The 54,297-nt window shown below is 65.1% G+C and carries 59 protein-coding genes (2 of these 59 running past the window's edge); 25 read left to right on the forward strand and 34 right to left on the reverse strand.

Annotated elements, in window-relative coordinates:
* The 4 genes in view from HOY44_RS12810 to polA are tightly spaced (at most 56 nt apart) and all read left to right on the forward strand, a layout consistent with a single transcriptional unit that may run on beyond the window.
* Window positions 1-113, forward strand: the final stretch of a protein-coding gene (locus tag HOY44_RS12810; protein ID WP_138423858.1) for an HIT domain-containing protein. 265 nt of this gene lie to the left of the window's left edge; 113 of the gene's 378 nt are visible here — the last part of the coding sequence; its start codon lies off the left edge, out of view; it ends in the stop codon at window positions 111-113.
* Window positions 114-169: 56 nt separating this feature from the next.
* Complete coding sequence (locus tag HOY44_RS12815; protein WP_008331272.1) at window positions 170-349, forward strand: zinc-finger domain-containing protein; 180 nt, start codon at window positions 170-172, stop codon at window positions 347-349.
* A gap of 15 nt (window positions 350-364) precedes the next feature.
* The gene (locus HOY44_RS12820) at window positions 365-745 is read left to right on the forward strand and encodes a VOC family protein (protein WP_287435047.1); all 381 of its coding nucleotides are present in this window, start codon (window positions 365-367) and stop codon (window positions 743-745) included.
* Between the two features lie 20 nt (window positions 746-765).
* On the forward strand, window positions 766-3,564 hold the full coding sequence (gene polA, locus HOY44_RS12825; RefSeq protein ID WP_287435049.1) for a DNA polymerase I: 2,799 nt from the start codon (window positions 766-768) through the stop codon (window positions 3,562-3,564).
* On the opposite strand, the gene HOY44_RS12830 is transcribed toward polA, so the two are convergent.
* Window positions 3,561-3,869 carry an ArsR/SmtB family transcription factor gene (locus tag HOY44_RS12830; protein ID WP_287435051.1) on the reverse strand — a complete coding sequence of 103 codons (309 nt, stop codon included), beginning with the start codon at window positions 3,867-3,869 and terminating at the stop codon, window positions 3,561-3,563. The two genes, polA and HOY44_RS12830, sit on opposite strands and share 4 nt — an antisense overlap.
* Window positions 3,870-4,118: 249 nt before the next feature.
* Here HOY44_RS12830 and deoC point away from each other — a divergent pair, with 249 nt between their 5' ends.
* Both deoC and HOY44_RS12840 read left to right on the forward strand, forming a co-directional pair.
* Window positions 4,119-5,171 carry a deoxyribose-phosphate aldolase gene (gene deoC, locus HOY44_RS12835; RefSeq protein WP_287435054.1) on the forward strand — a complete coding sequence of 351 codons (1,053 nt, stop codon included), beginning with the start codon at window positions 4,119-4,121 and terminating at the stop codon, window positions 5,169-5,171.
* Between the two features lie 75 nt (window positions 5,172-5,246).
* Window positions 5,247-7,598, forward strand: a complete 2,352-nt coding sequence (locus tag HOY44_RS12840) for an aldehyde dehydrogenase family protein (RefSeq protein ID WP_287435056.1) — start codon at window positions 5,247-5,249, stop codon at window positions 7,596-7,598.
* Between the two features lie 279 nt (window positions 7,599-7,877).
* On the opposite strand, the gene HOY44_RS12845 is transcribed toward HOY44_RS12840, so the two are convergent.
* Together HOY44_RS12845 and nth are read right to left on the reverse strand one after the other, a co-directional pair.
* Window positions 7,878-8,867 carry an adenosine kinase gene (locus tag HOY44_RS12845; protein WP_287435058.1) on the reverse strand — a complete coding sequence of 330 codons (990 nt, stop codon included), beginning with the start codon at window positions 8,865-8,867 and terminating at the stop codon, window positions 7,878-7,880.
* On the reverse strand, window positions 8,864-9,508 hold the full coding sequence (nth, locus tag HOY44_RS12850; protein ID WP_138423851.1) for an endonuclease III: 645 nt from the start codon (window positions 9,506-9,508) through the stop codon (window positions 8,864-8,866). Before nth ends, HOY44_RS12845 begins: the two co-directional genes overlap by 4 nt.
* A gap of 110 nt (window positions 9,509-9,618) precedes the next feature.
* On the opposite strand from nth, the gene HOY44_RS12855 reads away from it, so the two are divergent.
* From HOY44_RS12855 to HOY44_RS12880, 6 genes are all read left to right on the forward strand, one after another.
* Complete coding sequence (locus HOY44_RS12855) at window positions 9,619-10,266, forward strand: Hint domain-containing protein (protein ID WP_287435061.1); 648 nt, start codon at window positions 9,619-9,621, stop codon at window positions 10,264-10,266.
* An 84-nt stretch (window positions 10,267-10,350) separates the two neighbouring features.
* Window positions 10,351-11,220, forward strand: coding sequence for a methylated-DNA--[protein]-cysteine S-methyltransferase (locus HOY44_RS12860; RefSeq protein ID WP_008331259.1), 870 nt, complete (start codon window positions 10,351-10,353; stop codon window positions 11,218-11,220).
* 109 nt (window positions 11,221-11,329) lie between these two features.
* Window positions 11,330-11,965 carry a YiaD family glycine zipper/OmpA-like lipoprotein gene (locus HOY44_RS12865; RefSeq protein ID WP_040884705.1) on the forward strand — a complete coding sequence of 212 codons (636 nt, stop codon included), beginning with the start codon at window positions 11,330-11,332 and terminating at the stop codon, window positions 11,963-11,965.
* 109 nt (window positions 11,966-12,074) lie between these two features.
* Window positions 12,075-12,839 (forward strand): hydroxypyruvate isomerase family protein, encoded by a 765-nt coding sequence (locus HOY44_RS12870; RefSeq protein WP_287435065.1) that lies wholly within the window; start codon window positions 12,075-12,077, stop codon window positions 12,837-12,839.
* 61 nt (window positions 12,840-12,900) lie between these two features.
* Complete coding sequence (locus tag HOY44_RS12875) at window positions 12,901-13,263, forward strand: VOC family protein (protein ID WP_287435067.1); 363 nt, start codon at window positions 12,901-12,903, stop codon at window positions 13,261-13,263.
* Window positions 13,263-13,952, forward strand: a complete 690-nt coding sequence (locus HOY44_RS12880; protein WP_287435069.1) for a helix-turn-helix transcriptional regulator — start codon at window positions 13,263-13,265, stop codon at window positions 13,950-13,952. Before HOY44_RS12875 ends, HOY44_RS12880 begins: the two co-directional genes overlap by 1 nt.
* Here the strand turns inward: HOY44_RS12880 and HOY44_RS12885 are convergent.
* Window positions 13,949-14,866, reverse strand: a complete 918-nt coding sequence (locus HOY44_RS12885; protein WP_287435071.1) for a cation diffusion facilitator family transporter — start codon at window positions 14,864-14,866, stop codon at window positions 13,949-13,951. The two genes, HOY44_RS12880 and HOY44_RS12885, sit on opposite strands and share 4 nt — an antisense overlap.
* 65 nt (window positions 14,867-14,931) lie before the next feature.
* Between HOY44_RS12885 and HOY44_RS12890 the strand changes: the two genes are divergently transcribed.
* Window positions 14,932-15,336 (forward strand): MerR family transcriptional regulator, encoded by a 405-nt coding sequence (locus HOY44_RS12890; RefSeq protein WP_287435073.1) that lies wholly within the window; start codon window positions 14,932-14,934, stop codon window positions 15,334-15,336.
* A 153-nt stretch (window positions 15,337-15,489) separates the two neighbouring features.
* Here the strand turns inward: HOY44_RS12890 and HOY44_RS12895 are convergent, their stop codons facing one another.
* On the reverse strand, window positions 15,490-16,263 hold the full coding sequence (locus tag HOY44_RS12895; protein ID WP_008331239.1) for an SDR family NAD(P)-dependent oxidoreductase: 774 nt from the start codon (window positions 16,261-16,263) through the stop codon (window positions 15,490-15,492).
* Complete coding sequence (gene curA, locus HOY44_RS12900; protein ID WP_138423843.1) at window positions 16,263-17,300, reverse strand: NADPH-dependent curcumin/dihydrocurcumin reductase; 1,038 nt, start codon at window positions 17,298-17,300, stop codon at window positions 16,263-16,265. The genes HOY44_RS12895 and curA overlap by 1 nt, the downstream gene beginning before the upstream one ends.
* Window positions 17,301-17,427: 127 nt before the next feature.
* Between curA and HOY44_RS12905 the strand changes: the two genes are divergently transcribed.
* Window positions 17,428-19,059 carry a long-chain fatty acid--CoA ligase gene (locus HOY44_RS12905; RefSeq protein ID WP_287435077.1) on the forward strand — a complete coding sequence of 544 codons (1,632 nt, stop codon included), beginning with the start codon at window positions 17,428-17,430 and terminating at the stop codon, window positions 19,057-19,059.
* 237 nt (window positions 19,060-19,296) lie between these two features.
* On the opposite strand, the gene HOY44_RS12910 is transcribed toward HOY44_RS12905, so the two are convergent.
* Window positions 19,297-20,112, reverse strand: coding sequence for a hypothetical protein (locus HOY44_RS12910; protein WP_287435079.1), 816 nt, complete (start codon window positions 20,110-20,112; stop codon window positions 19,297-19,299).
* A gap of 284 nt (window positions 20,113-20,396) precedes the next feature.
* On the opposite strand from HOY44_RS12910, the gene HOY44_RS12915 reads away from it, so the two are divergent.
* Window positions 20,397-20,864 carry a GNAT family N-acetyltransferase gene (locus tag HOY44_RS12915; RefSeq protein WP_008331233.1) on the forward strand — a complete coding sequence of 156 codons (468 nt, stop codon included), beginning with the start codon at window positions 20,397-20,399 and terminating at the stop codon, window positions 20,862-20,864.
* On the opposite strand, the gene HOY44_RS12920 is transcribed toward HOY44_RS12915, so the two are convergent.
* Window positions 20,861-21,340: a MarR family winged helix-turn-helix transcriptional regulator gene (locus HOY44_RS12920; protein WP_138423839.1), complete on the reverse strand. Its 480-nt coding sequence runs from the start codon at window positions 21,338-21,340 to the stop codon at window positions 20,861-20,863. The genes HOY44_RS12915 and HOY44_RS12920 overlap by 4 nt on opposite strands.
* 73 nt (window positions 21,341-21,413) lie before the next feature.
* On the opposite strand from HOY44_RS12920, the gene HOY44_RS12925 reads away from it, so the two are divergent.
* Window positions 21,414-21,908 carry a PaaI family thioesterase gene (locus HOY44_RS12925; RefSeq protein ID WP_008331217.1) on the forward strand — a complete coding sequence of 165 codons (495 nt, stop codon included), beginning with the start codon at window positions 21,414-21,416 and terminating at the stop codon, window positions 21,906-21,908.
* A gap of 51 nt (window positions 21,909-21,959) precedes the next feature.
* On the forward strand, window positions 21,960-22,751 hold the full coding sequence (locus tag HOY44_RS12930; RefSeq protein ID WP_287435082.1) for a CPBP family intramembrane glutamic endopeptidase: 792 nt from the start codon (window positions 21,960-21,962) through the stop codon (window positions 22,749-22,751).
* Here the strand turns inward: HOY44_RS12930 and HOY44_RS12935 are convergent.
* From HOY44_RS12935 to HOY44_RS12950, 4 genes are read right to left on the reverse strand one after another with little or no spacing between them, the layout of a single operon-like run.
* Window positions 22,748-24,118: a glutamate--cysteine ligase gene (locus tag HOY44_RS12935; RefSeq protein WP_287435084.1), complete on the reverse strand. Its 1,371-nt coding sequence runs from the start codon at window positions 24,116-24,118 to the stop codon at window positions 22,748-22,750. The genes HOY44_RS12930 and HOY44_RS12935 overlap by 4 nt on opposite strands.
* A 29-nt stretch (window positions 24,119-24,147) precedes the next feature.
* On the reverse strand, window positions 24,148-24,684 hold the full coding sequence (locus HOY44_RS12940; protein ID WP_287435086.1) for a hypothetical protein: 537 nt from the start codon (window positions 24,682-24,684) through the stop codon (window positions 24,148-24,150).
* Complete coding sequence (locus tag HOY44_RS12945; RefSeq protein ID WP_287435088.1) at window positions 24,681-25,520, reverse strand: GNAT family N-acetyltransferase; 840 nt, start codon at window positions 25,518-25,520, stop codon at window positions 24,681-24,683. Before HOY44_RS12945 ends, HOY44_RS12940 begins: the two co-directional genes overlap by 4 nt.
* Window positions 25,520-26,245, reverse strand: a complete 726-nt coding sequence (locus tag HOY44_RS12950) for a 16S rRNA (uracil(1498)-N(3))-methyltransferase (protein ID WP_287435090.1) — start codon at window positions 26,243-26,245, stop codon at window positions 25,520-25,522. The genes HOY44_RS12945 and HOY44_RS12950 overlap by 1 nt, the downstream gene beginning before the upstream one ends.
* 11 nt (window positions 26,246-26,256) lie before the next feature.
* Between HOY44_RS12950 and ubiA the strand changes: the two genes are divergently transcribed.
* From ubiA to HOY44_RS12975, 5 genes are all read left to right on the forward strand, one after another.
* Entirely contained in the window at window positions 26,257-27,234 is a 978-nt protein-coding gene (gene ubiA, locus HOY44_RS12955; protein WP_287435092.1) for a 4-hydroxybenzoate octaprenyltransferase, read from the forward strand.
* A 65-nt stretch (window positions 27,235-27,299) separates the two neighbouring features.
* Window positions 27,300-29,693 (forward strand): OmpA family protein, encoded by a 2,394-nt coding sequence (locus tag HOY44_RS12960; RefSeq protein WP_287435094.1) that lies wholly within the window; start codon window positions 27,300-27,302, stop codon window positions 29,691-29,693.
* A gap of 6 nt (window positions 29,694-29,699) precedes the next feature.
* A complete protein-coding gene (locus HOY44_RS12965) occupies window positions 29,700-30,026 on the forward strand; it encodes a hypothetical protein (protein WP_008331196.1) in 327 nt (108 codons plus the stop codon).
* 53 nt (window positions 30,027-30,079) lie between these two features.
* The gene (locus HOY44_RS12970) at window positions 30,080-30,373 is read left to right on the forward strand and encodes a diacylglycerol kinase family protein (RefSeq protein WP_287437226.1); all 294 of its coding nucleotides are present in this window, start codon (window positions 30,080-30,082) and stop codon (window positions 30,371-30,373) included.
* 48 nt (window positions 30,374-30,421) lie between these two features.
* Entirely contained in the window at window positions 30,422-31,132 is a 711-nt protein-coding gene (locus HOY44_RS12975; protein WP_287435096.1) for a hypothetical protein, read from the forward strand.
* Between the two features lie 3 nt (window positions 31,133-31,135).
* Here HOY44_RS12975 and HOY44_RS12980 read toward each other — a convergent pair whose 3' ends face one another.
* The 10 genes from HOY44_RS12980 to HOY44_RS13025 form a co-directional block, all read right to left on the reverse strand.
* Complete coding sequence (locus HOY44_RS12980; RefSeq protein ID WP_287437228.1) at window positions 31,136-31,576, reverse strand: molybdenum cofactor biosynthesis protein MoaE; 441 nt, start codon at window positions 31,574-31,576, stop codon at window positions 31,136-31,138.
* Between the two features lies 1 nt (window position 31,577).
* Window positions 31,578-31,826: a molybdopterin converting factor subunit 1 gene (moaD, locus tag HOY44_RS12985; RefSeq protein WP_287435098.1), complete on the reverse strand. Its 249-nt coding sequence runs from the start codon at window positions 31,824-31,826 to the stop codon at window positions 31,578-31,580.
* A complete protein-coding gene (gene pgsA, locus HOY44_RS12990; RefSeq protein ID WP_008331192.1) occupies window positions 31,819-32,490 on the reverse strand; it encodes a CDP-diacylglycerol--glycerol-3-phosphate 3-phosphatidyltransferase in 672 nt (223 codons plus the stop codon). The genes moaD and pgsA overlap by 8 nt, the downstream gene beginning before the upstream one ends.
* Window positions 32,491-32,785: 295 nt before the next feature.
* Window positions 32,786-34,642: an excinuclease ABC subunit UvrC gene (gene uvrC / locus HOY44_RS12995; RefSeq protein ID WP_502710708.1), complete on the reverse strand. Its 1,857-nt coding sequence runs from the start codon at window positions 34,640-34,642 to the stop codon at window positions 32,786-32,788.
* A gap of 334 nt (window positions 34,643-34,976) precedes the next feature.
* A complete protein-coding gene (locus HOY44_RS13000; protein WP_287435102.1) occupies window positions 34,977-35,753 on the reverse strand; it encodes an SDR family oxidoreductase in 777 nt (258 codons plus the stop codon).
* On the reverse strand, window positions 35,750-36,745 hold the full coding sequence (locus HOY44_RS13005; RefSeq protein ID WP_287435104.1) for a calcium/sodium antiporter: 996 nt from the start codon (window positions 36,743-36,745) through the stop codon (window positions 35,750-35,752). The genes HOY44_RS13000 and HOY44_RS13005 overlap by 4 nt, the downstream gene beginning before the upstream one ends.
* Window positions 36,742-36,900 carry a hypothetical protein gene (locus HOY44_RS13010; RefSeq protein ID WP_008331187.1) on the reverse strand — a complete coding sequence of 53 codons (159 nt, stop codon included), beginning with the start codon at window positions 36,898-36,900 and terminating at the stop codon, window positions 36,742-36,744. The genes HOY44_RS13005 and HOY44_RS13010 overlap by 4 nt, the downstream gene beginning before the upstream one ends.
* Before the next feature lies 1 nt (window position 36,901).
* Entirely contained in the window at window positions 36,902-37,696 is a 795-nt protein-coding gene (locus HOY44_RS13015) for a S49 family peptidase (protein ID WP_287435106.1), read from the reverse strand.
* A gap of 86 nt (window positions 37,697-37,782) precedes the next feature.
* On the reverse strand, window positions 37,783-38,544 hold the full coding sequence (locus HOY44_RS13020) for an ABC transporter permease (RefSeq protein ID WP_138423823.1): 762 nt from the start codon (window positions 38,542-38,544) through the stop codon (window positions 37,783-37,785).
* The gene (locus HOY44_RS13025) at window positions 38,541-39,491 is read right to left on the reverse strand and encodes an ABC transporter ATP-binding protein (RefSeq protein ID WP_287435109.1); all 951 of its coding nucleotides are present in this window, start codon (window positions 39,489-39,491) and stop codon (window positions 38,541-38,543) included. The genes HOY44_RS13020 and HOY44_RS13025 overlap by 4 nt, the downstream gene beginning before the upstream one ends.
* 137 nt (window positions 39,492-39,628) lie before the next feature.
* Between HOY44_RS13025 and HOY44_RS13030 the strand changes: the two genes are divergently transcribed.
* On the forward strand, window positions 39,629-39,997 hold the full coding sequence (locus tag HOY44_RS13030; RefSeq protein WP_287435111.1) for a nuclear transport factor 2 family protein: 369 nt from the start codon (window positions 39,629-39,631) through the stop codon (window positions 39,995-39,997).
* Here the strand turns inward: HOY44_RS13030 and recR are convergent.
* From recR to clpS, 9 genes are all read right to left on the reverse strand, one after another.
* A complete protein-coding gene (gene recR / locus HOY44_RS13035) occupies window positions 39,994-40,590 on the reverse strand; it encodes a recombination mediator RecR (RefSeq protein ID WP_287435113.1) in 597 nt (198 codons plus the stop codon). The genes HOY44_RS13030 and recR overlap by 4 nt on opposite strands.
* 7 nt (window positions 40,591-40,597) lie before the next feature.
* The gene (locus HOY44_RS13040; RefSeq protein ID WP_008331181.1) at window positions 40,598-40,957 is read right to left on the reverse strand and encodes a YbaB/EbfC family nucleoid-associated protein; all 360 of its coding nucleotides are present in this window, start codon (window positions 40,955-40,957) and stop codon (window positions 40,598-40,600) included.
* Between the two features lie 148 nt (window positions 40,958-41,105).
* A complete protein-coding gene (locus HOY44_RS13045; RefSeq protein WP_287435116.1) occupies window positions 41,106-42,836 on the reverse strand; it encodes a DNA polymerase III subunit gamma/tau in 1,731 nt (576 codons plus the stop codon).
* A 264-nt stretch (window positions 42,837-43,100) separates the two neighbouring features.
* The gene (gene hemF / locus HOY44_RS13050) at window positions 43,101-43,991 is read right to left on the reverse strand and encodes an oxygen-dependent coproporphyrinogen oxidase (RefSeq protein WP_287435118.1); all 891 of its coding nucleotides are present in this window, start codon (window positions 43,989-43,991) and stop codon (window positions 43,101-43,103) included.
* Window positions 43,992-44,048: 57 nt separating this feature from the next.
* A complete protein-coding gene (locus HOY44_RS13055) occupies window positions 44,049-44,696 on the reverse strand; it encodes a hypothetical protein (protein ID WP_287435121.1) in 648 nt (215 codons plus the stop codon).
* Window positions 44,697-44,835: 139 nt separating this feature from the next.
* The gene (locus HOY44_RS13060) at window positions 44,836-45,546 is read right to left on the reverse strand and encodes a hypothetical protein (RefSeq protein ID WP_287435123.1); all 711 of its coding nucleotides are present in this window, start codon (window positions 45,544-45,546) and stop codon (window positions 44,836-44,838) included.
* A 188-nt stretch (window positions 45,547-45,734) separates the two neighbouring features.
* The gene (locus HOY44_RS13065; protein WP_138423814.1) at window positions 45,735-46,592 is read right to left on the reverse strand and encodes an SDR family NAD(P)-dependent oxidoreductase; all 858 of its coding nucleotides are present in this window, start codon (window positions 46,590-46,592) and stop codon (window positions 45,735-45,737) included.
* 39 nt (window positions 46,593-46,631) lie between these two features.
* Window positions 46,632-47,603, reverse strand: coding sequence for a class I SAM-dependent methyltransferase (locus HOY44_RS13070; RefSeq protein ID WP_287435126.1), 972 nt, complete (start codon window positions 47,601-47,603; stop codon window positions 46,632-46,634).
* A 6-nt stretch (window positions 47,604-47,609) separates the two neighbouring features.
* A complete protein-coding gene (gene clpS / locus HOY44_RS13075) occupies window positions 47,610-47,933 on the reverse strand; it encodes an ATP-dependent Clp protease adapter ClpS (RefSeq protein WP_138423812.1) in 324 nt (107 codons plus the stop codon).
* A 118-nt stretch (window positions 47,934-48,051) separates the two neighbouring features.
* Here clpS and HOY44_RS13080 point away from each other — a divergent pair, with 118 nt between their 5' ends.
* Window positions 48,052-48,753, forward strand: a complete 702-nt coding sequence (locus tag HOY44_RS13080) for an HAD family hydrolase (RefSeq protein WP_287435128.1) — start codon at window positions 48,052-48,054, stop codon at window positions 48,751-48,753.
* A 334-nt stretch (window positions 48,754-49,087) separates the two neighbouring features.
* On the forward strand, window positions 49,088-50,755 hold the full coding sequence (locus tag HOY44_RS13085) for a D-alanyl-D-alanine carboxypeptidase family protein (protein WP_287435130.1): 1,668 nt from the start codon (window positions 49,088-49,090) through the stop codon (window positions 50,753-50,755).
* A 27-nt stretch (window positions 50,756-50,782) separates the two neighbouring features.
* On the opposite strand, the gene HOY44_RS13090 is transcribed toward HOY44_RS13085, so the two are convergent.
* The 3 genes in view from HOY44_RS13090 to HOY44_RS13100 are tightly spaced (at most 17 nt apart) and all read right to left on the reverse strand, a layout consistent with a single transcriptional unit that may run on beyond the window.
* On the reverse strand, window positions 50,783-52,390 hold the full coding sequence (locus tag HOY44_RS13090; protein ID WP_287435132.1) for an ABC transporter ATP-binding protein: 1,608 nt from the start codon (window positions 52,388-52,390) through the stop codon (window positions 50,783-50,785).
* On the reverse strand, window positions 52,387-53,544 hold the full coding sequence (locus HOY44_RS13095; protein WP_235889138.1) for an ABC transporter permease: 1,158 nt from the start codon (window positions 53,542-53,544) through the stop codon (window positions 52,387-52,389). Before HOY44_RS13095 ends, HOY44_RS13090 begins: the two co-directional genes overlap by 4 nt.
* Window positions 53,545-53,561: 17 nt before the next feature.
* A protein-coding gene (locus HOY44_RS13100; RefSeq protein WP_008331147.1) for a microcin C ABC transporter permease YejB crosses the window boundary here: on the reverse strand, window positions 53,562-54,297 show its 3' portion. The gene runs 362 nt beyond the window's last position; 736 of the gene's 1,098 nt are visible here — the last part of the coding sequence; its start codon lies off the right edge, out of view — the gene reads right to left on this strand; the stop codon is at window positions 53,562-53,564.

The following is a 54,297-nucleotide window of genomic DNA, read 5'->3' on the forward strand; positions in this document are numbered from 1 at the left end:
GTGAGGGCTATCGCCTGATCGTGAACGGCGGCAAGGCGGGCATTCAGGAAGTGCCGCATCTGCACACCCACATCCTGTCGGGCAAAGTGCTGGGCCGGATGCTGCCGGGCTGACTTGTGACCGGCCGCGTGGCTGGTATTCTGAGACAAAGCGACAAACGAGGCGCGAAATGACGATGGACGCACCGGAAACCAAGGTGGTGGACAAGAAAAAGGTGGCCTGTGACGGCGGCGGGCCGGCCACGGGCCACCCGCGTGTCTGGCTGACCATCCCCGACGACACGGGATATGTGGAATGCGGGTATTGCGACGCGAAATACGTCTACAAGGATTTCGCCGACAAGGCGTAATCCTGCGGGGGCGGCATGAAAATCGACCGGCTGGATCACCTCGTCCTGACTGTGGCCTCGCTCGACGCGACCTCCGACTTCTACGCCCGCGTTCTTGGCATGACGGTGGTGACCTTCGGATCGGGGCGCCGGGCATTGCAGTTCGGCCAGCAGAAGATCAACCTTCACGAAGCGGGCCGTGAATTCGAGCCGAAAGCGCACCGTCCCACCCCCGGCAGCGCCGATCTATGTTTCATTGCGGCGGGCAGCATGGCAGATGTGGTGAACCATATGCGGGCCTCGGATGTGCCAATCGTCGAGGGGCCTGTTGCGCGCACCGGAGCGGTCGGGCCGATCACCTCGGTCTATCTGCGCGACCCGGACGAAAATCTGATCGAAGTGTCGGTCTACGAGTGACGACCTAGCGGGAGACGAGCATGACATTCGGCAAAGGGTGCCATCTGCACCTCATCGACGGCTCGGCCTATATCTTCCGCGCCTACCACGCACTGCCGCCGCTGACGCGCAAGTCCGACGGGCTGCCCATCGGGGCGGTCAGCGGGTTCTGCAACATGCTGCAACGGTATGTCGAGGACAACACCGGCCCCGACGCGCCGACCCATGTGGCGGTGGTGTTCGACAAGGGCAGCCACACGTTCCGCAACGATATGTACGACCAGTACAAGGCGAACCGGGACGAGATGCCCGAAGATCTGCGCCCGCAGATCCCGCTCACGCGCGAAGCGACTATCGCCTTCAACATCGCCTGCAAGGAGATGGAAGGCTACGAGGCGGACGACATCATCGCGACGCTGGCCTGCATGGGGCGCGAAGCCGGGGGGCGGGTCACCATCCTGTCTTCGGACAAAGACCTGATGCAGCTTGTGGGCGACGGGGTCGAAATGCTCGACCCGATGAAGAACAAGCGGATCGACCGCGAGGGTGTGATCGAGAAATTCGGCGTCGGGCCGGAACGGGTGGTGGACGTGCAGGCGCTTGCAGGTGACAGCGTCGACAACGTGCCGGGGGCGCCGGGCATCGGGATCAAGACCGCCGCGCTGCTCATCAACGAATACGGCGATCTGGAAACGCTGCTCGACCGGGCCGAAGAGATCAAGCAGCCGAAGCGGCGCGAGACCCTGACCCAGAAACGCGAACAGATCGAACTGTCGAAGCGGCTTGTGCAGCTCGACTGCGAAACGCCCATCGACTTCACCCTCGACGACCTAGAGGTGCGGGACCCCGATCCCGACAAGCTGATGCCGTTCCTCGCCAAGATGGAATTCCGCACGCTGACCCGCCGGATCGCGGACAAGCTGGGGGTGGAGCCGCTGGCGATCCCCGAGCCGGAGGTGAAAGACGCGCCCGAAGGCGATGCGCCGGACGCGCCTGAAATCGACCCTGAAAAATACGAGTGGGTCAAGGACATGGAGGCGCTCGACCGTTGGATCGCACTGATCCGCGATTACGGCTATGTCGCCGTGGACACCGAAACCACGTCGCTGAACGAAATGCAGGCGGAGTTCGCGGGCATCTGCCTTGCCGTCGTGCCGGGGGACGCGTGCTATATCCCGGTGGGTCACAAAGTGGGCGACGGCGAGGGGCTCTTTGCCGACGACAAGCTGGCGGAGGGACAACTGCCCCTCGACGACGTCCTCGCGGCACTGAAGCCGGTCCTGGAAGATCCCGCGATCCTCAAGATTTTCCAGAACGCGAAATACGACACCAAGATTTTCAGCCGCCACGGGCTGAACGTCGCGCCCATCGACGACACGATGCTGATGTCCTACGCGATGTTCTCAGGTCTCCACAATCACGGCATGGACACGCTGTCCGAGCACTACCTCGGACACACCCCGATCTCGATCAAGACCCTGCTCGGGACAGGCAAAAGCGCGATCACCTTCGACAAGGTGAAGATCGAAGATGCGGTGAAATACGCGGCCGAAGACGCCGATGTGACCCTTAGATTGTGGCAATTGTTCAAGCCGCGCCTGCACCGCGAAAAGGTAACGACGGTGTATGAGACGCTCGAACGCCCGCTGGTGCCCGTGCTCGCCCAGATGGAAATGCACGGCGTTCAGGTCGACCGCGATACCCTGTCGCGCATGTCCAACGCCTTCGCGCAGAAAATGGCGGGGCTTGAGGCCGAGATTCACGAGCTTGCGGGCCAGTCCTTCAATGTCGGCTCGCCCAAGCAGCTTGGTGAAATCCTGTTCGACAAACTGGGTCTCGAAGGCGGCAAGAAGGGCAAGACCGGGGCCTATGCCACCGGCGCCGACGTTCTAGAGGATCTCGCGGCCCAGCACGACCTGCCTGCCCGTGTGCTCGACTGGCGGCAGTTGTCCAAGCTCAAATCTACCTACACGGATGCGCTCCAGACCCACATCGACCCGGACACGGGCCGGGTGCATACGTCTTACCTGCAAACCGGCGCGTCGACGGGCCGGCTGGCCTCGACCGACCCGAACCTCCAGAACATCCCGATCCGCACGGAAGAAGGGCGCCGCATCCGCGAAGCCTTCGTCGCGCCGGAGGGCAAGGTTCTGGTCTCGCTCGACTACAGCCAGATCGAATTGCGCATTCTGGCGCATGTCGCCGGGATCGAGTCGATGAAACAGGCGTTCCGCGACGGCGAAGACATTCACGCCGCGACGGCATCGGAAATGTTCGACGTGCCGTTGGACGAGATGACGCCGGACGTGCGACGGCAGGCCAAGGCGATCAATTTCGGCGTGATCTACGGCATTTCCGGTTTCGGCCTGGCCCGCAACCTGCGCATCCCGCGGGGCGAGGCGCAGGGGTTCATCGACCGCTATTTCGAGAAGTATCCCGGCATCAAGGAATACATGGACGACACCGTGGCCTTCGCCAAGGAACACGGCCATGTCGCAACCCTGTTCGGCCGGAAGATCCACACGCCCGAGATCAACGCAAAAGGGCCCCACGCCGGGTTCGCCCGCCGCGCCGCGATCAACGCGCCGATCCAGGGGTCGGCGGCGGACATCATCCGCCGCGCCATGATCCGAATGCCGGACGCGATCTCCGGCCTGCCGGTGAAGATGCTGCTACAGGTGCACGACGAACTGATCTTCGAGGTCGAAGAGGGCGGCGTGGACAAGGCCGTGACGGTCATCCGCGACGTGATGGAAGGCGCGGCCGATCCGGCCGTGAAGCTCGACATCCCTCTGGTGGTCGATGCCGGGCAGGGCGCGAACTGGGCCGAGGCGCACTAAGCCGCCTTCGGGTGCATCCGCGCATCCACCGCCATCGTGTGAGCGAGGGCGATCGTGCGGCAGAATTCCGTGCTTTCGAGCAGATAGCTGACCTCGGGCCCGCGCCGCTTGCGCCGGATGAGGCCCGAAGCCTCCATCACCCGGACATGGTGGATGAGCACGGCGTTGCTCAACCCCGTTGCGGCACGTAGCGCGGCGTAGGTCTGCCCGTTGCGCGAGTCGTCCACCAGCAGGCGAAAGATCTTCGCGCGTCTGGGATGGGCGAGAGCGTTGAACATCAGGGCGATTTTGTCGTCAGCGGTCATGGGGCGGTTCCTTCGGTGGAGGGGTTCGGTCCACACAGAATGACGAGAGAGTGTTGAAAGCCCGTTAACGAAAGTCTTAATTTCCTCCAAGAAAGCTGTTCAATTCCAGTGGCTTGCCGATACCAGAATACTAGGATCCTAGTATTCTATCTTCCCGACCCGCCCAAAATCGCCCCCGCCAACCAGCGAAACGCCGCCCGCCATCCACCCTTCCCACCTCTTAATTTGACCAAAAGGAAAAATATTGCCATGTGCGTGCGCAGGTGCGAGGCTCGCAGCAACACATCGGAGTTCAACGTGCAGACCGAAACACACACAGCGAAGGCCCAACTCGGGGCGGCGCAGCTTCCCGACGTTGTCGACCAACGCAATCCGGGCCTCCCGCTCGACATGGATTGGGTGCGTGCGGTGCAGGTCAACACCTCCGCCGTCGAGCGCCGCGCGGGCACCATCGGCGCGCGCCGGTCGGTCAAGAAGGACTATCAGGCCGCGTGGCTCCTCAAAGCGATCACCCTCATCGACCTGACCACGCTCGCCGGGGACGACACCGAAAACCGCGTCCGCCGCCTCTGCGCCAAGGCCCGTCAGCCAGTGCGCCAGGACCTGCTCGACGCGCTGGGTGTCGACGGCCTCACCACCGGCGCGGTCTGCGTCTACCACGACATGATCGAGGCCGCCGTCGACGCGCTCCACGGCACCAAGATCCCGGTCGCAGCCGTCTCCACCGGCTTTCCGGCGGGCCTCTCGCCCTTCCACCTCCGCGTCGCCGAGATCGGCGAGAGCGTCAAGGCCGGCGCGCAGGAGATCGACATCGTCATCTCCCGCCGCAAGGTCCTGACCGGCGACTGGCAGGGTCTCTACGACGAGATGCGCACATTTCGTGAGGCTTGCGGCGACGCCCATGTCAAAGCGATCCTCGCCACCGGCGAACTCGGCACCCTGCGCAACGTCGCGCGCGCCTCGCTCGTCTGCATGATGGCGGGCGCCGACTTCATCAAGACTTCGACCGGCAAGGAGGGCGTCAACGCGACCCTGCCCGTGAGCCTAGTGATGATGCGCGCGATCCGCGACTACTACGACCGGACCGGCATCAAGGTCGGCTACAAACCGGCGGGCGGCATCTCGAAAGCCAAGGATTCGCTCACCTACTTGGCGCTGGTGAAAGAGGAACTGGGCGACGACTGGCTCGACCCCCACCTGTTCCGCTTCGGGGCTTCGTCGCTCTTGGGCGACATCGAACGCCAACTCGAACATCACGTGACCGGGCATTATTCGGCGGGCTACCGCCATGCGATGGGGTGAGGTGCGCCCTGACTTCGCTCCGGGCGGAGCGAAGTCGGCATCCAACGGGCACAGCCCCGGAAAGAGGATCAGAAAGTGACCATCAAGGAAATCTTCGACAGCATGGATTACGGCACCGCCCCCGAAAGCGCGTCCGAGGCGATGGCCTGGATCGCCGAGCACGGCGCGAGTTTCGGCCTGTTCATCGACGGCGCATGGAAAAAGCCGGGCGACACGTTCGAAACGAAGAACCCGGCCACGGGCGAGGTGCTGGCCAAGATCACTCAGGCCGGGGCCGATGACGTCGACGCCGCCGTGCGCGCGGCGCGCAAGGCGCAGCCGGGCTGGGCGAAACTCTCGGGCCACCAGCGCGCGCGCAAACTCTATGCGCTGGCGCGACTGGTCCAGAAACATGCCCGGCTCTTCGCGGTGCTGGAAACCCTCGACAACGGCAAGCCGATCCGCGAAAGCCGCGACATCGACATCCCGCTCGTCGTCCGCCATTTCTACTACCACGCGGGGATGGCGCAGCTTCAGGACGCCGAACTTGCGGATCGCGAGGCGCTGGGCGTCGCCGGTCAGATCATCCCGTGGAACTTCCCGCTCCTGATGCTTGCGTGGAAAATCGCGCCCGCCATCGCGATGGGCAACACCGTGGTGCTGAAGCCCGCCGAATACACCTCCCTCACCGCGCTCCTTTTCGCGCAAATCTGCGACGAGGCGGGGCTGCCCAAGGGCGTCGTGAACATCGTCACCGGCGACGGCGCGGTGGGCGAGGCGATCACGGCCCACGAAGGCATCGACAAGATCGCCTTCACCGGCTCGACCGATGTGGGCCGGATCATCCGCAAGGCGACGGCAGGTACGGGCAAATCGCTCACGCTCGAACTGGGCGGCAAGTCGCCCTACATCGTCTTCGACGACGCCGATCTCGACAGCGCGGTAGAGGGTCTGGTGGATGCGATCTGGTTCAATCAGGGGCAAGTCTGCTGCGCGGGCTCGCGTCTTCTGGTCCACGAACCCGTGGCCGAGCGGTTCTATACCAAACTCAAGGCGCGCATGGCGAAACTGCGCGTGGGCGACCCGCTCGACAAATCCATCGACGTGGGCGCGCTGGTCGATCCCGTCCAGCACGACCGCGTGTCCAAACTGGTCGAAGCGGGCGCGGCCGAAGGCGACGTTTTCCAGGCCCCGGCCGAGATGCCCGTGACGGGGTGCTATTACCCGCCGACCCTCATCACCGGCATGTCGCCCGCAGCCTCGCTGATGCAGGAGGAAGTCTTCGGCCCCGTTCTAGTCGCCACCACCTTCCGCACCCCGGAAGAGGCGGTCGCCATCGCGAACAACACCCGCTATGGCCTCGCCGCGACCCTCTGGTCCGAGAACGTGAACCTCGCTCTCGACATCGCGCCCAAATTGGCCGCAGGCGTGGTCTGGGTGAACGGCACCAACATGTTCGACGCGGCGGCAGGTTTCGGCGGCGTGCGTGAAAGCGGTTTCGGGCGCGAAGGCGGATGGGAAGGGCTTCTGGCCTATACCAAGCCCAAGCGCAAACCCGCGACCCTGAAACCGATCCCGGCCGTGGCTGCCCCCAAGGGCGCCAAGGTCGACGAACTCGACCGCACGGCCAAACTCTACATCGGCGGCAAACAGGCGCGGCCCGATGGCGGCTATTCCAAGCCGGTCTGGTCCAAGTCCGGCGCGCTTCTGGGCCACGTGAGCCTCGCCAACCGCAAGGATGTGCGAAACGCTGTCGAAGCCGCCACGGGTGCTGCGGGCTGGGCCAGGACGACGGGCCACGCGCGCGCGCAGATCCTTTATTACATTGGCGAAAACCTCTCGGCCCGGGCCGATGAATTTGCCAGCCGGATCAATGCCCTGACCGGTGGTCGCAGCGGCAGGGCCGAGGTCGAGCGGTCCATCGACCGGCTTTTCACCTATGCCGCCTGGGCCGACAAATACGACGGCGCGGCCAAACCGGTGCCGCTGCGCGGCGTCGCGCTCGCCATGAACGAGCCGGTCGGTGTGATCGGCCAGTTCTGCCCCGACGACCACCCGCTCCTGGGCCTCGTCAGCCTCGTCGCCCCGGCCATCGCGATGGGCAACCGGGTCGTGGCGGTCGCCTCCGAACCTTTCCCGCTCGCCGCGACGGACTTCTACCAGGTGCTCGAGACCTCGGATCTACCGGGTGGGGTCGTCAACATCCTCACCGGATCGCACGCCGAACTCGCCAAACCGCTCGCCGGTCACCTCGGCGTCGATGCGGTCTGGAGCGCCTCCGGCGCCGACCTGTCGAGCCTCATCGAATACGAGAGCGCCGGGAACCTGAAGCGAACCTGGGTGAACAACGCGCGCGACCGTGACTGGACGGGCGCGGACGGCGAGGGCCGTGAATTCCTCGCTCAAGCGACGGAGGTGAAAACCGTCTGGGTGCCCTACGGCGAATGAGGGTTTGCGCCGGGCTTCGCCCGTCGCGGTGGCCGCCCATGACGGGCCTTTGATCTCATTGGAAAACGAAACAGGGGGGCCTCGGCCCCCCTCGCGCTGCGCGCTCACCCCCTGAAGGTTTCTGGAAACAGAGAAGGAGGAGGCGTGTGTCTCCTCTTCTTCGTTTCAAAAAACCTCGGGGAGGTCTGGAGGGATCGCCATGATCGCGCCATTGGTCCGAGCGACAATGGCGATGCCCCTCCAGCGGATCGTGGCGGGCGCAAGCCCGCCGCGAAACGCCTAAAGCGCGATGCCGTTCTTGCGGAACAGGTCTTTCAGGTCGGCTTCGGGGCGCGGGCCGATGTGGCTGATGACCTCGCCCGCGGCGATGACGCCCATGCGACCGCAGGTTTCGAGGTCATGGCCCAGCGCGTACCCGGCAAGGAAGCCGGCGGCGAACTGGTCGCCCGCGCCGGTGGTGTCGACCGGGTCGATCCGGTTCACCGGCACCACGGCCTCTTTCTCGCCCTGCATCAGCACCACGTCGGCGCCGGACCGGGTGCAGACGGCCAGACCACATTCGGCGGCGGCCAGTTCCAGCGCCGCCGACAGGTCGGTCTGGTAGAGCGACTGCCATTCGTGCTCGTTCCCGATCACGAAATCCATTTCTTTCACGAAGCGGCGGAAATCGTCGCGGTGGCGTTCCACGCAGAACGGGTCGGAGAGCGAAATGCCCACCTTGCCGCCGGCCTTGTGCGTGATCTCGGCGGCGCGGTTGAAGGCCGCCTTGCCCTTGTCCTTGTCGTAAAGATAGCCCTCGAGGAACATGACCTCGGTATCGCGCGCGGCTTCTTCCGGCACGTCGGCTTCGGAGATTTCCGACGAGATGCCGAGATAGGTGTTCATCGACCGCTCGCCATCGGGCGTGACGAAGATCATGCAGCGCGAGGTCGGCAGTTCCCCGTCCTTCACCGGCGCGTTGACGAACACCGTCCCGTCCTCGGCCATCTCATGCGCATAGAAACGCCCCAGCGAATCGTCGCGCACGCGTCCGAGGAAGCCGGTCGACAGGCCCAGGTTCCCGAGCCCGGCGAGCGTGTTGGCGACCGACCCGCCCGGCGCCTGCACCCTGTTCTCCATCGCGCCATAGAGCGTTTCGCCGCGTTCCTTTTCGACGAGCTGCATGATGCCCTTTTCGATCCCCATGTGTTCGAGGAAGTCGTCGGTGTTCTGAGTGATGACGTCGACGATGGCGTTGCCGATGCCGACGACCTGGAAGCGTTTGGTCAAAGGTTCTTCTCCTCGAATTGGCAGAGATCGCGGATCAGGCAGGTGCCGCACAGGGGCTTGCGTGCCTTGCAGGTGTAGCGCCCGTGCAGGATCAGCCAGTGATGGGCGTGCTGCTGGTAATCCGCCGGGACATTGTCTTCGATGGCGCGTTCGACGGCCACGACGTCTTTGCCCGGGCAGATGCCCGTCCGGTTGCCGACGCGAAAGATGTGGGTGTCCACCGCCTGCGCCGGATAGTGCCACCACATGTTCAGGACCACGTTCGCGGTCTTGCGGCCCACACCGGGCAGCGATTGCAGCGCGGCGCGACTGTTGGGCACCTCGCCGCCGTAGTGATCGACGAGGATCTGCGAGAGCTTGATGACGTTCTTGGCCTTCTGGCGAAAGAGGCCAATGGTCTTGATATGCTCGGTCAGGCCCGCTTCGCCCAGCGCCAGCATCTTGGCGGGTGTATCCGCGATCTTGAACAACTCGCGCGTGGCCTTGTTCACGCCTGCGTCCGTCGCCTGCGCCGACAGCGCCACGGCGACGACGAGCGTATAGGCGTTGACGTGCTCCAGTTCGCCCTTCGGCTCCGGCTCGGCCTCGTGGAACCGGCGGAACACCTCGCGGATCGTCATATAGTCCATTTGCTTGGCCATCGGTCCCCGTATCGGGGGTTTCGGCGGGGGGCGCAAGTTGGTGTGCGGGTCTTAACCTCGTGTTTCGCTTTTTCTGGTCTGGTGATGCGCAAAGGTCCAAGGATCGGGGCATGACAGCCAGAATGCACAGCCAGATCGCGACGATGCCGGGGTTCGGACCCGGAACGCATGTGATGACGACCGACGGGGAATTGCCCGTCGAATGGCTGGCGACCGGCGACCGCGTGCTCACGCGCGACCACGGGGTTCAGCCAATTCTTTGGGTCGGACGCATGCGCGTCCCGGCGGGTGATGCCACCCTGCAACCGGACCTCACTATGGTCGAGATCGCCGAGGGCGCCTTGGTGGATGGCGGCCCGACCCACGCGACCTGGCTCGCGCCCGCGCACCGGGTTCTTTTGTCGGGCGCGGCGGTGGAGTTGCATCTGGGGGTGGACGAAGCCCTCGCGCCAATCGCGCACCTTGCCGACGGGCTGCGCGTGCGCAGCGCCCCGATGGGGGCAAGCTGTCTGACCCAACTCCTCCTTCCCGTGCATGACCTTGTGCAGGCCAACGGGCTGTGGGCGGAATCGCTGCTGCTCGATCCGGCGACGCTGGGTGTCATCGGGCGTGACCTGCCTGCGCACCTGCTGGCGACACCATCGCTCAGGCTCAGTCATGCCCGCGCGGCCCGGCTCTGTCTGACGCAGTGGGAGGTGCGGGCGTTGCGCGGCACGGATCGGGATCAGATCCCGCGGATGATCCGACAGGTTGCGTGATGCGCGGCGTCCCACGCTAAACCGCAGGAAACGGGTCGCTTGCCGGGCGCGCCCCGCCTAAATTGGGTGGCGAAGGAGACGCCCATGACCGCGCTTGATCTGAAAACGCCCGAGACCGAGGCTGAAGGAGCCTATCACTACCATGTCATGCGTCGGGCCATCGACGCCATCGACGCGGCGGGCGGAACGCCCCTGACGCTCGATGCGCTGGCGGGCGAAGTGAACATGAGCCCCGCGCATTTTCAGCGTGTTTTCTCGAAATGGGTCGGCGTCAGCCCCAAGCGGTATCAGCAATACCTGACCATCGACCACGCCCGCGCGCTGCTGCGCGACAAGTTCACCATGTTGGAGGCGGCCAATTCACTGGGTCTTTCCGGGACCGGGCGGCTTCACGACCTGTTCCTGACGTGGGAGGCGATGAGCCCCGGCGACTACGCCAAGGGCGGCGAGGGTCTGACGATCCGCTGGGGCTGGTTCGATTCGCCCTTCGACCTCGCCCTCGTCATGGCGACGGACCGGGGTATCTGCGGACTGGCCTTCGCCGCCGAAACCGGGGCCGAAGCGGCGATGGCCGATATGCTGTCGCGCTGGCCCAAGGCGACGTTCGTCGAAGACCCCATGGCGATCCGGCCCGATGTCACGGCGGCTTTCGATCAGACCGGCGAGGCGCGGCTTCACATGATCGGCGCGCCCTTCCAGATCAAGGTGTGGGAGGCTCTGATCGCGATCCCCTCGGGCCACGTCACCACCTATTCCGAAATCGCGGGCGCGGTCGGCCACCCCAAAGCGGTCCGCGCCGTGGGCACTGCCGTAGGACGAAACCCGGTAAGCTGGATCATCCCGTGCCATCGGGCGCTGCGCAAATCTGGGGGCCTTGGCGGGTACCACTGGGGATTGCCGGTCAAACGCGCGCTTCTCGCGTGGGAGTCCGCGCGCGACGAGGCCATCGGGTAGGCGGCGGTTTGCTGCCCGCCGCGAAACCCGGGCCGAACGGGCCTTTCCCCTTGCGGGGCCGGGGCTTATGCTGCCCGCGAAGATCGGATTCCCACTGAAAGGTCCACGAATGACTACCCTGAAACCCCTGTTCGTCCTGCCGCTGGTGTCGGTTCTGGCGCTGACCGGCTGCTCGACCGTGGGTCAGCGCGAAGGCGCGGGCATCGCGACCGGCGCGGCTGTCGGCGGCCTTGTCGGCGCGGCGATCCCCGGCAACCGTGCAGCCACCGCGGCGGCCGGCGCCATCGGCGGTGCCATCGTCGGCGGTCTGGTCGGCAACCAGCTCGACAAACAGGCGGGCGACCTGCGCTCGAGCCTGTCGAACTCGTCGATCCAGGTCATCAATACCGGCAGCTATCTGAAGGTCGTGATGCCGCAGGGCATCCTGTTCCCGACCGACAGCGCCGATGTTTCGCCCGCCCTTTACCCCGATCTGCGCGCGCTGGCCGAAAACCTGCGCGAATATCCGAATTCGTCGGTTCAGGTCGTGGGCCATACCGACAACACCGGGCAGGCGAGCTACAACCTCACCCTGTCGCAGCGCCGCGCGCAGGCCGTGCTCGGCGTGATTCAGTCGAACGGCGTCGGTGCCGCACGGCTTCAGGCGGTGGGCAAGGGCGACAGCGAGCCGGTCGCGACCAACCTGACGCCCGAGGGCCGGGCCCAGAACCGTCGTGTCGAGGTGCTCATCATCCCGCGGGGCTGAGACCGGGCCAAAGGTTAACGAAGGGGCCGGACCAGCGTCCGGCCCTTTTTCGTGTCCGATGCACCGTTGCGGCTAGTCGAAACATGGATTGACCGCTAGGGAAGACGACATGCCGAAGTTCGCCGCCAATATCTCGCTCCTGTTCAAAGAGCTTCCGTTCCTCGACCGTTTTGCCGCTGCCGCCGACCACGGCTTCACCGGGGTCGAGGCGTTGTTTCCCTATGACGACGCGGTGACGCAGATGACCCGGCGGCTCGCCATGAATGGCCTCCAGATGGTGCTCATCAATTGCCCGCCGCCCAACTGGGCCGGGGGCGAGCGTGGGTTTGCGGCCGTGCCGGGTCTGACCGAACGCTTCCGCCACGATTTCAAACGCGCGGTTCGCTTCGCCGAGGCGCTGGGCGCGCAGCACATGCACGTCATGGCGGGCAAGGCGAGCGGTCTGGTCGCGCGAACCACATTCGTCGAAAACCTGCGCTGGGCCTCGGCTGAGGCACCCAGGATGAGCCTGACCATCGAGCCGCTCAACGGCACCGACATGCCGGGGTATTTCCTGAACGACTTCGATCAGGCGGCCGAGATACTGGATGAGGTGAAGGCGAAGAACGTGAACCTTCAGTTCGATATGTATCACGCGCAGATGCTCACCGGCGACGGCATGGCGGTGTGGGAGGCGCATGGACACCGCGCGGCCCACGTCCAGATCGCAAATGCGCCGGGTCGGCGGGCACCCGAGAAGGGCGAGGTCGGCTTTCCCGCCTTCTTCGCCGCGCTGGATGAAAGCGGCTACAAGGGCTGGGTCTCGGCCGAATACATGCCCGAGGGCGACACGCGAAAAACGCTCGGCTGGCTGGACGCGATGAAAGGCTCCTGACAGGATGCTGTCAGTTGGGGGGTGTTAATCAGGGTTCGTCAGAACATGAAGGAGACCTGATATGACCACGCAACCCATTGTCGTCTGGGCGGAAATTCCAGTGAAAGACCTGAAGACCTCGATCTCGTTCTACGATTCCGTCTTCGGCTATCGGACGGAAATTGACAGCAGCGCCCCCTTCGCGGTGCTCAACGGCTCGACCGGCGGCGTCGGCGCGAACCTGTTCCAGTCCGACGACACCGGCACCCGCGGCAACGTCATCCACTTCGCCGTCGACGGCACCTGCGAGGCGGCTGCCGACCGCGTGCGCTCCGCCGGGGGGCAGGTGCTGGGCGAGGCTGTCGAGATCCCGGCGGGCCGCTTCATCATGGCTCTCGACCTCGACGGCAACCAGATCGGCCTGTTCCAGCCGCACGCCGCCTGATGCGACGGGCCGACCGCCTGTTCCAGATCGTTCAGTATCTGCGCGGCGGTCGGCTGACCACGGCCCGCAGCCTCGCCCAACGGCTGGAGGTGAGCGAGCGGACCATCTACCGCGACATCGCCGATCTCATCGGCTCCGGCGTCCCCATCGAAGGCGAGGCCGGGGTCGGCTACATCATGCGCGCGGGCTACGACGTGCCGCCGCTCATGTTCACGCAGGCGGAGGTGACGGCGCTTGTCGCTGGTGCGCGCATGGCCCGTGCCTGGGGCGGGCTGGAAATGGCCCGCGCCGCCGAAGAGGCGCTGGTCAAGATCGAAGCGGTGCTGCCGCAGAGCCTCAAGGATCGCGCCGCGCGGGTGCCGATCGAAGCGATGGACTTCCTCTCCGCCGACCCCGTCGACCGCGCCCGGCTCGACCAATTGGAACATGCCGCTCATGCCCGCCTGCGCGTGCGCTTTCCCTATGAGGACGAGGGCGGGCAGGCGACGACCCGCACGGTGCGCCCGCTTGCGCTGCTCTACTGGGGCAAGGTCTGGACACTGGCGAGCTGGTGCGAGCTTCGTCGGGATTTTCGCATGTTCCGCGTCGACCGCATGGGCGAGGTGAGCGAGGGCGATGTGTTTCCGCTGGAGTCCGACAAGACCCTCAAGGCGTTCTACGACTGCCACCGGGGCCGACCGCTCGCCTAACTCCCGATCCGCGCCGGATGCGCACAGGCCAGTTCCGGCGTTTCCGCGTCCAGCGTCACATGGGTGATCTCGAACCGGGTGTGGAGCATATCCCGAAGGCGGCCCTTCACACGCGCGATCTGCGGCAACGTCTCGGCGTCGGTCACCAGATGCGCCTCCAGCGACACGACCCGTTCGCTGATCTGCCAGATGTGCAGGTGATGAACGCTCGCGACCCCTTCGACGGTTTCCATCGCCGCCAAGACCTCATCCGGCTCGATGCCCGGAGGGGTGCCGAGCATGAGGGTGCGGATCACGCCCCGGATTTCGCCGACCGCCATCCACAGGATGTAGCCCGCGATCAAAAGCGTGGCGAGCGGGTCGGCCCAGCTCCACCCGAACGACACGATGAGGAGCCCCGTGACGATGACCGCGACCGAGCCCAATGCGTCCGCCACGTTGTGCAGGAACGCCGCGCGGATGTTCACGCTTTCCTTGGACAGCCGATAGGTCAGCCAGGCTGTCACTGCATCGACGATCAGGGCGAAGACCGACACCCAGATCATCAGCCAGCCAATCACCTCGACGGGTGCGAAGAACCGCTGCACCGCTTCGTAGATCAGGTAAAGGCCGATCACGATCAGGGTCGTCAGGTTGATGAGCGCGGCAACGAGTTCCGCCCGTTTGTAGCCGAAGGTCATGGTCGCGTCGGTCGGTCGCCGCCCGATCCGCCGCGCGAACCACGCGATGCCAAGGCTCGCCGCATCGGACAGGTTGTGCACCGCATCCGCGATCAGCGCAACCGAACCGGACAGGAGACCCCCGACGATCTCGGCCACGGTCAGCGCGACGTTGACGCCGACCGCCGTCGCGACGGCGCGGTCGCCCGCGTCGGGGTCTACGTGATAATGGCCGTGGGCGTGATCGTGGGGCATGGCATTCTCCGTCTGCCCACCCTAGATAATTCCTCTAGCGACTAGAGGTTCAAGAGGTAATTTTCATGTATTCGATTGGTGAACTCAGCCGTGCCACCGGGGTCAAGGTGCCGACGATCCGGTATTACGAGGGCGTCGGGCTGATCGAGGCCGACGGGCGGACCGAGGGGAACCAGCGCAGGTATTCCCGCGCCGGGCTGGAGCGTCTGGGGTTCATCTGCCACGCGCGCGACCTGGGCCTGTCGCTCGATGCGATCCGGGCCTTGGTCGCGCTGGACCCTGCCAATCATGCCGAGACTCACGACATTGCCGAGACCCACCTGTCGGACATCCGCGCCCGGATCGCGCGGCTCAGGCGGCTGGAGGCGGAACTTCTGCGGATCGTCGAGGCCTGCGACGGAGGGCCGGGGCACGACTGCAATATCCTCGAAGCGTTCGGGGATCATCGGCAGTGCGATCACGAGCATTGAAAGGTTAACGGCGGGGTTCGCCGGAGGATTGGTTTCGGCTTAAAGTTCGGAAATAGCGGCAAAAAACGACGCGTTAAGGATACTAGAATCCTAGTATTCTAGTATCCTGACGCCACGCGAAACCCGGGCGACCACAACGCCACCCGCGCCCTCTCAGCTTTCCTCGATCGACCAGCCCCCGTCGATGATAAGCGTCTGCCCCGTCGTCCAGGCCCCGGCGCGGGAGGAAAAGAACAGCGCCGCCCCCGCGATGTCGTCCGGCTCACCCAGCCGTTTCAGAGCATAGGACGCCGACACCTGTTTCTCGCGCTCCGGGTCCTCGTAAAGCGCGCGGGCAAAGTCGGTTTTCACCACCGCCGGTGCGATCCCGTTCACCCGGATGTTGTCGGGGCCGTATGCACTCGCCAGATTGCGTACGATCTGCGTGTCGGCGGCCTTGGTCACCGCATAGATACCCAGCATCTTCGACCCCTTGAAGGCCGCGATGGACGACACGATCACGATCGCGCCGCCGCCCTTGGCCTGCATCCCCGGCACCACGCGCTTGGCAAGCTGCATGTTCGCCCGGATGTTGACCGCGATGGTCTTGTCGAACGCATCGTCGGGCGTGTCGAGGAACGGGCCCATATAGGGGTTCACCGCCGCGTTCAGCACCAGAATATCCGCCGGTCCCAACTGCGCTTCGGTCTCGGCCACCAGCCGGTCGAGGTCTTCGTCCTTCGACACGTTGGCCGGGATCGCCACCGCCCGGCCGCCGCCCCGCGCGTTCACCTCGGCCGCGACCGCGTCGCAAACGTCGGCCTTGCGGGACGAGATCACCACGTTCGCCCCGGCCTCGGCCAGGGCGAAGGCGATGGCCTTGCCGATCCCCTTGGTCGACCCCGTGACGATCGCGGTCTGGCCCGTCAGATCGAACAGCGAATGCATCACGCGATCTTCACGATCTGCTTGCCGAAATTGCCACCCTTCAGCATCGACATGAACGCCTCCGGCGCGTTTTCCAGCCCCTCGGCCACGTCCTCGGTGAACTTGATGGTGCCGTTCGCGACAAGCGGCGCGACCTCGCCCAGAAACTCGTTCAGCCGGTGCCAGCCGTCGGTGATGATGAAGCCCTCGACCTTCAGCCGGTTCACCAGAATGGTGCGCCAAGCACGCGGCAACTGGTCCTTGCCGGGGCCGTCGCCCATCCCCAGACCGCCCAGATCGTACCACGCGATCATGCCGCAGACGGGGATGCGCCCGAAGGTGTTCATGTTGGGCAGCACGCCCTCCAGCACCTTGCCGCCCACGTTCTCGAAGTAGATGTCGACCCCGTCCGGGCAGGCCTCGGCGATGGCTTTGCGCATCTCTTTCCCGTCGGCATAGGCGCGGTGATCCAGACATTCGTCGAACCCGAAATGCTCGACCGCATGGCGGCATTTGTCCGGGCCGCCCGCGACGCCCACGGCCCGCAGACCCAAGTGCTTGGCGTATTGCCCGACCATGGACCCCACGGGGCCGGTGGCGGCGGCGACCACGACGGTTTCGCCCGCCTTGGGTTTGCCGATATCGGTCAGCCCGTGCCAGCCGGTGAACCCCGGCATCCCCAGAACGCCCAGCGCGGCGGTCGGCGGCACACCCTGCGGCACCTTGGTCAAAGCCTTGGCGCTCATCACCGCGTGGTCGCACCACCCGGTCATGCCGAAGACCACGTCGCCCTCGGCGAACCCGTCGGCGTTCGAGGCGATGACCTCGCCCACCGTGCCGCCCTCCATGACCGCGTCGACCTCGACAGGGGCGGCATAGCTTTTCGCGTCATCCATCCGTCCGCGCATGTAGGGGTCGAGCGACAGAGCGGTGACCCGCACCACCACCTCGCCCGCCTTGGGGTCGGGGACTTCGTAATCTTCGAGCCGGAAGTTCTCCGGCGTGACTTCGCCCTTCGGCCTTTTGGCCAGAACGATCCGTTTTGCGGTGACAGACATTTGTGCTTTCCTTCCTCCCGAGTCTTGCGGATACTTGGCTTTGAAACTGAGTTTCGCAAGGTAAAACGCCACGTAAACCAAGGTGCCGCACGAGCGCCGGGCGTGGCAACCGAAAGGGAGGAGCCTCATGCAAGGCATGATGATGAATCGGCCGTTGTCGATCATTTCTATTCTGGATTACGCGGCCGAAGCGCATCCCGACGCCGGAATGGTGTCGGTGCGGACCGAAGGCGACACGCACCGCGCCACATACCGGGAAACCTACAAAAGGGTCGGCCAGCTTGCCCACGCCCTTCACGCGCTGGGAATCGAGCAGGGCGACCGCGTCGCGACGCTCGCGTGGAACGGCCACCGTCATTTCGAACTTTACTATGCGATCTCGGGCATGGGGGCGGTCTGCCACACGATCAACCCGCGCCTCTCGGCCGAGCAGATGATCTACATCGTGAATCATGCCGAGGATAAGGTGATCTTCGTCGATACCACCTTCCTCCCGATCATCGCGGCGTTGCGCGACCAGCTTCCGAAGGATCTGCGCGTCGTGGTGATGACCGACCACGATCACATGCCCGACACGCCGCTCGACGTTCTGATCTATGAGAACCTTCTGGACGGGCAGAAAACCACCTACGACTGGCCGGAGCTGGACGAGAACACCGCCGCCGCGCTGTGCTATACCTCCGGGACGACCGGCAACCCCAAGGGCGCGCTCTATTCGCATCGCTCGACCGTGCTGCACGCGCTCATGGTCGCCGCCGTGATGGGCGGTGCGCTGGGGCAGGGGACCAATGTCCTGCCCGTGGTGCCGCTGTTCCACGTCAACGCTTGGGGTCTGCCCTATGCCGGGCCGATCCTCGGCATCAACCTCATCATGCCCGGCCCCGGTCTGGACGGGCCGAGTGTGTTCAAGCTGATGGATCAGGAAAAGGTCTACTCCGCCTGGGGTGTGCCGACGGTCTGGATGGGCCTGCTGGGCGAGATCGAGAAGCAAGGCCGCGCGCCCGAAGGGTTCGGCGACGTGGTGATCGGCGGGTCCGCCGCCCCGCGCCCGATGATCGAGAAATTCGAAAAGCTGGGGATCAACGTCAACCACGCTTGGGGCATGACCGAAATGTCGCCCATCGGCACGCATGGGGTCCAGCCGCCCAAGGTCCGCGACCTGCCGTTCGACGAGATGATCGACGTGAAATCCCGGCAGGGCCGCCGGGTCTATGGCGTGGAACTCAAGATCGTGGACGAGGACGGCAACCGTCAGCCCCACGACGGCAAGGCCATCGGCGAGCTTTACGTGCGCGGCAATGCCATCGTCGCTGGCTACTTCAAGAACGAGGAAGCCAGCGCCAAGGCAATCGACGCCGAGGGTTGGTTCGGCACCGGCGACGTGGCCAGCATCGACGACAACGGCTACCTGACCATTCAGGACCGCGCCAAGGACCTCATCAAATCGGGCGGCGAGTGGATTTCCTCCATCGACCTCGAAAGCGCCGCGCTTTCCCACCCGGGTATCGCCAACTGCGCGGCCATCGGCGTGGCCCACCCGAAATGGGACGAACGCCCGGTGCTGGTCGCCGTGGCGGCAGGGGACGAGCGCCCGTCGCTGGACGAGATCCGGAATACGATGGAGCCGCACTTCGCCAGATGGCAACTCCCCGACGACGTGATCTGGGTCGAAGACCTCCCGCTCACCGCGACCGGCAAGGTGTCAAAGCTGAACCTGCGCAAGCAGCTGGCGGATTATAAGCACCCCGAGGTGGCCTGAGGGGTGGCGGGCGCCCTCGCGAGGAACTGCGGGGGCGCGTGCGAAAAGATGCTCGGTAGACATGGCGCCAGCGAGAAAACTTGGCAAAAAAGGGCGGGAAGAGGACGTTCGCTGCGCGGACGATCAATGTTGGACATGCGGACTAAACGGACATTCAGTCGGGAGGGCTTGTTAGCAATTGAACTGCGGACATTGGCCCAGGCACTGCAGGTTCAAACTGCAGGATGTCTTCTAGCCTTAAGAAAAATCTACTTTGCCTTCATTGCGAAGCAAGGCTTCCACCCGCTTTGCGAGGTCGCTTCCGAAAACCCAGTTCGACAAGGCAATGTGGTTGAACCGCTCCGCGTCAATCTGGATGCGCGCGCCTCGAGGGAAACTTAGGTGCTCGTCCACAAACTTTGGCGCGACACGACTCGCTTCCTCCAACTGCATACCTGGGACGACCTCGACCTCCGCGCCCGTATCCTTGCCAATGGCGATGATCTTCATTGTTGGCACACTGAGTTCTAGAGCATCATCTGCCGCGTTGTTGACGTCGACCGCGCCAACCAGTCCGTCTCGGTGTTCAAGACAACTGCGCACCTTCTGGACGTTTAGCACCATTGCGGTGTGCGAGAGCGGCGCGCCGAGTTCTCCGTTTACCCAGTCTAGGATAGTCGGCACATTTGCCCTGTTCGCTTTGCGCCCAAGTTCTTCGCGCTTTGCCATTATGCCTGCGGTGTCAATGTTGCCCCAGTCGAGCCTTGTCATGTGGATCAATGAATAGGCCTCGTCTAGGCTCTCCTTGAGCCCTTTGGCGAGTTCCTGAAAGGCCTTGCGGACCACGAATGACTTGCATTGCTCGCGCCAGTCATCGTCGGACATTCCGGCCTGTCGGAACCGAAGTTGAATACCGGTTCCTTCGATCTGCGGTTCTCCGGTAACGTCAAACGCGTCGAGTGCGGGCAAGGCAGCCATCACAGTGTCGCTCGCTAACTGCATCGCCTTCATGGCGGGCGCTGAAATGCCTTCGAGGTTGAAGCGGAGACGCAGATATTTGGGTTCCAGTGGCATGGTGCTTTATCCACCGGACCGTCGCAAAGTCCAAGAGACAACTCATGCTGAATCTGCGGAATCGGTTTCTAACGTGGCGGCCAATTTGGGCTCGAACCTGCCTTTCGCTGCATTGCGCGCCAACGTCCGCTAAGGGCCGATCGCGACGCGCTCGCCTACACTGCAACCGACAAACCTCTCAAGACCAACTACCCCCCCGGTTGACCCACCCCACCCGTCTATGTCACCCACGCCCCTTTCACCAAGCCCCCGGCCCGCGCCGGGCCAAGCCGAAGGAAGGACACATGCCACTCACCCTACGCCGCAACCGCTCCCGCGATCTCGCGCCTCTGGAACAGATGCTGCCCGACGCGGATATCCCGCTCCTCAATCCCAATGCGAAGGTCCCGTTCGACGAGATGGAGTGGCAGCGCAAATGGCTGGGCGAGGGGCAGGATGTGTCGTTCTATCTCGAGGATGACGCGGGCCGGGACGTCGGCTTTTTCGCCCTGCGCGAAGGGATCGGGCCAGAAGTGCGCCACCTGACCTACGTCTATTTGGTGGAAGAGGCGCGCGGCGGGGCTGCGGCGGAACTGAACGAACGGGTCGAACAGGCGGCGCTGGACCTTGGCGCGCTGACCCTGACGCTGAAGGTCGAACTGGACAACGCGCCCGCGCTCAACGCCTATCTGTCCGCCGGGTACGAGGAACTGTCGCGCCGTCACGGCATGGCGACCATGCGGCTCGACCTCGAAGGGCGTCAGCCCGCCTAGCCCGGCGTTTCGTCCGCCTTCTGCGCCAGCGCGTTCACCTCACCGATGAACGACGCAAGCCCGCCCATCGGCGTCATCTCGGCCTCCACCTGCCGTTGCGCCGTGGCCCAGGCAGCGGCACCTGCGGCCAGCCGCGCCTCGCCGTCCTCCGTCAGCGCCAGCACCGACTTGCGCTTGTCGCGCGGGTGGGGCGCGCTGGCGATCAGCCCGTCGCGCTCCAGCGGTTTGATCCCGCGTGACGCGGCGGACTGGTCCATCTCCATGTAATCCGCGATCTTCTGCACGGTCGGGGTCCGCAGGCCCTTGACCCATGCCAGCATGGCGAGTTGCGAGATCGTCAGACCCCGCTCGGCAAGCGCCGCATCGTAAAGCCGGACCATCCGGCGCGAGGCGCGGCGCACGGCAAGGCAGTAGCAGTTTCCGGTCAAAAGCTCCGCCAGTTCCGGCGTCATGTCCTCGGACAGGTCTGTGCTCATGCCGTTACGTCCTCATTGACTCGATGCATATGCATGTGATCCGATGCATATGCATCTATTTGGAGATTAGGCCATGTTCGACGAAGTGCCAAGACCCGACATCAACGCTGGCCCCGCCGACATGGGCAAGCTCATCGGCATGTCCGGGCTCGACATCATGCGCGCGACGATGGCGGGCGAGATCGCCGCGCCGACCATCGCCGAGACGATGAATTTCTGGATCCATCAGGCGGACGAAGGCATGGCCGAGTTCCGGGGCGAGCCCACGACCGCCCATATGAACCCGCTCGGCACCGTCCACGGCGGCTGGGCCATGGCGCTGCTCGACAGCGTTCTGGGCTGCGCGGTCCACACGACCTGCGCACCGGGCGAGGGGTTCGTATCGATGGACACCTGCGTCAAATTCGTCCGGCCCATGATGCCCGGCACCGGGCAGGTCCGCGCCATCGCCACCGTGCAGACGCGCGGCAAACGGGTCGCGAATGTCGAGGGGCGGGTGGAAAGCCGGGATGGCAAGGTCATCGCGCTCGGCACCTCCACCTGTTTCATCCAACCGATCGGCGGCTAGGCCCCCTTCTCCTTCCCTTGAGGGGAGCCTGTCCACCGGAGGGCGGCGCTCGTGCGCGCCGCCCTTTCGGTTGCGCCCTCGGGCGTGGCGGGGCAGGGTCGCGCCATGTGGTTTCAGAAGCCCTTCTTTGCGTGGATCGCCATTGGCGCGATGGGTCTGCTGGCGCTCGCCGCGACCATCGACCTGACGTTCCTCAAGGGTCTGCCGGAGGCACCGGACCTTCCCGACCCCGTGCTGCGGCTGCTGGCGATCACCCAGCCCTTCGTCCTCATGGCCGCCGGCACCGCTTTGGGTGTGCTCCTATCGGGCAAAGTTGGCCTCACCTCATGGCTGACGGCCCGGCTGCGCGGCGAACCCGCGCGGTTCCCGTCCCCCGTCCTGCCCGTCGCGGCGGGCCTCGTCGGCGGCATCCTGATCGCGCTGGCGGATCGGTGGTTCTACCATGTCTACAGCGGCGGCGAGACGCCGGGCACGGCTCTGCCGACCCTGATGCAAGGGCTGGCGGCGATCACCTATGGCGGGATCGTCGAGGAACTGATGCTGCGATACGGGCTGCTGACGCTCATGTTCTGGGCCGCGTGGAAACTGTCGGGCCGTGTGCCCGGTCCGGTCCTTGGCACCATGCTCGTCATCGTCGTGGCCCTGCTCTTCGGCCTCGGCCACTTGCCCGCGATGGCCGTGACCGCCCCGCTGGATGCCGCCATCGCGATCCGCACCATCCTGCTCAACGCCGTTCTCGGTGTGCTTTACGGCCTGTTCTACTGGAAACGCGGGCTCGAGGCCGGGATGATGGCGCACATGGCGTCTCACCCCGGTCTGTGGATCGGTCTCAGCCTGTTTTAATAGGAATAGGCGCCGTAGATCTTCGACAGATCGCCGTTCCAGTCGCCGTGATAATGCGCCAGCAACTCGTCCGCCGGTGTGCGCCCGTCCTCGACACTGTCCTCCAGCGTATTGAGGAAATGCCGCTCGTCCGGGATCATTCCGCCTGACGCGGGCCGCGCGCGTGCCTTGAGGCCCGCCCGTGAAATCTCCAGCGCCTGCGCCGCAAGATCCTTCATCCTGATCGATCCGACGACGGCATCCAGCGCGTCCTCGGATGCCGCCACCCGAAGCGCCTCACGGGTCTCCGCGTCCCAGCCCTTAACCAGATCCCACGCCGCATCCAGCGCCGACTGGTCGTACATCAGCCCGGTCCAGAACGCGGGCAGCGCGCAGATCCGCCGCCACGGGCCACCGTCGGCCCCGCGCATCTCCATGAACTTCTTGATCCGCGCCTCGGGGAAAATCGTCGTCAGATGATCGGCCCAGTCCGAAAGCGTCGGCACTTCGCCCGGCAGGGCAGGCAGCTCACCCTGCAGGAAATCGCGGAACGACTGACCCAAAGCGTCGATATACTTGCCGTCGCGATAGACGAAATACATCGGCACATCGAGCGCATAGTCCACGTAGCGTTCGAACCCCATGCCGTCCTCGAACACGAAGGGCAGCATCCCGGTGCGCGCATCGTCCAGCCCGCGCCAGACCCGCGAGCGCCAGCTTTTGTGACCGTTGGGCTTGCCGTCGAAGAACGGCGAATTGGCGAACAGCGCCGTCGCGACCGGCTGCAACGCCAGCGCCACACGGAATTTCTGCACCATGTCGGCCTCGGACGCGAAGTCGAGGTTCACCTGAACCGTGCAGGTCCGGTACATCATCTGCGTGCCGTGGGTGCCGACGCGGCCCATGTAGTCGGTCATCAGCCGATACCGGCCCTTGGGCATCATCGGCATGTCTTCGTGCGACCATTCGGGCGCGGCGCCCAGCCCGATGAACCCGGCCCCGATCCGGTCGGCAATGTCCTGAACCTCGCGCAGGTGCTCGTTCACCTCGTCGCAGGTCTGGTGGATCGTCTCAAGCGGCGCCCCGGAAAGCTCCAATTGCCCGCCGGGCTCCAGCGACACGTTCGCGCCGTCCTTCTCCAGCCCGATCAGGTTGCCGCCCTCTTCGACCGGCGCCCAGCCATAGGTGTCGCGCAGACCCTCCAGCATCGCACGGATCGAGCGTTCCCCGTCGTAGGGCAGGGGTTTGAGCGTGTCCTTGCAATAGCCGAACTTCTCGTGCTCGGTGCCGATCCGCCAGTCGTCCTTGGGCTTGCACCCCGCCTCGAGATAGCCCGCGAGCTGGGATTGGTCGGTGATCGGCCCGCCGCCGGACTGGGGAATGGACATGAAATGCTGCCTCTGAACTGTCTCGGAGTTTACGAGTGTTCGATTGCGCGGGGGGTGTCAACGCCCGCCGGGCCCTTTCGCCAGATCGTGACGGGGGTCTCGGGCGGTTGGTTCAGCGCGCGGATGGCGGTTTCGATCCGGGCACCGGGCAGCGCGGTGAGCACGTCGAACACCGCGCGCGCCCCTTCTGCGGCGGCGGGAACGGACAGCCGTTCGCCCGCCATGTCGAAGCGCCAGAACGCGCCGCCCGCACGGCTCGCCACCACCGATACCTGTGTCAGCGCGTCGATCGCCGCGATGCCCCCGCCGACCGGGGCGAGGTAGGTGATCTGGCGCTCGTCCACCTCGACCACGCCAAGCCCGCCCGATCCCGTGCGAAACCGGGCGCGCTGAAAGCCGGTCCACAGAAACACGGCCCCAAGCAACATGACGGCGCCACCGATCCACGGCATCAGCCCGACGCCCACCAGCACCCAGCGCAGCCCGGCCAGCGCCACCGCAGCACCGATCAGAACATCACGCCAGCGCGCAAGGCCGTTCAGGGCTTCGGGGCGCAGGAAACTCATGCCGCCACCTTTCGCGCGGTGCGCAGGATGACGAGCGTATAGACCCCGATGCGCTGAAACCCGATGGCCGCATAGGCGCGGGAGGCCGCCTCGCCCGAGGCGAACAGGATCGCCTCGCGCACGCCCGCTTGGCGCACCTCGATCAGATGCCGCCCGACGGCGGTCCGGGCATATCCCCGTCCGCGAAACTCGGGCGGTGTATAGACACCGCCGATCTGCACCATGTCCGGCAGTTCCGCGTTGAACGCGGTCATCGCGACGGGCGTGTCGCCCTCCATCAGGATGCAGCCATAGCCCTCGGCGATCATGCGCTCCGACCGCGCCACCGCCTCGGCCGCGTTGTCCGGCCCATCGTCAGCGCCCAGTGTTTCGATGGTATAGGCCGCGTTCCATCGAGTCAGAAACGACAGGTCCGCTGGCACCGTCCGGCGAAGGGTCTGGGGGCCGAGGGCGCCCTCGTCCAGCCTGTCCAACGACAGCCGAAAATGCGGCTCGTCCCGGTCGAGCGCGAAATCCGCGCCCGCGAAATCGAACACCGCCCGCGCGGCCTCGACCTGATCCTTGGCGCCATTCAGCCCGATCACCTCGCGCCCCGCGATAGCGCGGGCAAAGCCCCGCCAGTCGCGGCCTTGCCCCATCACGAACCCGGCGTTCGAAATGCCGAACACCCCGGTCACCGCTTCCTCGCCTTCGACGTAATAGGCGGTGCCGTGCGGGTGGGTCCGGTTCATCAGGCCGTGGCGCGCAAGATTCGCGCGCAGGAACATCGTCGTCGCCGCGTGATCGGACAGGAACGCCTCGATTGCGGGAATATCGGTGGCGATGGCGGGCCGCATCACCAATCCCCCAACGCGCTCTGCCACAGGGTCATCGCCGCCACCGCTGCCGTATCGGCACGCAGGATGCGCGGGCCGAGGCTGACCGAAACCGCGCTTTCCATCCCGTGCAGGCGTTTGCGCTCGGCATCCGAAAACCCACCTTCCGGCCCGATCAGGATCGCCCAGGGCGCGCCGGCCGCGCCGCTTAAGGGCTTGTTCTCGCCCACCAGAGCCTCGTCGCAAAACATCAGGCGCCGCGCCCCGTCCCAGCCATCGAGCAGCCGGTCCAGCTTTTCCGGCTCCGCCACCTCCGGCACGAATGTCCCGCCGCATTGCTCGGCGGCCTCGACCGCATGGGCCTGCAACCGATCCACCCGCACACGCTCCGAGTTCGTGAAGTCCGTCAGCACCGGCACGATGCGCGAGGCGCCCATCTCGGCGGCCTTTTCCACAATGAAATCCGTGCGCGCCTTCTTGATCGGCGCGAACATCAGCCACAGGTCGGGCGGGTCCAGTTGCGGCGCGGCCTGACCCAGACAGGTCAGCACACCGCCCCGCTTGCCCGCGTGGCTGACCTCGGCGGTCCACTCACCATCGCGCCCGTTGAACAGCGCCACACGGTCGCCCACCGCCTGCCGCATCACGCCGAACAGGTAATGCGCCTTGTCGCGTTCGAGGGGAATGGTTTGCCCTTCGCGCAGGGGCTCGTCTACAAAGAGCCGGATTTTGGCACGCTCGATCATGGGGGCACGTTATGGCGACAGGCAACGGGACGCCAGAGGCAGCGAACGGCAGCGGCACGGTCGCCGATGCCTATACCGGCAACTGGGTCGACAGGTATGCGCCCGCACCCTTGCGCCCCTATTTCCGCCTCAGCCGTCTGGACCGACCGATCGGCACATGGCTTTTGCTGCTGCCGTGCTGGTGGGGACTGCTCTTGGGCATGGGCTTCGACGGGCGTGCAAGCTGGCATGACCTCTGGATCGCCGTGGGCTGCGCCATCGGGGCCACGCTCATGCGCGGCGCGGGCTGCACCTGGAACGACATCACCGACCGCCACATCGACGGCTCGGTCGCGCGCACCCGGTCCCGCCCGATTCCCTCGGGCGCGGTGAGCGTGCCTCAGGCGCTGGCGTGGCTGGTGGTGCAGGCGCTGATCGCCTTCTTCATCCTCATCACCTTCGACACGACGGCCATCATCCTCGGCATCGTCGCGCTCGCTCCGGTGGCGATCTACCCTTTCGCCAAACGCTTTACGTGGTGGCCGCAGATATTCTTGGGCATCGCCTTCAACTGGGGCGCACTCCTCGCGTTCGCCGCACACACCGGCACGCTCGCCTGGCCCGCCGTGGCGCTCTATCTCGCCGGCATGGCATGGACGCTGTTTTACGACACGATCTACGCCCATCAGGACAAAGAGGATGACGCGCTGATAGGGGTGAAATCCACCGCACGGCTCTTCGGCGACAATACGCCGCGCTGGCTGCTTGCCTTTCTGGTGGGCTGCGTCGCGCTGATGACGCTGGCCATCATCACCGCTTATCTGCCCGGTCAAAGCCCGCTGGCGCTGGTCGTGGCGCTTGCCGCGCCCTGGGCGATGGGTTGGCACCTGTCCTGGCAGATGCGCAAACTCGAGATGGACGACCCCGACACCTGCCTCATGCTTTTCCGCTCGAATCGGAATGCCGGGCTGATCCCTGTGCCGTTTCTTGCCGTCGCACTTTTCCTTTGATTGCACCTCGCGGGAAACAGCCCTAATGAAGCCTGCAACGTCATAACGGATACCATCCTGCCGGCATGAAATTCTCCAAAGTCCTGATCATTCCCGGGGTTTTCCTTTTCGCGGCCCTGCTTGCGCTGGTGGCGGCGTTCAGTTCCGTGAACGTGATCGAGCGGGTGTCCAAGGCTGCGGTCGAACAGGCCCTGATCCTCGGCGGGCAGGACTGGGCGAATGTCCATACCGATGGTCTGCAACTCGTGCTGTCGGGCATGGCCCCCACCGAATCCGACCGGTTCCGCGCAATCTCCATCGCCGGGGGCGAGGTCGATTCCAGCCGCGTGATCGACCAGATGGAGGTGCCGAACGCCGCCGGGATCGAACCGCCGCGCTTTTCGGTCGAGATCCTGCGCAACGACGGCGGCATTTCGATGATCGGGCTCATTCCGAACGCCACCGACCGCGAGGCGCTGAATGCCCGCGTGCGCCGGATCGCGCCGGAAAAGAACGTGGCCGACCTTCTTGAAACCGCCGATTACGACGTGCCCGAGAACTGGTCCTCGGCGCTCGACTTCGCGCTCGTCGCGCTCGAACGCCTGCCGCGCGCCAAGATTTCGATGGATGCCTCGCGCGTGACGATCGAGGCGATCGCCGACAGCGCCGAACAGCGCACGACATGGGAACGCGATCTTGCGCGCGCCGCGCCGGGCGGTCTGCGGGTGGCGATGAACATCTCGGCCCCGCGACCCGTCATCACGCCCTTCACGACCCGGTTCGTCATCGACGATCAGGGCGCGCGCTTCGATGCCTGCACGGCCGGGACCGAGGCGGGGCGGGTCAAGATCGTCGCCGCCGGGATCGCATCGGGCGTCAAGGGGCGCCCGACCTGCACCATCGGCCTTGGTGTGCCCTCGCCCGACTGGCCCGACGCGGTGTCGCGCGGCGTGCGCGCCGTGCGTGAACTGGGTGCGGGCACGATCACCTTCTCGGATGCCGACGTGACCCTCGTCGCGCCCGCGAGCGTCGAGCAGCAGAATTTCGACCGCGTGGTGGGCGAGCTTGAGGCCGATCTGCCCGATGTCTTTTCGCTCCACTCCACCAAGACACAGGCCGAATCCACCGAAGGCGAAGGGCGGCCCGAATTTTCCGCGACCCTCAGCCCGGAAGGGCAGGTCCAGCTTCGCGGTCGTCTTGGCGACGAACAGCAACGCACGATCACCGAAAGCGTCGCGCGTGCGCGCTTCGGGATGGACAAGGTCTATATGGCGGCGCGTCTGGACGAGAACCTGCCGCGCGGCTGGTCCGTGCGCGTCCTCGCCGCGGTCGAGGCGCTGTCTTACCTCGACAACGGGGTGGCCATCGTCCAGCCCGAACTGGTGGAGTTGCGCGGCAAGACCGGCGACCCGAATGCCAACGCCGAGATTTCGCGCCTTCTGTCCGAAAAGCTAGGCGAGGCGCAGGATTACCGCGTGAACGTCAGCTATGACGAGGCGCTCGACCCCATCGCATCGCTGCCCTCGCCCGAGGAATGCGTCGCCATGATTAACGAGACCATCGCGGGCTCCAAGATCACCTTCGCGCCGGGATCTGTCGAGATCGAGGCTTCTGCGGCGGCGACCATCGACAAGATCGCCGATGTCCTGCGCGACTGTGCCGAGGTGCCGATGGAGATCGGCGGTCACACCGACAGCCAAGGCTCGGAAGAACTCAACAAGGCCCTGTCGCAACAGCGCGCGAATTCGGTTCTGAACGCGCTGCTCGCCCGCCGTATCCTCACCTCCAACATCGTCGCCCACGGCTATGGCGAAGAGGTGCCGATTGCCGACAACGACACCGAAGCGGGACGCGAGGCGAACCGCCGCATCGAATTCCGGCTCATCTCACAGCGCGAGCTCGATGGCGAACCGCTTATCGAAGGCACGCCCTATGACGGGCCGCTGGGCGACATTCGCCCCCGCCCGCGCCCGACCGCCGCCGACGCGGACGACACCGCAGAGGCCGACGAGACCGGCGACGAAGGCGTGCCGCCGGAGGACGAGGAATACGTCGCCGGAGACGACGGGCCGCCCGAAGGCATGGATGCCGAAACGGCGGCCGCCCTTGCGCCCGAGGACGACGTCGAAGACGCGGCCGCCGAGGGAGCGACGGAGCCGACCGGCGACGAGGTGCCGGCCCCCGAAACCGCCGGTGCCGAGCCGGGCACGGATGAAACGGACGACGGCGCGACGCAGGCGGAAGAGGTGGCCGAGACCACCGAGGGCGAAGACCCTGACGCGGCGGACGAGACCGCATCGGCGGACGAAGAAACCACGAACGAGACCGCGGCCCACGCGGCGGACGAGACCCCCGGGGAAGGGGTTGACGAAACCACAGAGACTGAGACAGTCAGCGAAGAAGCGTTGTCGCCACCGACCGTGGTGCACCCGGAGCTGGAAGGGGTCCGCGCCCCGCCCAGACCGGAGCGCGAGGGATAGGGACACATGAACAGAGCCGAGTTCATCATCGTCACGGCGATCATTCTTTTCATAGCATTTGCGCTCGGGTGGTTCGCCCATTGGCTCATCCACAGGTTCACGCGGGTCTCCGGCGCCGAGATGGGCGAACTCGACCGCATGGCGCAGGCGCTTCATGACGCCGAAGAGACGCGGGATCAGGCGATCACCTACCTCCAGCAACGCGAGGCGGAACTGTCGAACCAGCAGCACCAGACCGAGGCCGAGCTTCGCGCCGCGATGGACGGCCTGCGCGCCGCCCGGCAGGAGGCCGAGGAACTGCGCGCCTATATCGAGCGGATGAACGCGGGATGAGATCCCGCCTTGCGAGCCTTGCACATGCGCTCGCGGGTCTGGTTCACATCATGATGCGCGAACCCAACGCGCGGATTCACCTGCTGGCCACCGCCATTGCCCTGGGGGCGGCGATTTGGCTGGGCCTAGACGGCGACGACTGGCGCTGGATCGTCGCCATGATCGCGCTGGTCTGGATCGCCGAGATTCTGAACACCGCGCTCGAAACCCTTGCCGACACCCTGCATCCCGCGCAGGCCGAAGGGATCCGCATTGCGAAAGATCTGGCGGCGGGGGCGGTCCTCGTAGCTGCGATCACGGCGGTCCTCGTCGGCCTCCTCACCTTTTGGCCGTACCTGTTCCAATAGCGCCTTCGTGGGGTCGCGCCTGAAACGCGCGAATGCCTGGGTCACGAAATGCTCGGCGATGCCCGGCGCACAGGCCGCCCGCGCTACGGTACCGAACGCCCGCGTCGGCGGCAGCGCATCGGTGACCGGGTGGCCCGCGCCCGGCATCGGCACCAGTCGCGGCGCAACGAAGCCCCGGGCGACCTCGGCAGCGTGGCGCGCGTCGAACGGCAGGGTCGGGTCGAACAGAACCACGCAGGCCGCATCAGACGGCGGGGTGTGGCGGATGACATGATCCGCCTCGCAGGCGAAGACCGGATCGGCCAGATCCTGCGGGAACCGACCATCCTCGATGGCATGATCCAGCGGCAGGTCGGGGCGGCAGGTGGTCTGCGGAGACACGAACAAAGCCTGCGTCAGCGGCACCGCCCGCGATACGGCGAAAAGCCCGAAGCCGCCCATCGAAAACCCAAGCCCGGCCCGCACCGGAAAATGCGCGGCGACCCCCGCGAGCGTCGTCAGAAGCGCGGCAAGGTCAGGCGCGAGGAACCAGTCGTTCCGGGCCGTCGAGACGTGGATGTGCGCGAACCCCCGCGTGGTGAACGGCGCGCCGGAGGGCGGCGGAGCCATGCCGCGCCGATCACGCCGCCAATGGTCGAAGGTGAACATGACGCACTCGGACGATTGCCCGGTCATCGTGGCACGCAATGCACCGGAGGAATAAAGTATTCGCGTCGACATGGGCGCCATGATTGCGCCACAGGGCTTGAGATTCGGTGAACGTCACCAGCGCGACAGCGCGTCCTCGTCCTCGTCCTTGGCGGCGACCCATTCGGCGCCGTCAGGCCCGAACTCTTTTTTCCAGAACGGCGCGCGGGACTTGAGGTAGTCCATCAGGAACTCCGCCGCCTCGAATGCCGCGACCCGGTGGCGGCTGGCCGTGGCGACCATCATGATCCGCTCGCCGGGGGCAAGGCTCCCGTAGCGGTGGATGACCAGCGCATCGTCCAGCGACCAGCGGTCCATCGCCTGATCGACGATGCCCGAAATCGCCTTCTCGGTCATGCCGGGATAATGCTCGATCTCCATCCGAGTCATGCCGCCGGTGTCGCGCACGATGCCGGTGAAGGTCACGACCGCGCCCGTGTCGGTGCGCCCCTTGGCGAAACGCTCGGCCTCGTCACCCAATGAGAACGGCTCGGACTGCACCCGGATCACCGGCATGTCAGCCACCCGTCATCGGGGGGAAGAACGCCACCTCGCGCACGCCCGCAAGCGGCGCGTCGAAATCAGAGAGCTCCTGATCCAGCGCCACGCGCAGGGCCGACAGGTCGGCGAAAGCAGCCTCGTACCGCGGCTCGCGGGCTTTCAGTTCCTCGACCAACTCGGCCACGGTCGCAGCCTCGGTCGCCACCGTTTCGCGCGGCTTGCCGATCCGCTCGCGGACCCAAGCGAAATACATCACGTCAAGCATCGTCAGCCTCCTTCAGGAACGGCCAGGCCTTGCGGAAGTAGTCCCAGCCGGAAATCGCGGTGAGCAGCGCGGCGATCCACAAGAGAATGACGCCCGCGTTGCCCGACCAGATCATCCCGGTCGTCTTCCAGCCGAGGCCGAGGTGATCGGTCACCTCGCCGTCGAGGATCTGATCGAACAACTCGTCATCCATGCCGAAGCTCTGCATCCCGACGTAATGCTCGAACACGCCTTTGGCGAAGAGAAGCGTGAGCGCGATCATCTGAACCGTCGTCTTCCACTTGCCGATCTGGGTGACCTTAAGAGCGCGGGCCTTGTCCCCCAGCGCCTCACGCAGGCCCGAGACGAAGACCTCGCGGAAGATGATGATGCCCGAGGGCAGGACGATCCAGACCGCAAGGCCGGAATAGGCGGCGATGACGAGTAGCGCGGTAAGGACGAGCGCCTTGTCCGCGATCGGGTCCATCGTCGCGCCGAACTTCGATTCCTGGCTCCAGGCGCGGGCGAGGTAGCCGTCGACGTAATCGGTGACGGCGGCCACGATGAACACGATCAGCGCATACCAGTCCGCCCAGGGCCGGGCGAAGAACAGGAACATGATCGGCAAGAGCGGAACCGCGATCAGGCGTCCGATGGTGAGGATATTGGGGATCGTCCATCTCATGATGGAAGGTGTATCGCGGGGCAGGGCCGGGGGGAAGGAGGCTTTCGTCCCGGGCTTGCGCCCGGGCCGACCCGTGCGAGGGGCGCTGCCCCTCGCGCTCCCCGAAGTATTTTTGAAACAGAGAAGGGGAAGGGGCGCCCGGCGGGGCGGATCAATGACGCAGCAGTGGCGACCCCCTCGGATGTGTTGTCTGCCAGACGGGGCCAATGTGAGGGCGGGTCGCGCGGCGCCGGAACGTGCGACGCGTTAAGTCATTGTTAATATGGAAAAAACCTTACCCACGGGGAAGGTTTCGTCAGCCATTCTCATGAAAATGCCCGTAGATCGTTTCCGCCAGCGAGGCGGAGATACCCTTGACCGCCTTGAGATCCGAAAGCGACGCGGTCGTGACCGCCTTGGCCGAGCCGAAATGCGCGAGCAGCGCCTTTTTGCGGCCCGCGCCGACGCCGGGCACGTCGTCCAGCGGGTTGGCGCTGATCGCCTTGGTGCGCTTGGCGCGGTGGGTGCCGATGGCGAAGCGGTGCGCCTCGTCCCGCATCCGTTGCACGAAGTAGAGCACGGGATCGTTGCGTTTGAGCGCGAAGGGGCGCTGTTTGGGCCTGTGGAATTCCTCTTTCCCGTGGTCGCGGTCCACACCCTTGGCGACGCCGATCATCGCGATGTCCTCGACCCCCAAGTCCTCCATGATCTCGTTCACCGCCGAGACTTGCCCCGCACCGCCGTCGATCAGGAGGAGGTCGGGCCACGCGTCGCTTTCGCGGTCCGGGTCTTCCTTGAGCAGGCGTTTGAAGCGGCGGGTCAGAACCTCTTTCATCATGCCGAAGTCGTCGCCGGGGGTCAGCTCTTCGCCTTTGATATTGAACTTGCGGTACTGGCTTTTCATGAAGCCCTCGGGGCCCGCCACGATCATCCCGCCGACCGCGTGCGCGCCTTGGATGTGAGAGTTGTCGTAGACCTCGATCCGTTTCGGCGCTTCGTCCAGATCGAACGCTTCGGCGAGGCCCGCGAGCAGTTTCGCCTGCGTCGCCGTTTCCGCCATCTTGCGCCCGAGCGACTCGCGGGCGTTGCGGGCGGCATTGGACACCAGTTCCATCTTTTCGCCCCGCTGCGGCACTTCGATCGCGACCTTGCGGCCCAGCTTCTCGGCCAGCGCCTCGGACATAAGCTCGCGCTCTTCGATGTCGTGCGAGAGCAGGAGAAGGCGCGCGGGCTCCTTCTGATCGTAGAACTGGCCGATGAAGCCGCGCAGCACCTCGGCCTCGTCCGCGCCGGCACCCGTGCGGGGGTAGAAGTCGCGGTTGCCCCAGTTCTGGTTCGCGCGGATGAAGAACACCTGCACGCAGGCCTGCCCCCCTTCCATGTGGAGCGCGATCACGTCGGCCTCGGTCACGCCGCGCGGGTTGATGCCCTGCGACGATTGCACCTTGGTCAGCGCCGCGATCCGGTCGCGCAGCACGGCGGCGCGTTCGAACTCCATCGCCTCGGAAGCCGCCTGCATCTCGGCGGCCAGTTCCGACTGCACCTTGGTGGTCTTGCCGGACAGGAACCGTTCGGCGTCGCCCACCAGTTCGCCGTACCCCTCTTCCGAGATCTTGCCGACGCAAGGGCCAGCGCAGCGTTTGATCTGGTAAAGCAGGCAGGGCCGGGTGCGGCTTTCGAACATGCTGTCCGAGCAGTTGCGCAGCAGGAACACCTTTTGCAACTGGTTCAGCGTGCGGTTCACCGCGTCGGCGCTGGCGAAGGGGCCGTAATAGGCGCCCTTGGTCTTTTTCGCGCCGCGGTGCTTTCTGATCTGCGGGTAAGGATGGTCCTTGGTGACCAGAATGTTCGGAAAGGACTTGTCGTCGCGCAAGAGCACGTTGAAGTGCGGCTTCAATTGTTTGATTAGGTTCTGCTCGAGCAGCAGCGCCTCGGTCTCGGTCCGGGTGGTGAGGAACATCATGCTCGCCGTCTGCGAGATCATGCGGGCGATCCGGGCCGAGTGGCCGGTGCGGTTCGCGTAGTTCGTGACGCGGTTCTTCAGGCTCTTGGCCTTGCCGACGTAAAGCACGCGCCCCGTCTCATCCAGCATCCGATAGACACCGGGGGAATTGTCGAGTTGCTTGACGTAACGTGCGATCAGGGCATGACCGCGAAGCCCGTCGATCCCCATTTCTGTTGGTGCTGACTCACTCATCCGGACTGCTCGCTGATTCCCGTTTTGGCTGCAATGATAGCGTGGCGGCGACAAGAGGAAACACGTCCACAGAATCTGGGGATAAGTCCGTGGAAGAAAACCTGTTCCGCGGAATATTTCCTTGTTTCACAGGTGTTACATTGGGCTGCCTAAAAAATAGGCGCCATTTCAACCTACTGAAATTAAATAGAAAAATTGTTAAGAGAATGTAAATCCATGAAAACACACAATTTTCCATGTGTAATTTATGCAAGTCGACTCGCCCGTGCACAACTTCCCCGGGTCTCGTTTCCGGGGGCCTTGATCGAAGTCAATCGCGGCCCTGAATCTCGGGTGTTTTCCAGCCCAGATGTTGCCCGCCATCCACCGCGATCATCTGCCCGCTGACCGCCGGGGCGTCGAGGAAATACCCAAGCGCGCCAGTGATATCGGAGGGGTTCGCACCGCGTTCGAGAACCGTGTTCGCGCGCTGATGGGCGAAGGCCTCGTCGCTCTGGTTCGCACCCTGAAGCGTGGGGCCGGGGCCGATGCCGTTCACGCGGATGCGCGGGGCAAGGGCGCGGGCGGCGGTCTGGGTGAAGGCCCACAGGCCCATCTTGGCGATGGTGTAGGTCATGAAGTAGGGGGTGAGCTTTTTCACCCTCTGGTCGATCATGTTCACGACGAGGCCGGTGGCGATCGGTTCGCCATTCTCGTCGGTGCCCGCGTCGGGGGCCTGCGAGGCGAACGCCTGCGTCAGGAAGAAGGGCGCGCGCAGGTTCGATCCGATGTGCTTGTCCCAGCTTTCCGCCGTCGCGGTTTCGATGTCGTCGTCTTCAAAGATCGACGCGTTGTTCACGAGCACCGTCAATTGTCCGATCGCGCGGGCTGCGGCAGGGATGAGCGTCTCGACCTCGTCGGGGTTCAGAAGATCGGCCTGAACGGCCTCGGCGCGCACGCCCAGCGCACGGCAGGCTTCGGCCGTCTCCTGCGCGCCCTCTTGCGAGCCTGCGTAGTGCACGGCGACATCAAAGCCGCGTTCGGCAAGGTAGATCGCCATGGCACGCCCCAGACGGGTGCCTGCGCCTGTCACCAACGCCCCGCTCATGCGCCCAGCACCACGAAGACGTAGAGCGCATAGAGAACGCAGAAGGCGGCGCCCCAGACGCGGCCCATGTGCCAGCCCCGGAAGACGAAGGGCGCGATCAGGATCGACGCGGCGAGCATCACCCAGATGTCGAAGCGCAGCATCTCGGGATCGACCGGGATCTTGCCGACCAGCGCCGCGACGCCGATGATGCCCAGAAGGTTGAACATGTTCGAGCCGATGACGTTGCCCAGCGCCACGTCCGCCTGACGGCGATAGGCGGCCATCACGGTGGTGGCGAGTTCAGGCAGCGATGTGCCGACCGCCACCAGCGTCAGCCCGATCACGGTTTCCGACACGCCGATGGACAGCGCGATGTTGGTCGAGCTTTCGACAAGCAGGTCCGCGCCCAAGGGCAGACCGATCAGGCCGAGGATCAGGTAAAGCGCGATCTTCCACTTGGGCAGGTCGGGGTCGGCACCCTCGAGCTCCTCGTCGTCCTCGAGCTGGTTCTCGTCGATCTCCTTGCCCTTGGCGGCAGCGGCGGCGACCACCTCGCGCCGGTGCTTCATCGCGGCGCGCCCGGCATGGATTAGCATGAAGGCGAGACCGGCGAGCAGGATCAGACCCTGCCACCAGCCGAATTGCCCGGTCGTGGCCAGCGCCATGAACAGCACCGTCCCCGCGAGCATCATCACGTAGTTATGGCGGCTGTCGCAGTCTTTGGTCGCAAGGCCCGTGAGCAGGGCAGGGACACCGAGGACGAGCAGGATGTTGGCCGTGTTCGACCCGACCACGTTACCGAGGGCAAGGCCCGGCACGCCTTCGAGGATGGCCTGCACCGAGATCAGAAGCTCCGGCGCCGAGGTGCCGAAGGCGACAACGGTGAGCGACACGATCAGGGCGGGAATACCAAGCCTGAGGGCAAGGTTCACCGCGCCTTTTACGAGGCTGTCACCCGCGAGAAGCAGGATGACCAGACCGAGGGCCGCATACAGAAGATCGACGATCATGAATGACCACACTCGCAAGGGCCCTTGCCCAGACGCGGCCTGCCGCACTTCGGACATTTGGCCCGCGTCAGCTTGTCGGCCCCCGGTATGCGCAGGCGCCCGAACATGGCGAGCACGAGCATCAGGATCAGGAAGAGCGAGACGATCTTGATCATGTCAGAGACCGAACCGCGCCCAAGCCGCCCGATCCTCGACCGTGGCGATGGCGTCTTCGGCGATCTGCGCGCCGAAGCGTTTGAACAGCGATTTCTTCGGGCCGAGGACGGCGAACTTCACGTCCTTGCCGAACTTTTCCTTCATGAACGGGACGAGGTGGCCGATACCATCGGCAAGGCCAAGGTCGACAGCCTTTTGCCCGACCCAGAATTCCCCGGTGAAAAGCGACGGATCGTCGGCCAGCTTGTCTTTGCGGGCGGTTTTGACATGTTCGATGAACGCCTCGTGAATTTCGCTGCCCACCGCCTTGATGCGCTCGACGTCCTTGGGGTCTTCCGGCTTGAACGGGTCGAGTTGCGACTTCGACTCGCCCGAGGTGTAGACCCGGCGTTCGATGCCGTGCTTGGCGATGAACTCATGCGCGCCGAAGCTGGCCATGATGACGCCGATGGAGCCGAGGATCGAGGACCGGTCGGCATAGATTTCATCCGCCGCACAGGCGAGCCAGTAGCCGCCCGAGGCCGCCGCATCCTCGACGAAGGCGTAGACCGGCACCTCTTTCTCGTCCGCGAGCCGCCGGATGCGGGCCGCGATGAGCGAGGATTGCACGGGGCTGCCGCCGGGGGAGTTGATCGACAGCGCCACGGCCTTGGGTTTGCGGCGGAACGCGCGTTCGATCGGCCCGGCCATCGCGACATCGTTCAACTGTCCACGCGTGCCTGTGGAAATGGACCCATGGAGGCGGATCACCGCGACCGTTGGGTCGGGCGTCATGAAAGGAATAAAGCGCTTCATAGGGGTCGATGTAGAGGCGCGACAGGGGGGCTACAAGGCCAGCGGGCGATGATTGTCGCCCCCCTGTGGCAATGACGTCGGGTTCGTCAGGTCCGCAGTTTCCAGCCGGTGCGGAAGATCGCGGTGATGACCGCAAGACAGGCGACCAGCACGACCCCGATGGCGACCAGCGAGATGCCGACGGGAACGTCGGACATGGCGAAGAACGACCAGCGGAATCCCGAGACGAGGTAGACCACGGGGTTGAACAGCGCCACCGTCTGCCATGCCTCCGGCAACATCGAGATCGAATAGAAGGCGCCGCCAAGGAAGACGAGCGGGGTGATGACCAGCATCGGGATCAGGTTCACCTGTTCGAAGTTGTCCGCCCAGATGCCGATGATGAACCCGAAGAGCGAGAAGGTCACGCAGGTCAGGATCATGAAGGCGAGCATCGCAAGCGGATGCGCGATCTGAAGGTCCACGAAGAAGGACGCCGTGCCGAGGATGATGAGCCCGATCATCAAGGCCTTGGTCGCCGCCGCCCCGACATACCCCATGACGATTTCGGGGACCGAGACGGGGGCGGACAGCACCTCGTATATCGTGCCGACGAACTTCGGAAAGTAGATGCCGAGCGCGGCGTTCGACACCGACTGCATGAGCATCTGAAGCATCATCAGACCCGGCACGATGAACGCGCCATAGGCGATACCTTCGACCGTGTCGATCCGGCTGCCGATGGCGGTGCCGAAGACGACGAAGTAAAGCGAGGTCGAAACGACCGGGCTGATGACCGACTGACCGATGGAGCGGAACGTCCGCGCCATTTCGAACCGGTAGATTGCTGCGACCGCGTGCCAGTTCATGCCGCGTCCTCCGTTTCTTCTTCTTTCTGCTTGGCGACGAGGTCGACGAAGATGTCCTCGAGCGAGCTTTGACGGGTGGACAGGTCCGACATGGTCAGCCCGGCCTTCCGCACCTCGGCCAGAAGGTCGGTGATCCCGGTCTTCTCGGCGGCGGTGTCGTAGGAGTAGTAAAGCGTGCGGCCGTCCTCGCCCAAGGTCACGCCGCGATCCGAGAGTGCAGCGGGAATGGCATCGACGGGCTTGTCGAGCTCGATCTCCAGCATCTTTTTCCCGAAGGATTTCATCAGCGTATTGGTCTCTTCGACCAGAAGAAGCTCACCTTTCGAGATGACGCCGACGCGATCCGCCATCGCCTCGGCCTCTTCGATGTAATGCGTGGTGAGGATGATCGTGACGCCGGATTTCTTGAGTTCCGACATGACCGCCCACATCTCCTTGCGCAGTTCGACATCCACGCCGGCGGTCGGCTCGTCGAGGAACAGGATGCGCGGCTCGTGACTGAGCGCCTTGGCGATCATCACCCGGCGTTTCATGCCGCCCGACAGCTCGCGGATACGGTTGTCCTTCTTGTCCCACAGCGTCAGATCCCTCAGGATCTGTTCGACATAGGCATCGTTCTTGCCCTTGCCGAACAGGCGGCGCGAATGCTTCACGTTCGGCTCGACCTTCTCGAAGATCTCGATCGACATTTCCTGCGGGACCAGACCGATCAGCTTGCGGGCCTCGCGGAAGTCCTTGGAAATGTCGTGGCCGCCGACCGTGACGGAGCCGCCGGTGGCGCGCGCCAGTCCGCAGATGATGGAAATCAGCGTGGTCTTGCCCGCGCCGTTCGGGCCGAGCAGGGCCAGAACCTCGCCCTCCTGAATATCCAGATCGACGCCCTTGAGCGCCTGAAATCCGTTGTCATAGGTTTTTTGCAGGTTCTTGACGGAAATGATCGGTGCCATTGGGCCCCTCCTGTTTGCGCTCACGGAACCTATGTCGTTTGGCGGCCGCTCGCCACCCCCGGTGATGCACAGGCCCGACTTACGTTACGCACCGATCACCTCTCGGAACGATGCTGCGTCAGCAGCGTTACGTTTGCATGACTTCACTGGATGACACACCCGCCACCGAAAGCCTTTGGGCCGAAGAGGAAAATTTCTGGCTCGAAGGCCCCGATTTCTACCGCGCGCACATGGTGCCCGACGCGGTGATGGACTTCCCCGAGCCGACCGGATTGCTGACAGGCGAGCAGGTCCTGAACGCGCTGGAAAACGCGCCGCGCTGGGACAGCGTGTCGTTCTTCGATCGCGATGTCGAGAAACTGGGGAACAAGGCGCGCCTGACCTATCGCGCCGAAGGCAAGCGCGACGGCGTGGCCGCCTATGTGGCGAAATGCGAAAGCGTCTATGTGAAAAGCGCGGGCGATTGGCTGCTGACCTGCCACAAGCAGGTTCCGCTGGAGCGTTAGACCCGCTTTCGCGCTCTGAGCGCCGCGGTGATGGTGCCATCGTCGAGATAATCGAGTTCACCGCCGATGGGCACACCTTGGGCAAGCGAGGTGACGTCACAGCGCCCCTCCAACTCTTCCGCGATGTAATGCGCCGTGGTCTGGCCATCGACCGTGGCGTTCAACGCAAGGATCACTTCGGTGATGTTCTCGTCGCCCACGCGGCTGACCAGCTTGGGGATGCGCAACTCGTCAGGGCCGATGGCGTCGAGCGCGGAGAGCGTGCCGCCCAGAACGTGATAGCGGCCCTTGAACACGCCCGCGCGTTCCATCGCCCAAAGGTCCGCCACATCCTCGACCACGCACAACTCACCCGTCGCGCGCTTTTCCGAGGTGCAGATGTCGCAGACCTCGGTCGTGCCGACATTGCCGCAGGTGATGCATTCTCGGGCCGAAACCGCGACGGCATGCATCGCGTCGGCAAGGGGGGCCAGAAGCAGCCCGCGCTTGCGGATCAGGTGCAGCACGGCGCGACGGGCCGAGCGCGGGCCGAGGCCCGGCAGCTTGGCCATCAACTCGATCAGGTTCTCGATGTCGCGCGGCGCTTCGCTCAAGGGTCCGTCAGCCGCCCATGCCGCCGAAGGGGTTGCCCATGCCCGCGGGCAGGCCGAGTTCCTCGGTGATCTTCTGCATTTCCTGGCTGGAGCGTTCCGAGGCTTTCACCTGCGCGTCCTTGATCGCGGCGAGGATCAGGTCCTCGACCACTTCTTTCTCGTTCGGGTCGAAGATCGACGGGTCGATGTCAAGCCCGACAAGTTCGCCCTTGGCCGTGGAGGTCGCCTTGACCAGCCCGGCGCCGCTTTCGCCGACCACGGTGATGGTGTCGAGACGTTCCTGCATCTCGCCCATCTTGGTCTGCATTTCCTGCGCGGCTTTCATCATCTTGGTCATGTCGCCAAGGCCGCCAAGTCCTTTGAGCATGGATGTCTCCCTCTTGTTCGGGTGTCGGTCTCTATATCGCAATGGCCGGGCGGGGCCACAAGGCTGGACGCCAAGAATGTATTCGGGGCGCGACATTCAGGTTTGCGATGTAAACCGGACTGCTCGCGCGGGGTGAGGTGCAGGCACCTCACCCATCCTCGAACGGGTCCCATTCGTCCTCGACCTCGGGCAGCGCCTCGACCTGCGCCTCGGCCTCCAACTCGTCCGGGGTGCGGATTTCGGTGATGCGCGCCTTGGGAAAGGCGGCGAGGACGGCCTGCACCAACGGGTGCTCGGTCGCCTTGGCCTTGATCTCGTTCTCCTCGGCATCGCGGGTCTCGGCGATGGTCGGCGCATCGGCGTCGTTGACGAGCGAGACGCCCCAGCGCGCGCCGGTCCAGCCCTGAAGCCGCTGCGCCAGACGCGCGGCGAGGTCGCGGGGGGCGTCGGGCGTCGGCGTGAATTCGATCCGGCCAGGCTGGTAGGCGGCAAGCCGGATGCAGGTCTCGACCTCGACCAACAGCTTCACATCGCGGTTCGCGCGGATCAGCCGCACGACGCTCTCGAAGGTCGGATAGCGGGCCAGCGCGTTCTCGGCCTGCGGGGCGAGCGCGGTCACGGTCCCGCCACCGCCCGACGGCGCGCGGCTGGTCGCGTAGCCGTTGGTGGACCCGCCACCCGGCGCCGGGCCACCTGCGGGTGCGGTGGGGGGTGGGGGCGGCGTTTCCTGCAACTTCTTCACCAGTTCCTCGGGCGAGGGCAGGTCGGACACATGGGTCAGACGGATCACCGCCATCTCGGCGGCCATCATGGCGTTGGGGGCCATGCCGACCTCTTCGATCGCCTTGAGGAGCATCTGCCACATCCGGGCCAAAACACGCTGCGACAACGCCTCGGCCATCGCCTGACCGCGCGCGCGTTCGTCCGGGGACACGGTCGGGTCTTCGGCGGCCTCGGGCGTGATCTTGATGACGCTGACCCAATGCGTGACCTCGGCCAGATCGCGCAGCACCGCCATCGGGTCGGCCCCATCGGCATATTGCGCGGAAAGCTCGGCCAGCGCGCCCGCGGCGTCGCCGCGTAGGATCATGTCGATCAGGTCGAGCACACGGCCCCGGTCGGCCAGACCCAACATGGCGCGCACCTGATCCGCCGTTGTCTCGCCCGCCCCGTGGCTGATCGCCTGATCGAGAAGCGACGTGGCATCGCGCGCCGAGCCTTCGGCGGCGCGGGTGATGAGCGCGAGGGCGTCGTCCGCGATCTCGGCCTTTTCTTCGGTGGCGATCCGGCGCAACAGGCCGATCATGTCCTCGGGCTCGATCCGGCGCAGGTCGAACCGCTGACAGCGCGACAGGACCGTGACGGGCACCTTGCGGATCTCGGTGGTGGCGAAGATGAACTTCACATGCGCCGGCGGTTCCTCGAGCGTCTTCAGAAGCGCGTTGAACGCGCTCGTCGACAGCATGTGAACCTCGTCGATGATGTAGATCTTGTAGCGCGCGCTGGCCGCCCGGTAATGCACGCTGTCGATGATCTCGCGAATATCCCCGACGCCGGTGCGCGAGGCCGCGTCCATCTCCATCACGTCGACATGGCGCCCCTCGGCGATGGCCACGCAATGCTCGCACTCCCCGCAGGGCTCGACCGTGGGGCCGCCGGTCCCATCCGGACCGATGCAGTTCATCCCCTTGGCGATGATCCGTGCCGTCGTCGTCTTGCCGATCCCCCGGATGCCGGTCATCACGAAGGCCTGCGCGATCCGGTCCGCCGCGAAGGCGTTGCGCAGCGTGCGCACCATCGCCTCCTGCCCGATCAGGTCGGCGAAGGTCTCGGGCCGGTATTTGCGGGCGAGAACCTGATATTCGGTGCTGTCGGACATTTGGCCTCCGGGTGAGTCTGGTCGAATTTAGTGGCTGGCCGGACGGGCGTCTACCGGACCTTGCCGCCCGATCCCGCGCTTTCGCCGTCAGGGGGCGCTGCCCCCGTCGTCCAGCAAGCTGGCCGACTCCCCCGAGGTTTTTTGAAACAGAGAAGAGGGGACGGGCGCATTAAGGTTAACGGCCGCCCCTTCTCTGTTTCCGGAAACCTTCGGGGGGAACGGCGGCTTGCCGCCGTGGGGGGCAGACAGCCCCCCTCTGCCGTCTCACACCCACTTGGCGAGCGGGGGCAGGCTCATCAGAACCGCGTCCGGGTCGTGGCTGGTGGCGAGGCCGAATTTGGTGCCGCGGTCGTAGACGAGGTTGTACTCGGCATATAGGCCGCGGTGCACGAGTTGCGTGTCCTTGTCGGCCTCGTCCCAGGGCGTGTCGCGGCGCCTCTCCGTCACCGGCAGGAAGGCGGGGAGGAAGGCGCGCCCGACGTCCTGTGTGAAGGCGAAGTCGGCCTCCCAGTCGCCGGTGTTGTGGTCGTCGTAGAAGATGCCGCCGACACCGCGCGCGCGGCGGCGGTGCGGGATGTAGAAATACTCGTCCGCCCAGGCCTTGTAGCGGTCGTAATAGGCCGGGTCGTGCGGGTCGCAGCCCGCCTTCATTGCGGCGTGGAAATGCGCGGTATCCTCATCGTATTCGATGCAGGGGTTCAGGTCCGCGCCGCCGCCGAACCACCATGCGCCGGGGGTCCAGAACATCCGCGTGTTCATATGCACCGCCGGGCTATGGGGGTTTTGCATATGGGCGACGAGCGAAATGCCCGAGGCCCAGAAGCTCGGGTCCGCCTCGATCCCCGGCACGCCGCGCGCGGCCATGCTTTTCTGGGCCGCCTCGCCCAGCACGCCGTAGACGGTCGAGATGTTGACGCCGACCTTTTCGAACACGCGCCCGCCGCGCATGACCGACATCAGCCCGCCGCCCGCGTCCGAGCCGTCGTCGGAGGTGCGGGTGGTCGATTTGACCTCGAACCGGCCCGGCGCGTTTTCGGCGAAGGGGCCGGTCGTCTGGCTGTCTTCGAGCGCCTCGAAGGCCGCGACGATCCGGTCGCGTAAGTCCCGGAACCACGCGCTTGCGCGAGCTTTCTGGTCGTCCATCATGTCGGTCATCGGCGGTCCTCCTGCAACGGGCCTTGCCTATGCCAAGCGTCCGCGCAGGTAAATGGACTACTGTGCCGCGACCACAGCGAGCGTTCCGGCGCGCAGCGCGTTGTTTTCGGTCAGCGTCATGTTCCCCGCACCTCCTGCGGTGCCCGTGACCTGAACGCCCGTCGCCCCGTCGCCCGAGAAATTGCCGGTGCCACGCCCGTCGAAATGCAGCGCGTCGCCCTCATGCGTGATCGTGCCGTCGATCGTCACCTCGAAATTGGCCCCGCTTGCGCCGGTGCTTTCGACCGCGATCTGGCCCGTCGCCTCGCTGTAATCGGCGAGGATGTCTTCGATGTCGCCAGCGTGCCCGTTCTGGATCGCGCTGAACAGCTCGGTCTGGTTCACCCCGGTCTTGCCGAGCATGTTGCTGACCGAGCCGTCGATCCGCGACCCCGCCGCCGTGAAGGTCGCATCCAGCGCGGCGGTGCCGACAAGTTGACGCCCGATCTGATCGGAGATCGTTTCCTTGACGAAGGCGGTCGCGTAGCCGGTATAGGTCGCGCCGCCCGAGGTGGGCATGGTGGCGGGCGCCGCCCCGACGCCCGACAGGTCGGCGATGACGTCGGCGACGCTGCTTGTGATGACCTCGGGCGAAGCGTTGCTGCCGGACTGGGCGGCGCAGGCGGACAGAAGAAGGACGAAGGGCAGGGCGCGGGCACAGGACATGGCATCCCTTTCGGGTCGTTCGGCCCTCATCCCATGCGCTAGGCATGTATCCCCGCTACAACTCTAGGATGTTAAGCGGGATTTGTCCATCGTCCGCAGGCGTGGCCCCGATCCTCATCGGACCGGGGCCGTCGCCGGATCAGTTCGTTTCGACGAGCCGGATGCCGAAGTCGCCGAAACGGTCGACGCCGTTTTCCTTGATGGTCAGCCCTTCGTGCGTTTCCGCGTTCACGAACATGCCTTCCCCGTTCGCGCCGATGAAATAGCCCCGGGTGGTGCCGCCGAATTCGATGGCGTCGCCGTTGTGCGTGACCGTGCCCGATACGTCGGACGTGATGTTCTTGGTGGTGCCGACCGGCGTATCGAGGCGACCGTTGGTGAAGGTCAGCTCGCCGCTGGTGCCGTCATAGGTTTCGAGAAGCGCCTGAACGTCGGCTGCCGTGCCGGAGGTGAGGGCGATGTAGAACTCGTTCTGGTCGGTCTCGTCCTTGGCGAGGATGTTGCTGACCGTGCCCGAGAAGTCGACGTCGCTGGCCATGAATGCGACCTCGAAATTCGCGTCGCCGACCAGCATGCGCCCGATCTGGGTCGGGTTACCGCCGGTGAACTGCGTGTCCTTCACGACACCCGCCATGAAGCCCGAGTAATTGGCTTCACCGCTCGTGGGCAGCGTCGAATCCACGCTGGCCAAGGCGTTGAAATCGTCGCGGGTCTGGACCGCCAGGGCCGCGGTTGCCACCGGGTCGGCGGTGGACCCGCCCGGCCCGATACCGAAGAGCGCACAGCCCGACATGGACGTCGCTGCCGCGAGTGCGGCCGTCGCCGCGAGAATGCGTCCGGAATGATTCATGGAAACCCCCTTGGTGCTGTGCACCGCAGGCGGCGCATCGCCTTATGGATAGGGTTTCGCCGGGCGTTGAGACATCCCCCTGAACAGGGGGTTTGCCTGCCGGATGAACCGGCCGGAAAACCGGCGCGCGGCGCGGAACCGACCGCTTGTGCAGGACGGCCCGAAGGCGCGGACCGGTTCGCCGGCGTCTAGTGCCGGTCGCTGTCCACCACGTCGATCACCGTGCGCCCACCGTCGACCATCACCACCTGTCCGGTCATGAAGCGCGAGGCATCGGCGGCGAGGAAATGAACGGCTTCCGCCACCTCGCTCGCCTCGGCGATCCGGCCCAGCGGGGTGCCGTGGATGACCTCTTCGCGCAGGTTCGGATCGGCCGCGCAGGCTTCGCGCAGGCTCGTCGACATGACCGAACCGAAGCCGACCGCGTTCACCCGGATCTTGTGCGGGGCGAGCGCGACGGCCATGGAGCGGGTCATCTGTTCCAGCGCGGCCGATGCGATGGAGAACCCCATCAGCGCGGGCCGGGTGCGTGTCGCGGCAATCGAGGTCAGGTTGACGATGGCACCGATGGATTGCGGCGGCTCTTCGGCATCCTCGTCCTTCGCCTGCTGGATCATCCGCTTGGCGACGGCCTGACTGAGCTTGAGCGCGGTCATCAGGTTCTGGTCGATCAGGGTTTCGACGGTCTTGTCTTCGCTGTCCAGCGGGTCCATCGCGATCACCTGACGCGAGGCGTTGACGAGGATGTCGACCCGGTCGAAGGCGTCGATTGTGGCCGACAGCAGATTGGCGATGGTCAGCTTTTCGCGCAGGTCGCCCGCGAAGATGCGCACCTTCGAGGCTTCTTCCTCGACCGGGTCGGCCCCGGCGGCGGGCAGCACGTCCATATCGGGGTTGGAGCCGAACTCCTCGGCCAGCTTCACCTCGTCCATGTCGGCGCACATGACGTTGGCGCCGGACTCGGCCAGATGGCGGGCGATGGCGAGGCCGACGCCATTGGCGGCGCCCGTGACGATGACGGTCTTGCCCGTGATAGAAAAGGACATTCAGGTCTCCTGATTCACCGGGGTCGAGACTAGGGGCATTCAGGTCCGGCTGCGAAGGGGTTTCGACGCGCGGATCACCTTGAAGCCCGGCGTGCCGCCGACCTCGTCCACCTCGCGGAACTGGGCGGTCAGCGCGTCCTCATAGGGCAAATGGCGGTTGGCGACCATCCAGAAAGTGCCGGTCGGGGCAAGCATGGCCGCGGCCGATGCGATGAAGGCGCGGCCAAGGCCGGGGTCGCCGGCGCGCCCGGTGTGAAACGGCGGGTTCGAGACGACGACATCGACCGGGGAGTCGGGCCGGTAATCCGTCGCATCGGCCCAGTGGAACGACGCCCGCGGGTCGGTCACGTTCTCACGCGCACAGTCGAGCGCGGTCAGATCGGCCTCGACCAGATCGAGCGCGGTCACCTTGTCCGAGGTCAGGATGTGGCGCGCGAGAAACCCCCAGCCTGCGCCGAGGTCGACCACCCGGCCCGAAAGCGCGGGAAGCGCGTCGACCAGCGCGCGCGAGCCTTTGTCGGGCCCGTCCGCCGAAAACACGCCCGGGCGTGTGACGAAGCCCTCGACCGTGCGTGCCTGACCCGCCCACCCCGGAAAGTCCGGTGCGGCGAGCCAGAACAGTTTGCCGTGGGATTTCGAGGTGACGCCAACCGTTCCGGCCACGGTTTTGACCGCCTTCAGGATCGAATCCACACCATCGGTTTTCTGCCCGTCCACGATCAGGAACCCGGCACAGCCCGAAGCCTGCGCCAGAAGGGCGCGCGCGGCATCCTTGGCGCGGGGCAGGAACACCAGCGCGGTCGCATACGTGCCCTCGGGCGCCTGCAAGACCCTGTAGCCCAACCCCTGCCAGTAGCGCGCATCGGGAAAGAACCGGCTCACGATGTCGACACGGTCACGCTCCAGCGGCGACAGGTCCGCGCCGATCGGCGGGCCGAAGACCGCGATGCGACCTTCGGGCAGCACGAGCGCGCCGGTCTCCAGCGCGTGCGATAGTCTGGCGGATGACATGGCGGGCTATTCCCGCTCCATCGTGCATTGCAAGGGGTGCTGGTACTGACGGGCCATTTCCATCACCTGATTCACCTTGGTCTCGGCGATCTCGTAGGAGAACACGCCGACCACCGCGAGCCCCTTCTTGTGGACCGTCAGCATGATCTCGAACGCCTGCGCGTGGTTCATGCCGAAGAACCGCTCCAGCACCATGACGACGAATTCCATCGGGGTGAAATCGTCATTGATGAGCAGCACCTTGTAAAGCGGCGGGCGTTTGGACTTGGCCTTGGGCCGGACCGCAAGCTGGGTGTCCCCGCCCGGCGGGCCGTTCGGTTCGTCAGCCATGAGTTTGAGGTCGCTCGCCAATCCGCTCTCCATGTGATCGCAATTTGCCCGCATGAGGCCGACAATATAATGGGGTGGCCACGCAAATAAAGGGGGCCTTCGGCAGGGAGTGGTCACAATGGCAGGAAAAATAAAGACAATCGCATTCGATGCCGACGATACGCTCTGGCAGAACGAGCAATTTTTCCGCCTGACGCAGGAACGATTCGCGGACCTTCTGGCCGATCACGCCGAGCGCGGGCATCTGGAAGAGCGGCTCATGGCGGCTGAACGGCGCAACCTCGGGCACTACGGGTTCGGCATCAAGGGCTTCGTGCTGTCGATGATCGAGACCGCCATCGAAGTGACCGAGGCACGGGTGCCCGCGACGGTGATCGCCGAGATCATCGCGGCGGGGCAGGAGATGCTCTCGCACCCGATCGAGCTTTTGCCGGATGTCGAGGAGACCGTGGGCGCGCTGGCCGAAAGCCACCATATCCTGCTCATCACCAAGGGCGACCTTCTGGATCAGGAGCGCAAGCTGGCGCAATCCGGCCTAGGCGACCTGTTCGACGGGGTCGAGATCGTGTCGGACAAGACGCCCCCGGTCTATTCCGAGATTTTCCGGCGGCGCGAGGTGGAGCCGGACACCGCGATGATGGTCGGCAATTCGCTAAAGTCAGATGTGCTTCCGGTGATCGAAGCGGGGGCCTGGGGCACCCATGTCCCGCATGACCTTACATGGTCCTTCGAACATGCCGAGCCCCCGACGGAGCACCCACGCTTTCGCGAAATCCCCCGGCTGGGTGCCCTCCCGGCCATCCTCGCAAGCCTCGACTGACCTCTTCTTCGTTTCGAAAATACTTCAGGGGAGCGCGAGGGGACTGGTCCCCTCGCCACCGCGACGGGCCGACGCAGTCGGCGCGGCGCAAATCCTGTGCGGGCGGCCCCGCCGCCCGCGCCTTTCAGGTCCGCCGGCTTGACACAATGTCGCCACATTCCAGCATCTCGCGGTGCACCAAATGGGACACGCTAGATGTTGAGCGCGGCATGATGTCTTTCGGCAAAGCAACTGAGACTTAACTGTTTTCTCGGCTCAGGGGCCGTGCTACGCTTCACCCAAGCAGAAAAATCCGGACATCAAAAAAAACAACCGTCCGGGGAATGAGGCAGTGATGGCAAGCGACGCTCTTCGTCGTGTCGGGCAGGCAGTCCGCACTTTTCTGGCATTCATCGTGGTGGCCCTGACGCTGGCCGGTGCGCCCGCGCTCGCCGCGCCCTACGCCGCGCTGGTGGTGGATGCGCGATCCGGGCAGGTGCTGCATGAACGCAACGCCGATGCGCGGCTGCACCCTGCCTCGCTCACCAAGATGATGACGCTCTACATCGTGTTCGAGGCGGTCGAGCATGGCGAGATTTCCCTCGACAGTCTCGTGACGATCTCCCGCAATGCTTCGGCCGAGCCGCCGTCGAAAATCGGGTTCCGCGAAGGCTCGCAGGTGCGACTGCGCCACCTGATCCGCGCCGCCGCCGTCAAATCCGCGAACGACGCCGCCACGGCGCTGGGCGAAGCGATCTCGGGGTCGGAAGAGGCCTTCGCCGCCCGGATGAACCGCACCGCCAAGGCGCTGGGCATGACGCGCACGCATTTCGAGAACATGCACGGCCTGACCGCCGAAGGGCACCTGTCCACCGCGCGGGACATGACCACGCTGGGGCGGCACCTGTTCTACGACTACCCGCAGTATTACAACCTGTTCTCGCGCACCTCCGCCGATGTCGGCGTCAAGACGGTGCCCAGCACCAACCGCCGGTTCCTCACGACCTATGAGGGCGCGGACGGCATCAAGACCGGCTACACCCGCGCTTCGGGGTCGAACCTGACCGCCAGCGCGCATCGCGGCAACAAGCGCATCATCGCGACGATCTTCGGCGGCACGTCCGGCCCGTCGCGCGACGCGCAGATGGCCGAGCTTCTGGACATGGGCTTCAGACAGGCCGGCAACAACGTCGCCGTGCGACCGCCGTCGAAGCCGCCCTATATGGGCAACAGCGGACTTGGTGCCTCGGCGCCGCTGGTCGCGAACAACGAGCTCGACGAGCCGGGCGGGGCGGGCAAGACGATCCGCGTCGTCGGAGCGCCGGCCAAATCGATCCGCCCCAGACCGCGCCCCGGCATGGCCTTCGACCCCGCGACATCTGAAGCGGTAGAGGACGTGATCGCAGGCATTCTCGCGGCGCCTGATGTGGCCGAGACGGACGCGGCCACGGTGGCCGAAGCGGAGACGACGGAACCGACAGAGTCGGGCGAAACGGTCGAGGTGGCGACGGTCGCAGACCCGGCCGAGACGCCGCAGCCCGACCCCGCGATGACGCCGCAGACCGCGCCGCAAGAGGTGGCCGAGGCGAGCGCGGCGACGGAAACCCCGCCGATCGCGCAAGACGACGCGACGCCGATCATCAATGCCTCGCTCGCTGCGCCGGAGATCGCGCCGGTCCCGCCCGCACGGCCCGACGACATGATCCTCGTCAGCGTGGAAAGCTCGGGCGCCGCCGCCCCGGCTGCCCCGGAACTGGTCACACGCATGTCCACCTCGGGCGGGCGTCACTGGGGCATCAACGTCGGCATCTACACGACCCAATACGAGGCCGAGAAGGTGCTCCTCAGGACCGCCCTTTCGGAGCTCGCGACCCTTGGCGAGGCGCTGCGCAAGGTCGGCAAGTCGCGTCAGGGGTTCAACGCGAACTTCGTGGGCATGACCAAGGAAAGCGCCGAACTCGCCTGTCGGCGGCTCTCGGTGCGCGACACGTCCTGCACGGTGATCGAGGCCGGGGCGAGCTAGTCCCGGTCCGCACCGGACCCCGCCGCGCTACATCGCAGCGCCGTCCGCTGCCTTGATCTCGAACGCCGCCGCCATGAGCGCCTTGGTGTAGTCGGTCTTGGGTGCGTCGAACACCTGATCCACGTCGCCCTGCTCCACCACGTCGCCGGACTTCATCACCAGCACCTTGTGGCTGAGGGCGCGCACGACCTTCAGGTCGTGGGAAATGAACAGATAGGCGAGCTTGTACTTTTCCTGCAAACGCCGCAGCAGATCGACGATCTGCACCTGCACCGTCATATCCAAAGCCGATGTCGGCTCGTCCAGCACGACAAGGCGCGGACGCAGGATCATGGCGCGTGCGATGGCGATGCGCTGGCGCTGGCCACCGGAAAATTCGTGCGGGTAGCGGTGCATCATCTCGGGGTTCAGCCCGACCTCGGTCATGATCTCGGCCACCATTTCGCGCTTGTTGCGCCCCGGCTCCACCCCGTGAACGGCGAGGCCCTCGGCGATGATTTCCTCGCAGGTCATGCGGGGCGAAAGCGATCCGTATGGGTCCTGGAACACGATCTGCATGTCGCGGCGCAGGCCGCGCAACTGCTTGGACTTCCACCCCTGAATGTCGTCGCCCAGGAACACCACCGGCCCCTGTGACGAGATAAGCCGCATGACGGCGAGCGCGAGCGTGGTCTTGCCGGAGCCGGATTCGCCCACGATCCCAACCGTCTCGCCCTCGCGCACCGAAAAGCTGGCGGCATTGACTGCCTTGATGTGCCCGACCGTCTTGCGCAACAGGCCGCGTTCGATCGGGAACCAGATGCGCAGATCCTTGGTGCTCGCGATCTCCTGCGCGCCTTCGGGAACGGGCAGCGGCTTGCCGGTCGCCTCGGCGGAGAGGAGTTTCTGGGTGTAGGGATGGCGCGGGTTGGCGAACAGCTCGTCGGTGCGCCCGGCCTCGACGATCTCGCCATCCTTCATCACGTTCACGCGGTCCGCGAATTTGCGGACGATGGACAGATCGTGCGTGATGAACAGAAGGCTCATTCCCTCGGACCTGATGAGGTCGGCCAGTAGGTCGAGGATCTGCGCTTGAATGGTCACGTCGAGCGCCGTGGTCGGCTCGTCCGCGATCAGCAGGTCCGGGCCGTTCGCCAGAGCCATCGCGATCATCACCCGCTGGCGTTGACCGCCCGACAACTGGTGCGGATAGCTCTTGAGCCGGCTTTCGGGGTCCGGAATGCCGACCTTGTCCAGAAGCTCGACGATCTTGTCGTGCAACGCCTGACCTTCGAGCCCCTGATGCAGCTGGATCGACTCGCGCAGCTGCTTTTCCAGCGTGTGCAGAGGGTTGAGCGAGGTCATCGGTTCCTGAAAGATGAAGCTGATGTCGTTGCCGCGCGTGCGGCGCAACTCCTTCCACGTGGCCCCGACCATTTCGCGCCCGTCATACTTGATCGACCCTTCGATCTCGGCGCTTTCGGGCAGGAGCGACACGGTGGACAGCGCCGTGACCGACTTGCCGGACCCGGACTCCCCGACCAGTGCGACCGTCTCGCCCTTCATCACATCGAAGGACACGCCTTTGACGGCGGGCAGGAGTTGCCCGTCCTGCCGAAACGCGATCTTGAGGTTGCGGACGTCGAGCAGCTTCATTGGAAGGTCTTCCGGGGATCGAAGGCATCGCGCACGCCTTCGAAGATGAAGACGAGAAGCGACAGCAGCACCGTGAAGGTCACGAAGGAGGTGAAAGCCAGCCAAGGCGCCTGAAGGTTCTGTTTCGCCTGCCGTGTGAGTTCGCCCAGCGAAGGCGCGGACGAGGGCAGGCCGTAACCGAGGAAATCGAGCGCGGCGAGCGTGCCGATGGTGCCGGTGATGATGAAGGGCAGCATGGTGAGCGTGGCGACCATCGCGTTGGGCAGCATATGGCGGAACATGATGGTCCGGTTCGACACGCCGAGCGCCTTGGCCGCACGGACGTATTCGAAGTTGCGCGCCCGCAGGAACTCGGCCCGCACGACGCCGACGAGCGCGGGCCAGCCGAACAGGATGGTGACGAAGACCAGAAGCCAGAAACTTCGCCCCAGAATCGCGAAGAGGATGATAATGACGTAAAGCGACGGGGTCGAGGCCCATATTTCCAGAATGCGCTGGAACACGAGATCGAGCCAGCCACCGAAATAGCCTTGCACTGCGCCCGCCGCGATCCCGATGAGAGAGGTGGCGAGGGTCACGATGATGGTGAAATAGACCGAAAGCCGAAAGCCGTAGATCACCCGCGCCAGCACGTCGCGCGCGGTGTCGTCGGTGCCGAGCCAATGGTCGCCGTCGGGGGCCGAGGGCGCCGCGGTGCCGATGTCGTTGATCGTGTCGTAGGAATAGGGGATCGGCGGCCACAGGAGCCAGCCCTTGGTGATCTGCTCGCCCGCGATCTCGCCATCTTCGGCATCCGCGATGGTGCCTTCGGGGTCGTCCCAGCACAGCTCGGACCCGGCGGCGACGATCAGGCATTCGACCTCGATATCGGCATAGACCGCTTCGGTGCGGAAATCCCCGCCGAACGCCGTCTCGGGATAGAACTTGAACACCGGCGCGTGAAGCTTGCCGTTATAGGACACGAGGATGGGTTTGTCGTTCGCGATGAATTCGGCAAAGAGCGACAGGCCGAAGACGATGGCGAAAATGATGAGCGACCAGAAGGCGCGACGATTGCGCTTGAAGTTGCGCCAGCGCCGCTGGTTCAGCGGCGACAGGAACGGGCGCTTGCGCGGGGCGACCGGGGCCGGGGCCGTCTGGGCCGGTTCACGCATGTTCGGATCGGCGCTCATCAGGCTTCCCGCTTTTCGAAGTCGATGCGCGGATCGACGAAGACATACATGAGGTCCGACAAGATGCCGATGACGAGACCGACGAGGCCGAAGACGAAGAGCGTGCCGAAGATTACCGGATAGTCACGCGCGACGGCGGCCTCGAACCCAAGGCGGCCAAGACCGTCGAGCGAGAAGATCGTCTCGATGATGAGGGAGCCGCCGAAGAAGACCGAGATGAACAGGCCGGGAAAGCCCGCGATCACGATCAGCATGGCGTTGCGGAAGACGTGCCCGTAAAGCACGCGCCGTTCCGACACGCCCTTGGCGCGCGCGGTGATGACGTACTGCTTCTTGATCTCGTCCAGAAAGCTGTTCTTGGTCAAAAGCGTGAGCGTCGCGAAGCTGGCGATGGTCGAGGCGAAGACGGGCAGGGCGATGTGCCAGAAGTAGTCGAGCACTTTGCCGATCAGGCTGAGGTCCTCGAAGTTGTCCGAGGTGAGGCCCCTGAGCGGGAAGATCTGCCAGTAGGTGCCGCCCGCGAACAGGACCAGAAGCAGGATCGCGAACAGGAAGCCGGGGATGGCATAGGCCACGATGATAAGGCCCGAGGTCCATGTGTCGAAGGTCGATCCGTCATTCACCGCTTTGCGGATGCCCAGCGGGATCGACACGATATAGGCGATGAGCGTCGACCACAGGCCCAGCGTGATCGAGACCGGCAGTTTCTCGGCCACCAGTTCGAACACCCCGATG

This window comes from Maritimibacter sp., assembly GCF_016774595.1.
Taxonomy (GTDB): Bacteria; Pseudomonadota; Alphaproteobacteria; order Rhodobacterales; family Rhodobacteraceae; genus Maritimibacter; species Maritimibacter alkaliphilus.

Bases quoted from the DNA above. Each gene is read 5' to 3' on its own strand.
- HOY44_RS12815 (WP_008331272.1), top strand. From the start codon at position 170: ATGACGATGGACGCACCGGAAACCAAGGTGGTGGACAAGAAAAAGGTG.
- HOY44_RS12820 (WP_287435047.1), top strand. From the start codon at position 365: ATGAAAATCGACCGGCTGGATCACCTCGTCCTGACTGTGGCCTCGCTC.
- polA (WP_287435049.1), top strand. From the start codon at position 766: ATGACATTCGGCAAAGGGTGCCATCTGCACCTCATCGACGGCTCGGCC.
- HOY44_RS12830 (WP_287435051.1), bottom strand. From the start codon at position 3,869: ATGACCGCTGACGACAAAATCGCCCTGATGTTCAACGCTCTCGCCCAT.
- deoC (WP_287435054.1), top strand. From the start codon at position 4,119: ATGTGCGTGCGCAGGTGCGAGGCTCGCAGCAACACATCGGAGTTCAAC.
- nth (WP_138423851.1), bottom strand. From the start codon at position 9,508: ATGGCCAAGCAAATGGACTATATGACGATCCGCGAGGTGTTCCGCCGG.
- HOY44_RS12855 (WP_287435061.1), top strand. From the start codon at position 9,619: ATGACAGCCAGAATGCACAGCCAGATCGCGACGATGCCGGGGTTCGGA.
- HOY44_RS12860 (WP_008331259.1), top strand. From the start codon at position 10,351: ATGACCGCGCTTGATCTGAAAACGCCCGAGACCGAGGCTGAAGGAGCC.
- HOY44_RS12865 (WP_040884705.1), top strand. From the start codon at position 11,330: ATGACTACCCTGAAACCCCTGTTCGTCCTGCCGCTGGTGTCGGTTCTG.
- HOY44_RS12870 (WP_287435065.1), top strand. From the start codon at position 12,075: ATGCCGAAGTTCGCCGCCAATATCTCGCTCCTGTTCAAAGAGCTTCCG.
- HOY44_RS12875 (WP_287435067.1), top strand. From the start codon at position 12,901: ATGACCACGCAACCCATTGTCGTCTGGGCGGAAATTCCAGTGAAAGAC.
- HOY44_RS12880 (WP_287435069.1), top strand. From the start codon at position 13,263: ATGCGACGGGCCGACCGCCTGTTCCAGATCGTTCAGTATCTGCGCGGC.
- HOY44_RS12885 (WP_287435071.1), bottom strand. From the start codon at position 14,866: ATGCCCCACGATCACGCCCACGGCCATTATCACGTAGACCCCGACGCG.
- HOY44_RS12890 (WP_287435073.1), top strand. From the start codon at position 14,932: ATGTATTCGATTGGTGAACTCAGCCGTGCCACCGGGGTCAAGGTGCCG.
- HOY44_RS12895 (WP_008331239.1), bottom strand. From the start codon at position 16,263: ATGCATTCGCTGTTCGATCTGACGGGCCAGACCGCGATCGTCACGGGG.
- curA (WP_138423843.1), bottom strand. From the start codon at position 17,300: ATGTCTGTCACCGCAAAACGGATCGTTCTGGCCAAAAGGCCGAAGGGC.
- HOY44_RS12905 (WP_287435077.1), top strand. From the start codon at position 17,428: ATGCAAGGCATGATGATGAATCGGCCGTTGTCGATCATTTCTATTCTG.
- HOY44_RS12910 (WP_287435079.1), bottom strand. From the start codon at position 20,112: ATGCCACTGGAACCCAAATATCTGCGTCTCCGCTTCAACCTCGAAGGC.
- HOY44_RS12915 (WP_008331233.1), top strand. From the start codon at position 20,397: ATGCCACTCACCCTACGCCGCAACCGCTCCCGCGATCTCGCGCCTCTG.
- HOY44_RS12920 (WP_138423839.1), bottom strand. From the start codon at position 21,340: ATGAGCACAGACCTGTCCGAGGACATGACGCCGGAACTGGCGGAGCTT.
- HOY44_RS12925 (WP_008331217.1), top strand. From the start codon at position 21,414: ATGTTCGACGAAGTGCCAAGACCCGACATCAACGCTGGCCCCGCCGAC.
- HOY44_RS12935 (WP_287435084.1), bottom strand. From the start codon at position 24,118: ATGTCCATTCCCCAGTCCGGCGGCGGGCCGATCACCGACCAATCCCAG.
- HOY44_RS12940 (WP_287435086.1), bottom strand. From the start codon at position 24,684: ATGAGTTTCCTGCGCCCCGAAGCCCTGAACGGCCTTGCGCGCTGGCGT.
- HOY44_RS12945 (WP_287435088.1), bottom strand. From the start codon at position 25,520: ATGCGGCCCGCCATCGCCACCGATATTCCCGCAATCGAGGCGTTCCTG.
- HOY44_RS12950 (WP_287435090.1), bottom strand. From the start codon at position 26,245: ATGATCGAGCGTGCCAAAATCCGGCTCTTTGTAGACGAGCCCCTGCGC.
- ubiA (WP_287435092.1), top strand. From the start codon at position 26,257: ATGGCGACAGGCAACGGGACGCCAGAGGCAGCGAACGGCAGCGGCACG.
- HOY44_RS12960 (WP_287435094.1), top strand. From the start codon at position 27,300: ATGAAATTCTCCAAAGTCCTGATCATTCCCGGGGTTTTCCTTTTCGCG.
- HOY44_RS12965 (WP_008331196.1), top strand. From the start codon at position 29,700: ATGAACAGAGCCGAGTTCATCATCGTCACGGCGATCATTCTTTTCATA.
- HOY44_RS12970 (WP_287437226.1), top strand. From the start codon at position 30,080: ATGCGCGAACCCAACGCGCGGATTCACCTGCTGGCCACCGCCATTGCC.
- HOY44_RS12975 (WP_287435096.1), top strand. From the start codon at position 30,422: ATGCTCGGCGATGCCCGGCGCACAGGCCGCCCGCGCTACGGTACCGAA.
- HOY44_RS12980 (WP_287437228.1), bottom strand. From the start codon at position 31,576: ATGCCGGTGATCCGGGTGCAGTCCGAGCCGTTCTCATTGGGTGACGAG.
- moaD (WP_287435098.1), bottom strand. From the start codon at position 31,826: ATGCTTGACGTGATGTATTTCGCTTGGGTCCGCGAGCGGATCGGCAAG.
- pgsA (WP_008331192.1), bottom strand. From the start codon at position 32,490: ATGAGATGGACGATCCCCAATATCCTCACCATCGGACGCCTGATCGCG.
- uvrC (WP_502710708.1), bottom strand. From the start codon at position 34,642: ATGGGGATCGACGGGCTTCGCGGTCATGCCCTGATCGCACGTTACGTC.
- HOY44_RS13000 (WP_287435102.1), bottom strand. From the start codon at position 35,753: ATGAGCGGGGCGTTGGTGACAGGCGCAGGCACCCGTCTGGGGCGTGCC.
- HOY44_RS13005 (WP_287435104.1), bottom strand. From the start codon at position 36,745: ATGATCGTCGATCTTCTGTATGCGGCCCTCGGTCTGGTCATCCTGCTT.
- HOY44_RS13010 (WP_008331187.1), bottom strand. From the start codon at position 36,900: ATGATCAAGATCGTCTCGCTCTTCCTGATCCTGATGCTCGTGCTCGCC.
- HOY44_RS13015 (WP_287435106.1), bottom strand. From the start codon at position 37,696: ATGAAGCGCTTTATTCCTTTCATGACGCCCGACCCAACGGTCGCGGTG.
- HOY44_RS13020 (WP_138423823.1), bottom strand. From the start codon at position 38,544: ATGAACTGGCACGCGGTCGCAGCAATCTACCGGTTCGAAATGGCGCGG.
- HOY44_RS13025 (WP_287435109.1), bottom strand. From the start codon at position 39,491: ATGGCACCGATCATTTCCGTCAAGAACCTGCAAAAAACCTATGACAAC.
- HOY44_RS13030 (WP_287435111.1), top strand. From the start codon at position 39,629: ATGACTTCACTGGATGACACACCCGCCACCGAAAGCCTTTGGGCCGAA.
- HOY44_RS13040 (WP_008331181.1), bottom strand. From the start codon at position 40,957: ATGCTCAAAGGACTTGGCGGCCTTGGCGACATGACCAAGATGATGAAA.
- HOY44_RS13045 (WP_287435116.1), bottom strand. From the start codon at position 42,836: ATGTCCGACAGCACCGAATATCAGGTTCTCGCCCGCAAATACCGGCCC.
- hemF (WP_287435118.1), bottom strand. From the start codon at position 43,991: ATGACCGACATGATGGACGACCAGAAAGCTCGCGCAAGCGCGTGGTTC.
- HOY44_RS13055 (WP_287435121.1), bottom strand. From the start codon at position 44,696: ATGTCCTGTGCCCGCGCCCTGCCCTTCGTCCTTCTTCTGTCCGCCTGC.
- HOY44_RS13060 (WP_287435123.1), bottom strand. From the start codon at position 45,546: ATGAATCATTCCGGACGCATTCTCGCGGCGACGGCCGCACTCGCGGCA.
- HOY44_RS13065 (WP_138423814.1), bottom strand. From the start codon at position 46,592: ATGTCCTTTTCTATCACGGGCAAGACCGTCATCGTCACGGGCGCCGCC.
- HOY44_RS13070 (WP_287435126.1), bottom strand. From the start codon at position 47,603: ATGTCATCCGCCAGACTATCGCACGCGCTGGAGACCGGCGCGCTCGTG.
- clpS (WP_138423812.1), bottom strand. From the start codon at position 47,933: ATGGCTGACGAACCGAACGGCCCGCCGGGCGGGGACACCCAGCTTGCG.
- HOY44_RS13080 (WP_287435128.1), top strand. From the start codon at position 48,052: ATGGCAGGAAAAATAAAGACAATCGCATTCGATGCCGACGATACGCTC.
- HOY44_RS13085 (WP_287435130.1), top strand. From the start codon at position 49,088: ATGGCAAGCGACGCTCTTCGTCGTGTCGGGCAGGCAGTCCGCACTTTT.
- HOY44_RS13090 (WP_287435132.1), bottom strand. From the start codon at position 52,390: ATGAAGCTGCTCGACGTCCGCAACCTCAAGATCGCGTTTCGGCAGGAC.
- HOY44_RS13095 (WP_235889138.1), bottom strand. From the start codon at position 53,544: ATGCGTGAACCGGCCCAGACGGCCCCGGCCCCGGTCGCCCCGCGCAAG.